The sequence below is a fragment of the Staphylococcus sp. GDY8P120P genome, from assembly GCF_017892065.1.
Classification (GTDB): domain Bacteria; phylum Bacillota; class Bacilli; order Staphylococcales; family Staphylococcaceae; genus Staphylococcus; species Staphylococcus nepalensis.
In genome coordinates, this window is record NZ_JAESKI010000007.1 from 288,358 (window position 1) to 346,028 (window position 57,671).

Here is a 57,671-nt window from a genome sequence, read left to right on the forward strand (position 1 = left end):
TAATAAAAGAAGTAGTCTATAATATTTATTTTTCATATAGTATAATAAACACAAAGGGAATATTTAATTATAATTATTAAACATACTTCCAACAATATCGTACATAGTCTTATATAAAATGAGGACACAAAATTACACTACCATTTTGTATCCTCATACTATTATATGTCGATGAATTAACTATTTAAATGTACTAATTCATCCGCTTTATCTGTGAAAATCCCGTCTACGCCCCAATTAGACAATTGATTAGCCCTCATCTTGTTATTTACTGTCCATACATTTAATTCATAACCAGCATTTTTAATTGAACGTACACGATTTTTTGTAAGCTTTGCATCTTCTATATTTACAATATTTGACCCGCAATAATTTAAAAGCGTTCTCCAATCTCCAGTAAATGCTGCAGCTTTAAAAATAACCGCACGTTTATATTGGGGCATGAATTGCTGTGCTAATTTTACTAAAACAAGATTAAAACTTGATAACAGAACATCTGAATCAGAGTTTAGCTTTTTTAATTTTTCAGTAACTTGTCTAATCATACTTTCAGACAAATCGCTGCCGTTGTCACCTGTTACACCTTTCAATTCAATATTCAAATTCATTTTATGGTTATTAGCAAATGTAATGATTTCATCGAAAGTTGGTAATCTTTCATTCTTATATTGCGAATGGAACCAGTTTCCTGCAGAGGCTTGTTTGACTTCATCATAGTACATGTGCGTGACTTCACCAATCATATCCGTTGTTCTATCTAAAAAATCATCGTGAATAATAATGAGCTTTTCATCTTTTGTTATAGCAACATCTAGTTCAACCCACTTGAGCCCAGACACCTTTGCTGCTGCTTCAAATGCTGCTAACGTATTTTCGGGAGCTTTACTTGGTAAGCCTCTATGGCCATATATTGTAAACATATCATCTTCCCTTTCAATTAGACTTTAGTGTAATTATGATATGTCATTGATCATAATTCAAATAATCTAAGTCATATTTGAAGCCATTACATATTGCTTTAAGCTAAACATAGTTAATAAAAATCGCCTCTGATATCCTTTTAAAGATATTCAAAGGCGACTGATATGTCATATATTATGATTTTGAATTTACGTATGATGTTGGGTCAACTGAATACTCGTTACCGACGCCACCTTGCATACGTTGGAAGTGTAGGTGAGGTGCAGTAGAATTACCTGTGCTACCTGAAAGGCCAATTTGTTGTCCTTCTTTCACCTGTTGCCCTTTTTGAACATTTAAGGAATTCATGTGCATATACCATTGATAGTTATCACTGTTTTTCTCTTGGATTGTAACTTGGTTACCACCACCATAGTTACTCCAACCACTTTGGATTACAGTGCCATCAGCCAATGAATAAACGGGTGTATTTTCAGACATAGCATAGTCAACACCGTAGTGTGCGCCTCCGCCATGATAGCTACCGTATGGTTGTAATTGGCGATGCTTAGTTAACCAATTTGCTGAGTGCATCTCGTTATTGCTCGTACTGTTAGAAGTCGTTGATTGACTTGTAGTGTTTTGTTGTGGTGCGTTTGTAGTGCTTTGTTGCGATGAATCTTGTTGTTGTGATGTGTTTTGTTGCGGTGCAGCTTGTTCTTGTTGTTGCGGTGCAGCTTGTTGTTGCGGTGTAACATCATTACTTGATGTAGCATTTTGTTTCACATCATTATGACCATTATTTTGTGTATAGCTGCTTTCATAATTGTCTGCTGATGTATGATTTTGTGTATTATCTACACTGTCATTTGAATTATTTTGAGTTGCTTGAGCAGTTTGATTCGTTCTTTCATCGTTGGCAATTTCGTTATTTTCTGGCGCTTCATTTATGTCATAACCTTCAGATTGAACTTCTGAGTGGCTTTGATTGCCAGTGTAATTATTATCATCTGAAACATTTACATCATTAGTATTTGTAACATTAGAACCTTGATCGTTCATTGGGAAATAATAATAGTGATATTGTCCTTCATTATCGATTAAATAAAAGTAATATTGCTGTTGATCAAACATAGATTGGTCCCAGTTACCATCTAATGTGTGATGATAGTTCCCATTATCATCTTGATCAATATAACCGTAATTAAAAATATCATTATAAGATTGATTACTTGTATATTGTGCGTTAGATTGATTGTTTTCTGAAGCCTGTGCTTCTCCTTGTGCAACGCCAATTGCTCCTAAAGATAACGTAGCAATTGTGGCTGTAACCATTTTTTTCATAATTAATAAATCCTCCCAAAAATTTTACTTACATCATCGTACCAAAGAATCTGTATAAAGAGAATAGTAGAAACTGTTTTTTAATTTTCTAGTAATTTATTTGAGATGTGATGTAAATTTTTTGAAAATTCCTTATATAACAATAGATAGCGCTTTCGCAAATTTAAGTTAAGCACAATCTTTAGTTAGTACAGTTACTTTCGAACAAGTACAACAGTTTACTTTTTACTTATTTTTTGTAAATTATTTTTGTTATTTTTCTAAATTATTACAAATCATCTTTTATAATTGCTTTTAAATTTAAAAACAGTGTTTTTTTGATATGGTGCATTACATGCTAATATGGAATTATTAAATAAAAGTGGGGTATGCAATATGGATGGTTTACCAAATAATTATGTAACAAAAGGGTCAAAAACTTATATTAAAATAATCGTTGCGCTTTTTATCTCTGGGTTTACAATATTTTCTATACTTTATAGCGTCCAACCCTTAATACCCCATTTTACAAAATCTTTTAATGTAAGCGAAACTATGGCTAGCTTAGCTTTATCCTCTGCAACATTAACCCTTGCGTTTGGAATGTTGTTTTTTGGCGCTATTTCGGAAGTTCTTGGACGAAAACCTATTATGATTTTTTCAGTGCTTTCTGTGTCCATACTCGCTTTAATTCAACCTTTTTTGGCAGATTTCAATACTTTTTTAATTGTACGGCTGATACAAGGTATATGTTTAGCAGGACTACCTTCTATAGCTATGGCTTATATTGGTGAAGAAATCTCACCTCACAATTTACCTGAAGCGATGGGCATTTATATAAGTGGCAACGCATTCGGAGGCGCTTTTGGTCGTATTTTCACAGGATTTATCTCTAGTATTTACGGTTATCAAGTTGGTTTAATCACTATCGGCATAATTAGTGTCATTGCTGCTATTGTATTTACTTTTTTACTACCAAACTCACAGCATTTTGAAAAACAACGATTTTCAGTAAAAGCATTATTAATAAGCTATGCCCAACATTTGAAAAATGTCAGACTATTAAAACCTTTTATGGTCGGCTTTTTATTATTAGGATGTAATATTGCAGCGTTCAATTATATTGGCTTTGTTTTAGCAGATGAACCATATCGATTACATGATAGTCTTATTAGTTTTATTTATTTACTCTTTTTAATAGGTATGATTTCTTCCATACTTAATGCAAAACTTCGCTCAAAGTTAGGCACTTTAAACGCTTTGAAATTTAGCATTTTGTTATTAATAGTTGGTATATGTATTACATTATTACCACCATTGTCATTCAAAATACTTGGTCTCGCATTTAGTGTATACGCGTTTTTTAGCGGTCATGCTATCGCAAGTGCTGTTGTTGCCGGAAGAGCTGAACATCATAAAGCACAAGCTTCTAGTTTGTATTTATTATTTTATTATATGGGGTCTTCTGTAGGTGGCACATTAGCAGGTTATTTTTACAGCCTCTTACAATGGCCCGGCGTTGTAATAATGATTACGAGTTTTATGATAATTGCATTCATTATTTCACTTACCATTAGACAAAAATAGAGAGCAAGAGAGAAATCACATTTTTAAATGGTCTCCTTATCTTGCTCCCTATCAAAGATACCTAAAAAGGTTATAAAAGCTTAATACAATTTTTATACTAGACGTCAATTGCTTATATCCAGTTTATGGTTAAGGTATATGTGTTCATCACTTAATCTCAGTTTCCTTATTGTTTCAGTACTTTCGTTTTAAACGCTTAAATTAACTGGTCTGTTTCATTTGCGCTTCAAATTTATCGAGTAGCGCGCGAGCCTCGTCTGTCGTATTCGTGCTCATCAATTGATGTCTTAATTCACTCGCGCCTCTAATGCCCCGTACGTAAATTTTAAAGAATCTACGTAATGGTTTAAACAAACGTGATTCTTCTTTTGAATATTTGTCAAATAGTTCAAGATGTAATCTCAACAAGTCTAAAAGTTCTTTGCTGGAATGTTCTCTTGGTTCTTTTTCGAACGCATATGGATTATGAAAAATACCTCGACCAATCATGACACCATCAATGCCATACTTCTCAGCTAGTTCAAGTCCTGTTTTTCTGTCTGGGATATCTCCATTAATCGTTAACAAAGTTTCCGGGGCTATTTCATCACGCAGCTTTTTAATCTCTCCAATTAGTTCCCAGTGTGCATCCACTTTACTCATCTCTTTACGCGTGCGAAGATGAATGGACAGGTTTGCAATATCTTGCTCGAAAATATGCTTCAACCACGCTCTCCACTCATCAATTTCAGAATAGCCAAGTCGCGTTTTAACACTCACTGGCAGTCCACCCGCTTTAGCTGCTTGAATAATTTCAGCTGCGATTTCAGGTCGCTGAATTAGACCTGAACCTTTACCTTTTGTTGCAACGTTCGCCACTGGACACCCCATATTTAAGTCTATTCCTTTAAAGCCCATCTCTGCCATCGCGATACTCATTTCACGGAAGTGATCTGGCTTATCTCCCCAAATATGAGCAACAATAGGTTGTTCGTCTTCAGTAAATGTTAAGCGCCCGCGCACACTGTGTACACCTTCAGGGTGGCAAAAGCTTTCTGTATTTGTAAACTCAGTGAAGAATACATCAGGTCTGCCCGCTTCACTAACAACATGACGAAAGACAACATCTGTAACATCTTCCATCGGTGCTAAAACAAAAAATGGACGCGGCAATTCACGCCAAAAATTTTCTTTCATATATATTTAAACCTTCTTATCTATTAATATCTCGAATTTTTATCCATGACGATATTACCACAAAATGTCAACTTACACAAAAGGAAGATATCTAATGAAAAGCCTATCCAGACAAATCGCACTAGCAATATATTACAATAAGATAAGAAACTCTGTTATCATTCATAAACCATATTTGACATAAAATAATATTCTATCTCGTTTGAAATTTGATAATGTTCCAAAAATTATAAGTAAAATTAAAACAGGCTAATATATCACTCTAACTTTTTCAATAAATTACTTGGAAACAACAGAATGATTTAACTTCCATTGTTCCCCTGATAGCTATATATACTACTTAACAAACCTACACATAATATGAAGGCAGCAAAAATTAGCGATGCATTGTAATCCCCTGATTCACCAATTAATATACCTGAAAGTGCTGGCGCAATCAATTGTCCTAAACTGTAAATCATTGTTAATAAAGCTACCAAGTTCACTTTATGATTACCTTGAAACATAAGTGTTTGTGCTTTAGACATGAATAATGTTGTTAACCCAAGGAATGTTGCTCCAAAGAACAGAGAACTAATTATTAAGCTCACTACATGCCCTGAAAAAACAGGTAGTATCACAGCAATGATTTGTAGTACAAATGCAAAATATATTGCTTTCGCATGCCCTACCTTATTTGCCATCATAGACCATAAAATCGTAGAAGGCACAGCACCTAAACCTACAAACATCCAACTTAACGCTGCGTAATCGGTTAATCCAGGTATTGATTTAACGATGGCTACTAAGAATGTCCCTGTAATAATATAACCAGCGCCTTCACAAAAATAGGCGATTGAAAACCCCCAAATAAATTTTTTCTTCACTTTAATTGTTTCGGTATATTCAATATTTTTTGATTTGAAATTTTTATTTTCGATATTGTGATTTTCGCGCATACCAAATATAACAAAAATCCCTATCATTAAAGAAAAAATGCCTAGTGATATCCAAGTAAGTTTCCATGTGCTCGCTGTAGTAAATAAGAAAATAAAGATACTACTTGTAAAAATACCTAAACCTACGCCACTATATAACAGACCTGAGATGCCATCTTTTTTCGCTATTCTTAAAGCTTCAAGCGTTACATTCGATGCTAAAACAAAAACTGTACCGCTTGTTATTCCAGAAACCAAACGCACAATACACCATAGTAGAAAATTATCAGAAAGTCCCCTCATTAAAGTCGAAATAATATTTATAAATAAATAAATTTTCAAATCCGTAACCTTACTAAACATAACAATCCATATAGGAACAATGGCGCCTATCAAATAACCTAGATAATTAATCGTAGCTAGTAAACCAGCACTTCGGTCATCTAAACCTCTTGTTTGCTGCATAAATGGCAAAATAGGTGTATATGCAAAACGTCCAATCGCCATTACTATAAATAAACAAATCACCCCTAATAAAAGTTGCCGATAAGCATGTTGCATCTTCTCCACACCTTTCGATTGTAGTGAGTCCATTATACGCTTAAATTCCATATTTACACTTACCAAATTTCTAAAATTTATAAATCATATTGATACCCTTTTCATTTTGAAATATTAAGTATAGAATAGATTTTATTCGTATTTAGAATTTTCGGAATATTTTAACTAGGAGGGATTGATATGAAACAACAAAATACACTTTGGAAAGATTGGAGATTACATGGCATTGTATTAATTATTATGATTATTTCCGAAGTCATTGGTGCGCATAAAATACCTTTAGGCATAACTTCAATCCTTTTGTTGCCAGTTGTTTATGCAGTGTTACTCGGATTAGGGGTTTATTTCACGCCCATCATCGGTAAAAAACAAGCTAAAAATTCCGAACCAATGGTATTTATTTCAGTAGCACTACTCATAGCAAAATTTGGTGTAGAAGCAGGGCCCGCATTACCTAAAATCATTGCAGCTGGGCCTGCTTTAATATTACAGGAAGCTGGCAATTTAGCTACGATTATCATTTCATTACCATTAGCTATATTATTAGGTTTACGACGTGAGTCTATAGGGATGACTCATTCAATAGGTAGAGAACCCAATTTAGCGCTGATTACCGAAAAATATGGTATCTCTTCCCCAGAGTGGCGAGGCGTGATGTCTATGTACATATTTGGAACCATTTTTGGGGCGATATTTTTTAGTATCTTTTCTGGTATTTTGATTTCCATTTTACCATTTAGTCCGATTGCTTTTGCCATGGCTACAGGAGTAGGAAGTGGCGTAATGACTGCAGCTGCTCTGGGGCCTTTAGTCGAAATGTATCCTGACCAAGCTAACACAATTACCGCATTTTCTGGCGTAAGTAATCTTCTGACGTCAGTGACGGGACTTTATATTGGTATTTTAATTGCTCTACCTTTAACCCGAAAATATTATAGCTTGATTATGCATGTTAAATCAAAATTCACAAAAGATAAGGAGTGACTGTGATGTCTTCAAAAGTTATAAATTGGATTCTCACCTTATGTATAGTAGGAATTATTTCAATTTTTAGTAATTGGATTGGGTATAATGTCATGCCTTTGGAGGCATTACCCGGCATCCTTGCATTAATGGGTGTCGCCTTATTAGGATTGGTTTTACGTGATATCGTGCCTTTAAACATACCAAGTATTGCTTATATTGGTATAATAGGTTTAATCATTACTATACCTGGGGTTCCTGGATCTTCTCACATCGTTGAATGGACTGAACAAGTAGATTTGCTGTCATTAGCCACGCCAGTTGTTGCCTATGCAGGCGTTTCAATAGGGAATTCCTGGGCTGACTTCGCCAAGTTAGGGTGGAAAACCATTGTTATTGGTATTGTTATTTTGCTCAGTACATATATCGGTTCTGCGCTCGTAGCAGAAATTGTATTAAAAATTCAAGGTCTAGCTTAATCAACTACAAATAACCCCCAGCTTAAAATAAGTTAACTGGGGGCTTTAATATTAAAAATAATAACGTATCTAAATATAATAGATAAACATACCAAAATTTAATAAAAATAATATGATGGCTGGGATTGCTTTTTTAATTGGGTCTTTACCTAAGAAAATCAGCGATAAGGCCCCAACAAACATAGTCACACCTAGTAATACACTAGATAGTAGTGCAATCACGTTATATAAAACGCCTATAAGCATACCAAGACCGCCTACAAATTCGAATATACCTGTAATTTGGTTAAAGATAGGTGGGTAGCCGAGACGGGCAAAATCTTTTTTCATTGCGCCAGACAATATTTTAGAACCTGTCATGATAAAAAATATACCTAATATAATTTGCAATATAATCATAATGATCCCCATTTTAAAAACCCCATTTCAATTCAATTTTTAGTTGCTTCACAAGATACAAAACCAGAAATAATATAAGGTGTGACACGTTTAATATAAGTTTCAGCAGAAATATCACTAAAGTTTTGACACCATTTTTCAGAAGCGCTGTAGATACTCGCACTTAACATACTTGCTGCTAATTGACGCGTACTATCATCCTCAAAATGAATGTCAATCAATAATTTATAAAGTATACTCTCCATATGCGCTTGAACAATATTACTTATCGTTTCCGGATAACTTCTGTGACACTTCCTATTTAAAGACAATTGGAATTCTGCTACCGCTTTAAAAATATTAGCAATGGTTGTTTCGTCCAATTGACACTGTTCAAAATATTCGTAATTTAAATTAATTAATAGCTCTTCAGAAAGCGCTTTATCCAATAAATCATAGATGTCACTAAAATGATAATAGAAAGTGGCTCTATTGATAAGCGCCTCTTGGGTAATATCTTTTATGGTTATGTTTTTAAAATCTTTTTCATCTGAAAGCTTAATAAAAGCTTGCATAATAGATTTTCTAGTTTTAATAACTCGCAAGTCTGATTTTGATTGTAGCATTCGACTCCCTCATTTTCTCCCAACATTAATTTATAAATGTTGGATATTCAACATTTATTACAATCTGTTGGTACTTATTATTCATATTACTACTTATTATAAGTGTATATCAATTTAATCAAACTTAGGAGGATAAAAATATGGTTAACAATATGGTATGTGATATCTATTCAGGCGTTTGTAAACCTAACGAGGAAAGTGAAATAGAAGCAATTAACCTAAACATAGATAGCCCTAACTTAACTTTATATTACGTAACTGACCCTATGTGTTCACACTGTTGGGCATTCGAACCTACTTTAAATAAACTTTTAGTACAATATGGGCATTTATTTAATTTCCAAATGGTAATGGGGGGTCTATTAGAGGAATGGGGAGATGGGCCAATCGACCCAGCTAATGGCATTTATAAACCTGCCGATGTAACACCACACTGGCAAGAGGTAGGAAAGTATTCACGTATGCCTATCGATGGTACCATTATGGAAATCGACCCTGTGCAATCTTCATACCCAGCATCACGTTTATATAAAGCAATCCAGCAAATAGATTCACCTACTACCGCTATTGAATTCATTAGACTCGTCAGGGAAGCAGTATTTGTATTCAATCAAAATATTTCGAATCCTAAAGTACTTAAATCGATTGTACAGGATTTATATAAAAATAACGAAACGATAAACACTGCAACTATTTTAGATTTAGCAAATAGTAAAAAAGGTCAAGAACTACTTCAAGATGATTTTGACTTAGTAAGACAATTAGGTGTTAGAGGTTTCCCTACTATTGTAATAGTAAATAGTGATAATCAAGGCACTAAAATTGTAGGCGGCAGAGATTTAAATGTGTATATTAGTGCAATCGAAACATTAAACAACAATGATAAATCAGCACCAAAACCCCTACCAGACTTAGGGTTGTATTTAAAAGCACAGCATAGATTGTTTTCAAAAGAAATTGAGTTTATGTATAACATCCAACAAGGTGAAGTCGCACAATTTATCACACGTCATTTAGACCCATCTACCTATGTCGCTAAAAATATGCTTGGCGAAGATTACTATGAAACCACATTAGATTAATGTGTAATATATACCTAAAATATATGACTATTGGAACCAATCACTACCCTTTGGTTTCATAGTCACGCTATTATATGGACAACTATTTTATAAAGACTTAGTGGAATAAAATTTACTATTCGGCTACTATACTAAGTCAAATAAATTTATGATTATAATTTATGATTATAATGTAAAAATCAAATTACTTTAATTATCTTTCTTTCCTTTTTAAATACTCCTTATACTTAAATGTTTCTATATTATTAGTTACGATAATATTTTTATGAAGTTGCATTTTAAGGTACCTACTCACTTCACAAACTGCATCCACTTCTAATGACTTAAAATCATTCATTTCAAGTAATAGAAAATCTAAATCTTTAACTTTATTATTCGTTTGAGAAAGTAAATTATAAATATTTCTTAAAAGACTCTGTTTATAATTCTTTTTTGAAATTGTTACTACTCTTGAATTTATAGGTCCTTGTTTCCTATTGCGTAAATAAAAAAGTATATTACCCTTGCTATATTGAATAATAACAAACATATATTAACCCCATTTTATTTTTATAAAGTCTATTAAATTTATACACATCAATCACAATTTATAAACATATTTATTTAATTTAACTCAGTTTATTAGTTTATTAAAAAAATAACATTAATTAGCTATTGGGTATAATAAATTTGAGGCCGAAACATTATTTTTTTATGTCTCGGCCTCACTCATACTTATATTAATTTTCTGTTTGTAAACTGATGTTATTTATCTTCTTCTTTTTTTCTACGACGCTTAATAAATAATAATAATGCGCCCATACCAGCAAATAATGAACCGAATAGAGTAGCATTGTTTTCTTCATGCTCCCCTGTTTTAGGTAATTCGGATTTATTAATATTATTTTTATTAGCTACGTTATCTTTTTCTTTTTTATTAGAATTGCTAGTCGCACTTCCTGAATTATTATATTCCGCATTACTGTTTTGATCTACCTTAGAAGTTTGCCCCGTATTTGAAGATTGATTTACGCCTGATGTTTCACTTGTATTTTGTTTTTCTTCTGGAATCGCTCCTTCATTTGTACTTGTTGCTTCACCTTTATCTGATGTTTCATCTGTATCTTGCGCTTCTCCTGTACCTGGTACTTTATCTGCGCCTGGCACAACTGTATTTGTGTTTTCAGAAGTATTTCCACTTTGATCTGTAGCTTTAACTATGATGTTTTCTCCACCATTTAAGTTAATATTTGTTGGAATTTCAATCGTATAATTACCTTCTTCATCAGCTGTATCAGTCACTGTTGTGCCATCTGGAAAGGTTACTGTTACTGTTGATCCTGCTTCTGCTGTTCCTCTGATTGTCTTGTCTTCACTTGTTACTTCATTCACCGTTGGTGCCTCTGGTGCTGTCGTATCAGTAACCGTTGTTGTCGCTGACTCTGATGGGTTACCCGCTTTATCTTTCGCAGTAACTATGATATCCTCTCCACCATTTAAGTCTACATTAGTTGGAATTTCAATCGTATAATTACCTTCTTCATCAGCTGTATCAGTCACTGTTGTGCCATCTGGGAAGGTTACTGTTACTGTTGATCCTGCTTCTGCTGTTCCTCTGATTGTCTTGTCTTCACTTGTTACTTCATTCACCGTTGGTGCCTCTGGTGCTGTCGTATCAGTAACCGTTGTTGTCGCTGACTCTGATGGGTTACCCGCTTTATCTTTCGCAGTAACTATGATGTTTTCTCCACCATCTAAGTTAATATCTGTTGGAATTTCAATCGTGTAGTTGCCTTCTTCATCAGCTGTACCTGTTGCTGTTGTTCCGCCTGGGAACATCACTGTTACCGTTGATTCTGGTTCAGATGTTCCGCTTACCGTTGTGCCTTCACTTGTTACTTCATTCACCGTTGGTGCCTCTGGTGCTGTCGTATCAGTAACCGTTGTTGTCGCTGACTCTGATGGGTTACCCGCTTTATCTTTCGCAGTAACTATGATATCCTCTCCACCATTTAAGTCTACATTAGATGGAATTTCAATCGTGTAGTTGCCTTCTTCATCAGCTGTACCTGTTGCTGTTGTTCCGTCTGGGAACATCACTGTTACCGTTGATCCTGGTTCAGATGTTCCGCTTACCGTTGTGTCTTCACTTGTTACTTCATTCACCGTTGGTGCCTCTGGTTCTGTCGTATCAGTAACTGTTGTTGTGACAGAATCTGATGGGTTACCCGCTTTATCTTTCGCAGTAACTATGATATCCTCTCCACCATTTAAGTCTACATTAGATGGAATTTCAATCGTGTAGTTGCCTTCTTCATCAGCTGTACCTGTTGCTGTTGTTCCGTCTGGGAACATCACTGTTACCGTTGATCCTGGTTCAGATGTTCCGCTCACCGTTGTGTCGTCACTTGTTACTTCGTCCAACGTTGGTGCCTCTGGCGCTGTCGTATCAGTAACTGTTGTTGTGACAGAATCTGAGATATTTCCATTACTATCCATAGCAGCTACTAATAATTCTTCTCCACCTGTTAATTTCACATTTTCCGGTATAGCAATTGAATACTCACTTTGCGCATTAGCTTTTCCATCTGCAGTCTTACCGTCTGGGAAGGTTATAGTTACCGTTGAACCTGGTTCTGCTGTTCCTCTAATTGTCTTGTCTTCACTTGTTACTTCGTTCACCGTTGGTGCCTCTGGTGCTGTCGCATCCACAACCGTTGTTGATGCTTGAGTTGATTTATTATCGGATTTATCTTGGGCACTGGCTTGAATTTCTTCTCCACCTGTCAAGTCCATATTTTCTGGTATATCAACTATAAAGTTACCTTGTTCGTCAGTTTCTACATCGACTGTAGCACCTCCAGGGAATGTTACGGTCACTGTTGAATTTGGTTCTGAAGTTCCAGCAATTTGAGTATCTTCACTAGAGACTTCATTTATCTTTGGTGCATCTGGCGCTGTTGTGTCTGCTACTGTTGTCATTGTCGGTGCTGAAATATTATCGTTTTTATCTGTTGCAACGACTTGTAACGCTTCACCACCATCTAAGTTAATATCTGATGGAATTTCAATTGAATAATTGCCATCTTGGTCTGCTCTACCTGTCGCAGTGCTATTATCTGGAAATGTTACAGTCACTGTTGATCCTGGTTCTGCCGTTCCACTGATTGTCTTGTCTTCACTTGTTACGTTATTTACCTTAGGCGCGTATGGCGCTGTTTCATCTTTAACAATGGTTTTCACTGGATCGGTTTCATTACCAGCGTCATCAGTGGATGTTACTTCTAACTCTTCTCCGCCTTTTAAGTCTATTTCATTAGGTATTGTAACAACATATTTCCCATCTGCGTCAGTTTCACCAGTGGCTGTTTCACCGTTAGGGAATTTAATTGTCACGGTTGTATTAGGTTCTGCTTCACCAGTGATTTGCGCATCTTCACTTGTCACGCTATTCACTATTGGCGGTGCAGGCGCTGTTTCGTCTGTTACTGTAGCACTAATTGTTTCTTTGCCTTGTAGATTTTCGCTTTCTGGGATAGCTACTGTGAAGTTACCATCTTCATCTGCTATTGTTTCAGCAATTGCACCACTTGGAAATGTTATTTTGACTGTTGCGTTTGCTTCTACTTTACCTGTTACTTCAGTACTTACACTTGTTACTTGACTTATTTGTGGTGTATCTGGTGCTGTTTTATCTATCACATCCGTACTACCAGATTCTGAAACATTACCTGCCACATCTGTTGCTGTAGCTTCAATCGTTTCTCCCCCTTTCAATCCTTCGTTTTCTGGAATAGCTACTGTGTAAACTCCATTTTGGTCTGCTATTGTTTCAACAATTGCGCCACTCGGGAACATTACTTTAACTGTTGCGTTTGCTTCTGCTTGCCCTGTCACTTGATTACTATTACTTGTTACATTTTCTAATGTAGGTGCATCAGGTGCTGTTTTATCTGCAACTGTTGTTGTTGCTACAATTGATTTATTACCTGCTTCATCTATTGAAACTGCTTTGAACACTTCTCCGCCCTTAAGAATGACACCACTTGGTATATCAGCTGTATAATCACCTTGATTATCAGCTTTCACTGAAATTTTACCCCCACCTGGGAAACCAATTGTCACTGTTGAGTTAGGTTCTGCTGTACCTGTTACTTGCGTATCGTTACTTGCTACTAGATTTATTACTGGTGCATCTGGCGCGGTTTCGTCTGTTACTATAATTTGGCCAGACTTTTCACTTATTTTGCTGTCTTTACTAGCTATTGCTGTTAAAACTGTGCCAGCTGGCAGTGGTTGGTTTAAAGTGATAGTTGCTGATGAACCATCGTCAGGAATTTGAACTGAGCCAATTTCATTATTATTATTGTCTCGAACAGTAACAGTAGCACCTGCTGTCCCGTTGACGTGAATTTCTGTATCATTATCATCAACTGGGTTGATTGACGGTACAGGAACTTTAGAAAGATCTATAATATTGAACGTGTTAACTTCATCGTTTTCATAGTTAGGCGAATCAATGGCAATAGTATAAGTACCTTCTGGTGATTGTGGAATTGATACATTAAACTTACCATCGGCGTTAACCGTAGCACTACCAATTACTTTCCCGTTTTCGTTAATCACTTTAGCTGTTTGTGTTGCAGCGCCTTCTTTTAGTGGAACTGAACCTGTTACGACCGTGTCTTCATTTGTAATATCAGCAGCTTGAGGTTTCCCTACTAATGGAGATGTTTTATAATTAATAACTTCATCACCATCATTTTTACCATCACCGTCTGTGTCTTCGTTTTCAGGGTCTGATAAAGCAACTTGACGTTCATATCTGTCTAACAGACCATCTTTATCATAATCTTGTAATGCTAATGTTGACGTTCCCAATGTATGATTAATAAGTTGTCCATCGCTATCAGTTAAATAACCTGCAAATGTAAAATCATCTTTTTGTTTTGTAGTTTCTCTTATTAAGTTACCTTGATCATCATATTGTGCATCCTTAGTTAATATATTATTTACACTTTGATTTAATTTAATAACAATACGCACACCTACTGTCTCCGGTAATCCATTGTTAAACTCAATTAATTTATTTAAATTATCACTTGTTATCATTCCATTACCGTTACTATCAAGTTGTATATTTGCTACTTTATCTTCTGAATGATAAGACTTATCAAAACCAGATAAACCTTTATAGTCGTAAGTATGCAATTCTACACTTTCGATGTAAGGTAATAAGTCTTTATCAATCTGATAATTATATGACCATTGCTTACTTTTCGTTTTACCGTACGTAAAGGTACCATTTTTCATAATTTGTTGGTCGATTATAAATCTACCATGTTCTCCAGGTGCGTCATCATATGTTGCTGAACCGCTACTTGCCTTAAAAACATTTTTGTCTTCATCTGAGACATTACTTTCTAATTGAACTAAATCATCATCAGCTGTAGTTAATAAATAACCGCTACTCTCGGAAGTTCTTACAATTTTATTATTGATTGAATCGCGAACAAAAATTTGGTAATTTAGTTTATTATTATCTAAATTTCCGGCTTCATTTAAAATATTTCCTACTGTATCATCTAATTCAATTTTTCCATTTGTAGCAGTATATTGAGATAAAATCTCTGCTCCTCCAAATAAACCACCATTTGCTCTAATAAAATTGACTCCCCAAGTATTAGTTAACTTGCCATTTTCGTCATGTAATCTTATAAACTCAACAGGGTTTTTTCTACCACTTGGATTAGCAGTAATTTTTGTAACATGCTTAGAAATGATTGGATCCAATTTCAAGTCTATTTTATAACGATTGCCAGAATTCGCTCCTGACATATAACTATGAATATCGAACGGGATAACATTGCTATCTAACATATCTTGAGAATCTAAATGCTTTGGATCAAAAATTAATGAGGCAAATGTATAGTTGTCCATATACCCTAAAGATTTTTCAACTTCTTCATTTTGTTCTACTGCAGCGCTTAATGCAGTCGGTGTAGCCATCGAACGTAACCTCGTACGTTTTGAGGTAGCTAATGTTTTTACATTGTCTTGCTGATTTGCAAGTTGAATAACAGATGCTTTTAAAATTTCAGTATTGATTTCTTCATCTGTTGCATTTTTATAGTCTATATCTGTATCGTTTAAAATAGCTTGTGTTTCTTCATTAGGCAGTTGACTATTTAAATAATTTTTAATCGTTGCTTCTTTATTATCATTTTTTGATAATTCTTCTGTTAGCTTTGATTGTGCATTATCTTTTTTATCCGTTATTTTCTCTTCGTTTGCTTCTGTGGCATTTGACTTTTCAATACTTTGCTTTATATTTTCTTGTGAAGCAGCTTGTTTGGAATTATTAGAGGGGTCTTTCGTTTTTTCGGTAGTATGCGCTTTTGAATCTAGTTTGGCTGATGCTTCTTTATCTTCAGATGATGCTGTAGACGATGTCTTGTTTGTAATTTCTTTTTTCGGACTTTCAGATGGTGATTTTTTATTAACGTTATTATTAAATGATGTTTCGCTTTCAGATGTTTCTTTTTGAGATGCGTTGTTATTTATATCATTTTCATTCGTTGTTTCTTGTGTTGTTTCTTTCGATGTCTCATCTATATCTCTTTCTACTTGTGCTGATTGCTTTTCTTCATTATCGATTACTTTTTCTTGATTCGAATTTTTTTCATTTTTGGTTTCAGTAGCATGTGTTGTCTCTTTCGATACCTCATCTATGTCATTTTCTACTTGTGCTGGTTGTTTTTCTTCATTATCAATTACTTCTTGATTCGATTTTTCTTCATTTTTGTTTCAATAGTTGATATTTCATTGCTAGTTGTATCTTGTTTACGTTCTAACTCTGTATTTTCAAACTTTTCTTCTGTATCTGTAGTTCGGCTTTCAGTACTATTTGTTGCTTCATTGTTATTTTCCACGCCTTTAATATCTTCGACATCCAGCGCTTCCCCTTTATCAGAATTATCAGTTTTTTCATCTGTTTTAATCATAGCTAATTCATCTGCTTGTGCTTCGTTACTAACGCCGAATACCAATGTTGCCCCGATTAATAATGATGCAGTTCCAACTGTAAATTTTCTAATAGCGTACTTATTTAACCTATTAGGTAAAAATCCTTGATCATTTTTCATTTTTTCCCACCTCATATTAAGTTTTCACAACTTTATTGTACTTAACTAATAAATAAATGCAAGTTATTTTTAAATGTTAAGTTAATTTTAATAAAATAACATGCACTTTACAATATTTCGTTGCTTAGTTTCACGACACATTAATTTAAAGATAGTTATCTACAAAACCCATTGTACTGTCACAATACACAAGAATAATAAACATAAATACATGTAATTCACAGTATAAATGAACACTATTAACCTCAAAACAAAAGTGTTGTTTTATACCGAAGATATTATATAAACTACGGTGCACAATGTAAATACAAAAAAATTAAGTTTAAATCTTAAAAATTTTAAGAAAATTCACTTCACTTTTTAATACATATCTTTTTTTCTTTTAATATTTTGTTTACTTAGTAAATTTATGATTTTGATAATTAAATTTCATAATTTGTTCACACTCAGTTCATAAATTTTCTTTAAATTATAGTCATTAACAATCTGGAGGTTATAAAAATGAAAAAATTAATGTATAGTTCAATTTTATATACTATATTAGGTATGCTAAGTGGCTTGTTTTATCGAGAAATGTCTAAAGCAGAGAACTTTAGTGGTTATTCACAATTAAATGTAACTCATACACATTTACTAGTATTAGGTACAATCATGTTTTTAATTTTCCTAGTTATTGAAAACCAATTAAAATTAACTAAGCACCATACGCTTTTTAATTATTTTTTCTATGTGTATCATGTAGGCGTCTTAGTAACAGTTGCTATGCAATTTGTTAATGGTATTGCAGTTATGAAAGGATTCAGTGTTAGCCCTGCTATTGCTGGTATTTCAGGGCTAGGACATATCACAATCTCAATTGCTTTTATTTTATTCTTTGTATTATTAAATAAAAGTATAAATGCTAATGCTCATCAAAATAAATCATAAATAAAAGGTCGGATTCATAGTGATATGACAAAATGATTCCGACCTTTAAAAATATTATTAAACATTGCACAATAGTAGTTATGAAACGACAAATAACATTAGTATACCAAGTAATACTAAAAATACATAAATCCATTTTTCAAAATTATGCGGCGTTGTAACATAAGATAAATACTTTCCAATCATCACTGAAATAATTAAACAAGGTATTGATAATAAAAATAGTGACAATGTTTGTGATGTCCATATACCGCCTGTGATTTGACCGATGACAACAAAAATTGCTGTTATTAAAAAGTGTGCTTGCACTGTACTTTTAAATGCTTTAATACCCCACCGCGTCATCGTTCCATAAATCACAACTGGTACGCCATGAGAATTATATAAGCTCCCTAACATACCTGAAACTATCCCAGTAATAAATGCCCAAATTTTAGATTTCAATATAATATGAGCATAATTTTTAAAATAAAGTGTTCGTGCCAATGCATAAATACCATATAAAATTAAAAATATACCAAGCATAAATTGGACGTTACCCGCTTCAAAATGTCTTAAACACCATATGCCTATAGGGATACCAAGTAAACTTCCTATCAACATCTTACATAAAACTTTATATTTTATCGTCTTAAAATCATAAAATATATTTAAACTAGCTACGAATAAACCTGCTAATCCAATGGTTGAAATAGCTGTATGTGTGTCTAAACCTATAATCGCAAGTAATGGCATACTAATCAGTGCTTCACCAAATCCAAAATAACTTCGAACTAAGCCTCCTAAAAATATTGCTATCAAAACGAATACTATAAAAAAATCCATTTATATACTTTTTTACATTGACTTTCAACTATAATGGATATAATCCTAACGATAATTATTCATGTTATGCTTATCATCTAAGAAGTCATCTTTGTTTGCAATATGTAGAACCTATGACTTTCTTATTATATGTGAAGTGACTGTTTCACTACATTAATTGATGTTATTCTCATTGAATTGATTGTTTTTTGAAATAATTTTCTGAGTATCATGAGCGTTTATTTTAAGTAAGATATGAATTAAATATGAAATCGTCTATACAGTTCACATCTGTATTTGTATAGGTATTTGAGTTTTTATGATATTTTAGAATAATGGTTATTTGTGTTTAAAATATTTAATGGAATGAGGTTATTTATGTTTTTAGCTTGGAACGAAATCAAACGAAACAAATTAAAATTCAGTCTAATTATTGGTGTATTAATAATGATTAGTTATTTGCTTTTTTTACTTTCAGGTTTAGCAAGTGGCTTAATGAATATGAATAGAGAGGGTATTGATAAGTGGCAAGCAGATGCAATTGTACTGAACAAAGATGCAAACCAGACCGTTGAACAGTCTCTCTTTAATACAGATGACATAGAAAATACATACAAAAATCAAACAACTCTAAAACAATCTGGTGTCATTGTTTCTAACGGGAACAATGAAGAAAATGCACTATTATTTGGTGTTACAGATCACTCTTTTTTAGTACCGGATATGATTGAAGGGAAAAAATTCAACTCAGATAATGAAGTTATTGCAGATGAAACATTGAAAGATAAAGGGTTTAAAATTGGAGATAAACTATCTCTATCTCAATCAGATGAAAACTTAAAAATAGTAGGCTTTAGTGAAAGTGCAAAATACAATGCTTCTCCAGTATTATTTTCAAATAATAATACAATCCAAAAAATCAATCCTTCCCTGGATAAATCTACGACAAATGCAGTAGTTGTTAAAGATAAAAATTGGGATAATCAATCGTTAAATAACAACTTGGAAGCAATTGGAATTGAAAGCTTTGTAGAAAATTTACCTGGTTATACAGCACAAAACTTAACCTTAAACTTTATGATTTCATTTTTATTTATTATTTCAGCAACCGTTATTGGCATATTTTTATATGTAATTACATTACAAAAAACAAATTTATTTGGTGTATTAAAAGCACAAGGGTTCACAAATGGCTACTTAGCAAAAGTAGTATTATCACAAACATTCATCATTGCTATGATTGGTACGCTTATCGGGCTTATATTAACCTTAATTACAGGCGCCTTCTTACCAAGTGCTGTACCAATTAAATTTAGCGCCGTGACGCTAATAATATATGGCGTTGTACTTATCGTTGTTTCATTAATAGGTAGTCTGTTCTCTATACTAACAATAAGAAAAGTCGATCCACTGAAAGCAATCGGATAAAGTAGGAGTGTATATGAAATGTTAGAATTCAAAAATGTTACAAAGTATTTTCAAGATGGAAATCAAAAAATAGAAGCTGTTAAACCTACCACTTTAAAATTTAACAAAAACGAACTTATTGCTATTATTGGACCTTCTGGCTCTGGAAAAAGCACATTCTTAACAATGGCCGGTGCGCTTCAAACCCCGTCTTCTGGTGACATTATTATTAATAATAGTGAAGTTTCTCAAATGTCTCAAAAAGCGTTAGCAAATACAAGAATGCAAGAAATTGGTTTTATACTTCAAGCAACTAATCTTGTACCATTTCTAACCGTAAAACAACAATTCAAGTTATTAGAGAAACAGAAAAAAGATGTGTTAAGCCAAACTGATTATAATCAACTTATGTCACAATTAAACCTTGAAGCAATTGAAAATAAACTTCCAAGTGAAATCTCAGGGGGGCAAAAACAACGTGTAGCTATTGCCAAAGCCTTGTATACGAAACCCTCTATTATTTTAGCTGATGAACCAACAGCTTCCCTAGATACGGAAAATGCTATGGAAGTCATGAAAATTTTAAAAGAACAAACACTAGATAAAAATAAAACATGCATCGTGGTTACCCATGACGAACGTCTCACAACATATTGCGACAAAGTATATCATATGGAAGATGGTGCATTAAATCTCACTTAATATGAGTGGACTCGAGACATAAATACCTGTTTTCAAAATCAAAACCATCCGTATAACGGGTGGTTTATTTTTAGATATAAACTTTTATTAATGTCCTTTTTAAATTTTTATACTAAATTCATTCCTACAAATTTTTTATAAACTATCCGTAAGTATTTTTCATTTCTATATTCTACTCATAATTATTAGTATACTTTTTATACCTTTCAGTTTATTATTTGTTTAAAGTGAAATAAATATTATGATAGGTAATTATAAAAATGGAGGTGCAATTATGCATATCATTGGTCATCATCATATTTCAATGTATACAAAAAATGCAAAGAAAAACAAAGACTTTTATACTCAAGTATTAGGTTTAAGACTAGTTGAAAAGTCAGTTAATCAAGATAATCCTAAAATGTATCACTTATTTTTTGGAGATGAAATTGGCTCTCCTGGTACCTTGCTTAGTTTTTTTGAAATACCACTTTTAGGTAAAAACCGTCCAGGCACGGACTCAATACATCGTTTATCGTTACTTATCCCTGATGAAAATGCTTTAACATTCTTTAAAAAGAGACTCGAGTCTTTTGGTATAACTTGGGAACCGTTGATCTATTTAAATCAATCAGCGATTTCTTTTAAAGATATTGATGGGTTAGAAGTGATTTTATTAGTAAACAATAATTACAAAACGCCAAATGCTTGGAGAAAAAACCCATATACTCAAATTCCAGAACGGTATCAAATTCTCGGTATGGGGCCAGTTGAACTAAGAGTTAAAAACGCTCAAGCAACACTTAATTTTTTAAAAGAAACCCTAGCGTATACGCAAAGACAAGATATGGCCGAAACAGTTATGACTTTAGATGAAAAGGGGTTATACACTGATTTCGTAGTTGTAGAGCAGCAGGGAGAACGCGCACGTCCAGGGCAAGGTTATATACATCATATTGCGGTTAATACACCCAAAAGCAATGATCTAAATGCTGTTTATCAAACAATAAATCAGCAACCTGGAAATAACTCTGGCATTATAGATCGTTACTTTTTCGAATCATTGTATTACAGACAAAACCACATCTTATATGAATTTGCAACAGCAGATCCAGGTTTTACATTGGATACAAGTATTAAAAACTTAGGAAAGCATCTTAATTTACCCGATTTTATGGAAGATAGAAGAACAGAGATTGAAAATAATCTACACGAATTATAAAGGATGATATTATGGCACATTTAAAAATGAATGAAAATACGCCCCTAGAATTTGGTCTTTACTCATTAGGAGACCATTTATTAAATCCGCATAACGGAGAAAAAGTGAGTTATGAACAAAGAATTAATGAACTCATAGAAGCAAGTCAATTAGCTGAGCAAGCTGGTATTGATGTGTTTGGTGTTGGTGAAAGTCACCAAGAACACTTTACGACTCAAGCACATACAGTTGTCTTAGGAGCAATTGCCCAAGCAACGAACAAAATCAAAGTTTCTAGTTCTTCTACCATTATAAGTGCTACTGATCCTGTAAGAGTATTTGAAGACTTTGCTACTTTAGATTTAATTTCTCACGGACGCGCAGAAATCGTAGCAGGTCGCGCATCCCGAACTGGTATTTTTGACTTATTCGGATTAGATCTTAATAACTATGATGAACTTTATGAAGAAAAACTCAATTTACTAATGGAATTAAATAATACAGATAAAATTACTTGGTCAGGAAAATTCAAGCCTGATTTGAATAACATGAAAATCTTTCCTCGTCCAATAGATGACACATTACCAATTTGGCGCGCTGTTGGTGGACCGCCGGCAAGTGCTATCAAAGCTGGTAGACAAGGCATACCGATGATGATTACAACTTTAGGAGGCCCATCAATGACCTTTAAAGATTCTATAGAACAATATCGATTGACTGCCAAAGAAAACGGTTTTGATAATTCTTCTGAATCTTTACCAGTCTCTACAGCTAGTCTCTTTTATACTGCAGACACAACGCAAGAAGCTTTGAGAGAATTCTACCCTCATTTAAATGTGGGTATGTCATTTATAAGAGGTACAGGTTACCCAAAACAACAATTTGCTAATGCACCAGATTACAGAGATGCTTTAATGGTTGGTAGCCCTCAACAAATTGTCGAAAAGATTTTATACCAACACGAATTATATAATCATCAACGATTTATGGCACAAATAGATTTTGGCGGCGTGCCTTTTGACAAAATCATGAAAAATATAGAACTCATAGGAAATGAAATCATCCCCGCTGTAAAAAAACATTTAAACTAATAGGAGGTATACTATGAACGTCGTGTTACTATCTGGTTCTACAGTTGGTTCTAAAACAAGTACTGCCATGAAATATCTGGACGAAGCCGTAACAAATCAAGATGATGCACTTAATATCCAATTATTCGATTTGAAAAATTTAGATTTATCTTTTAGCGATGGACGAAATTACTTGGACTATTCTGGAGACACATTAGAATTAACTACCGCTTTAATGCAGGCTGATGTTATTTTTATAGGTTTTCCAATCTTCCAAGCATCTATACCAGGAACATTAAAGAACGTATTTGATTTACTTCCAGTCAATGCATTTAAAGATAAAATTGTAGGTATTATAGCTACTGCGGGTTCTCCAAAACATTACTTAATTGCTGAAACACAATTAAAACCAATATTAAGTTATATGAAAGCATACGTTATGCAAACTTATGTATTTATCGAAGAACGTGATTTTTCTAATGGTACTATTGTTAATGACGACATTATATTTAGGATCAATGATTTGGCAACATCAACCTTGCGTGTTTCTAAATTATATAATCAGATTTTAGAAGAAGAAAATGATCAATACGATTTTTAATTCATAATCTACTATTTTATTTACCTATAAATTCAAAGACCCGAGACATACTTTTATGCCTCGGATCTTTTTTGTCCTATATAAATAGTCATTATTAAATTTTAGCTATTTTTTTCTGTATCTTTCTTTTTTGCTTGTCGCTTTCTTAAGATCATCATTGAACCTATAGCGCCTAGTAAAGTTCCAAAAATCCAACTATCTTTATTTTTTCCACCTGTATTAGGTAAATGAGTTAGTGAATTCATACTATGTTCTGAACTTTCATTAGTCTCATTTTTCATTATTTGCAAATGATCTGTGACTATATTTAATTGTTGCAGTCCTGTATGAAGTCTTTCATTTAATAGTGTGTTATCTTTACCATTTAAATTTTGTACTTTCACATTTTTATTTATAAGGTTATGTGAGTTTGAATTTTTGATAGTATTGTCCAAATGTTTATTTACTTTAGCATGATTTTGACCCTTTATGTTTGATGATTGTATATCTAATATACCATTGCCATCTTTATCATTTATTGATGATGAAGTCACTAAATTAATTTGATCTAAACGTTTTTGTAAATCACCTTTACCTGCTGTACCATCTGGTACATTATTGAGTTTTTCTGACGCATTTGCCTTAGCTGTTTTCAATGCTTCAATTAGTTGATCTAATTCGGCTTTTTCATCCAGGTTTACTAAACCATCAGCTGTGATTTCAGACAACTTATTATCTGCTGCTATTTTTGCTTGTTCCACTGCCTCAATTGCTTGTTCTGCCTCAGATAATTGTTCAGTATCTAAGACTCCGTTACCGTCTTGGTCATTTATTTCTGGTGAAGTCACTGTACCAATTTGATCTAGACGTGTTTGTAATCCATCTTTGCCTGTTGTACCAGTTGGTACATTGTTCAATTTTGTCGAAGCTTCTGCTTTCGCTGTTTCTAATGCTTCAATTAGTTGATCTAACTCAGCTTTTTCACTTGGATTTACTAAGTTATCAGACGTGATTTCCGCTAACTTATTATCTGCTGCTTTTTTAGATTCTTCTACTACCACAATTGCTTGCTCCGCCTCAGATAATTGTTCTGTATCTAGCACTCCATTACTATCTCGGTCATTTATTTCCGGTGCTGCCACTGAATCAATTTGGTTTAAGCGTGTTTGTAGTGCGACTTTACCTGCTGTACCGTTTGGTACACTGTTTAATTTCGTTGAAGCTTCTGCCTTCGCTGTTTCTAATGCTTTGATAAGTTTATCTAACTCAGCTTTCTCATTTGGATTTACTAAGCCATCAGCTGTGATTTCCACTAGCTTATTATCGACGACTTTCTTAGCTTCTTCCACTGCTTCAATTGCTTGCTCCGCCTCAGATAATTGTTCTGTATCTAGCACTCCATTACTATCTCTATAATTTACTTCTGGCGCTGTCACTGAGTCAATTTGATCTAAACGTGTTTGTAACTCAGCTTTTCCTGCTGTACCAGTTGGTACGTTGGTTAATTTTGTTGAAGCTTCTGCTTTTGCCGTTTCTAATGCTTCGATAAGTTGATTTAACTCAGCTTTTTCACTTGGGTTAACCAAATTATCGGATGTGACTTCTGCTAAATTATTATCGACAGCTTGTTTAGCTTGTTCCACTCCTACAATTGCTTGTTCCGCCTCTGATAATTGTTCTGTATCTAAAACACCATTACTATCTCGGTCATTGACCTCAGGCGCTGTTACTGAAACAATTTGGTCTAAACGAGTTTGTAATCCATCTTTTCCTGGTGTACCGTTTGGTACATTGTTTAATTTCGCTGAAGCTTCTGCTTTCGCTGTTTCTAATGCTTCAATGAGTTGATCTAATTCAGCTTTTTCACTTGGATTAATCAAATTATCCGATGTGATCTCAGACAACTTATTATCTACTGCTTGTTTAGCTTGTTCTACTGCTTCAATTGCTTGTTCTGCCTCTGATAACTGTTCTGTATCTTTAACCCCATTACTATCTCGGTCATTTACTTCTGGGATTGTCACTGAACCGATTTGATCTAAGCGTGTCTGTAATCCAGCTTTGCTTGGTGTACCAGTTGGTACACTATTCAATTTCGCTGCAGCTCCTGCTTTTGCCGTTTCTAATAATCCAATTAATTGATCTAATTCAGCTTTTTCACTTGGATTAATCAAATTATCGGATGTGACTTCTGCTAACTTATTATCTACTGCTTGTTTAGCTTGTTCTACTGTCGCAATTGCTTCTTCTGCCTCAGACAGTTGGTCTGTGTCTAAGACGCCATTACTATCTCTATCATTTATTTCTGGTGAAGTCACTGTACCAATTTGATCTAAACGTGTTTGTAATCCAGCTTTGCCTGGTGTACCGTTTGGTACATTATTTAATTTCGTTAAAGCTTCGGCTTTCGCTGTTTCTAACGTTTCGATGAGTTGATCTAATTCGGTTTTCTCGTTCGGATTAATTAATCCGTCCGATGTGATTTCAGATAACTTATTATCTACTGCTTGCTTCGCTTGTTCTGCTGCTTCAATTGCTTGTTCTGCCTCTGATAATTGTTCGATATCTAAGACTCCGTTATCGTCTTGATCATTTACTTCTGGTAAAGTTACTGTACCAATTTGATCTAAGCGTGTTTGTAATCCAGCTTTGCCTGGTGTACCGTCTGGTACATTGCTTAATTTCGTCGAAGCTTCTACTTTAGCTGTTTCTAACGCTTCAATGAGTTGATCTAACTCAGCTTTCTCGCTCGGATTAATCAAATTATCGGATGTGATTTCAGTTAACTTATTATCGACGGCTTTCTTAGCTTCTTCCACTGCCTCAATTGCTTGTTCTGCCTCTAATAATTGTTCTGTATCTTTAACCCCATTACTATCTCGGTCATTTATTTCCGGTATTGTCACTGAAACAATTTGACTTAAGCGTGTTTGTAATCCAGCTTTGCCTGGTGTACCGTCTGGTACATTGTTCAATTTCGTTGAAGCGTCTGTCTTAGCGCTTTCTAATAATCCAATTAATTGATCTAATTCAGCTTTTTCACTTGGATTAATCAAATTATCGGATGTGACTTCTGCTAACTTATTATCTACTGCTTGTTTAGCTTGTTCTACTGTCGCAATTGCTTCTTCTGCCTCTGATAATTGTTCTGTATCTTTAACCCCATTACTATCTCGGTCATTTATTTCCGGTATTGTCACTGAAACAATTTGACTTAAGCGTGTCTGTAATCCAGCTTTGCCTGGTGTACCGTCTGGTACACTGTTCAATTTCGCTGAAGCTTCTGCTTTTGCCGTTTCTAACGTTTCGATGAGTTGATCTAATTCGGTTTTCTCGTTCGGATTAATTAATCCGTCCGATGTGATTTCAGATAACTTATTATCTACAGCGTTCTTAGCTTGTTCTGCTGCTTCAATTGCTTGTTCTGCCTTTTTTTCTTAGATTTAGTTAAAGCTTTATTAATCCTTGTAGCTACATCATCGATATCGACAGACTGGTTTGTTATATTCACGCCTCTAAGCACATTAGGGTCTATTGTATCACTAAGTATATATCCAAATAGTTTATCTTTCTTAACATCTATATAATGGTTAGCATCAAACGATATATAGAATTTAACTGTACCACCAGACCCGCCACCAGTATTTGGGTTGCCGTTAGAACCACTATGTGGACGTGTATATGAATAGTAACCTAAATGGTCTTGTTCTAACATCACTCTTTCTCTACCTTCATATTCAGCAAAAACTTTTTTGATTTTTTTATTTAAACTTTCATTTGGCCTTATAGCATAATTTTCAAATCGGTAAGTACCTCGACCTTTTTCTTTCGATAAAACCATAGTTGCAATGAGCACATCACCATCGTCATAAAAAATATCATCTTGAACTATACCAAAATGATTTTTCGTCACGTCAGATTGGTTCGTAAATGTATAAACAGCGCGATAATCATCATTATCTCTGTTCAAAGTCAGATCTTTCATTTTATACAATAATTGATTGATATTATTGGCTTGGTATGCATTAAGCTTTTTATTAGTAGCTATTCCATAATTACCGTTAAAAATAGCATCGTAAGAAAATTTATTGTTTTTAAGTACGGTTTGCCTAATGATATTTCTTAAAAATAACTTTCTTTCTTCTTCAGTTAACTCATTTCTATTTTTTTCAACCTCTCTTATAGCTGTTGTAATAAAATCACCTGCTTGTACAGAGGTGTAATTCAACTTAGGATTGTAGCCTATTTTTCGTATATTGTTAAAGTATGATAATCTATCCAAACTTCTAGCAACTCGTGATTTGGGTTTGTTTGGATATTGTTGTTTTATATTTTCTTTATTTGTTTTAATATTTTTATTTATAGTTGTTTCTTCAGCGTTTTTAAAACTCATAACTTTTGCACTTGAATTTGTAAAATTCACATTTTGTTTACTGGTATTTTCCCCTGTATTATTACGATCATTAGTTTCAATGTCGCTTTTTATTGAGACGTTAGGCTTTACGGCTGATGTTTTTTCTATTTCGTTATCGTTTGACAATATATTATTTTCTTTATCATTTAATAATTTGTTTGTTTGTTTAAAATTACTTTCAGATGAACTTTTAATTTGTTTTTCTGTTTGAACATCATCACCTGTTTTATTTTCTTGTGGTTTTATATCATTTTGATGTTGGTTTTGTTCAATTTGAGGCTTATTATGTACAATATTTGGGTCTTCTATATTTACTTTTTGGTCTTCTGCATCTTCTTTGTTAGGAATGTTATGAGGTACATTTTTAGATATATTATTATTCGATTCCTGGCTAATCGATGCGCTCTCACTTTCATTATGTGTTTGACTATTAATAAGAGTGTTTTTCTCCTCATTTTTATCTGGGTTAACTTGTTTATCTATGTTATCTATATCATTTAATGCTGACTTATCTTCACTTTCCAACATGTCTGCTTGTGCTTCTCCACTTTGGCTAAAAATCAATATACTGCCTAAAAGTATTGAAGCAGTTCCAATATTGAATTTCCGTATAGAATATCTGTTGTTTCTTCTTGCAATATATTCTTTAAATATTCTCATAGGTATTTAATACTCCTTTTAATTAGTAAATTACCATCGCGTTTAATTCAATAGAACGCAATAAAAATTTCTAAAACAATTATAATTTGTTATTTTAATAGCTCATACTACTCGAATTATCTTAGTAAAAAAGTAAAGTGTTTTAGTAAAATTTCGCTACTTTAATACGATATAAAATTGGACATAAAAAAGCGCATATAACACCAAATTAAACTTTTGGTTTCATATACGCTCAAATAAATAATTAAATTTTTCATAATGCTATAAGATAGGTAACAGTAGATTAACTTATAAGTTAACTTAATTTATTAACTATTAACCCTTTTATTGGTTCAAAAATTGTCATTTCTTTCTTATCCAATAATGCTTCTGTTAACTGTACTTCTGTGATTTGGTTGGTATCATACCATTTAATAAAAAATGTGCGTGTCGTTAAATTGAGTACTGTTTGGTATAAAGTATAATGTAGACCCTCGTCTTCATCTCTGACAGCACCTTTAGGTATACTCATTATCTCTAATAATTTAAACGCATTTAATATATCATTTTCTGAGCTGTTATCTTCTTCTAGGTAGTTTTTTAAATACGCGATACGGACAAAACGTTCAGCTGAAGTATAACCACCTGGTAAACCAAATGTCCCGCCCTCATTTCCTAGCGATTTTAAAGCGATGTTTGCAAATTTTTCTTCTTTAGGTTTTTGAGGTGAAATGTTTATGTAATTCTTCAAATTTTCATAATGCCAATTTAAATCTGGATTATTAGTTAATACAGCTACTGGGTTAGCGTTGATTACTATGCGTCCTTCATTAAAGGTTAGCTCCACTGTTTTGCCAGTATCATCAGAAATATGATAATGAAGTGGAGGAACTTCTGATATGTCATTTAATGTATGTGCTACCACATTAACTGATTTTGCATTTTCTATTAGATCTTCAATATTTTGGTTGTATCCTAAAATCCAATTAATCACTTCATTTTGAGCAATATTCATATAACCTTCTTTAATCTCGCTTGCATAAGAAGCATAACCTCTAAAATATTGAACCGACGCACCGACTCCATGTTCATTAACGCCATCTCCAAATAAAAATCCTTCCATATCACTGCCTGAACCTACGAACCCATATAATGTCTCACCTTTATAATCAACACGTGATTCCCAATAATAATGACGTGGTTGTACTGCTGGGTTACCTTTTAATTGATAAACAAAATCCATGGTGCGAGCTAATATAGCTTGATTATTTTTTGAAAAAAATGAAAAACCTGTACACATCTGTAATTGCTCCTTTATTTAAATATACTTAAATATGATGAAATCATATTTTAACGTTAACTAAGATTTTAATTAAATTTAATTTATATTAATAGCAATTCGCTTACATAATAAAAGAGACAGCTCGCATAGAAATAAACGCTTATCATGTATATTCAACAACTTTATTATTTTCTAATGATTTATGTACATCTATAATACGCTGATTTAAAGAACCTTTGTAAGGTAAGTTAGGCTTATATAAATGATTAATAAAAGGGCCGTCTATAAGCACATCTATATTTTTTAAAAATTCAATTCTTAAAGTTTGATCATTTGCTAAATATTCAAATAAAAATCCAGTCCATACCCATAATGTTTTACTATCACCAAAACGTTTTCGAAATGCTTGCGCACAAGTAAGTGTGACATCTAAATTACAAAATGGCTCGCCACCTAAAATACTCAATCCTTCTATATAATCTGGCTCACAATTTTTCAAAATTTCATTTAAAGTTTCATTGTTAAATCGTTCTCCATATTTAAAGTTTTGCGCTGCTTTATTGTAACAATTTAAACATGCAAATGGGCATCCTGAGACATACAAACTACATCTAACGCCTTCGCCGTCTACGAAACTTTGTCTTTCTATTTTTGCTATATAACCTTGGCCTTGTGTAATATTTAAAATCGTCATATCGACCGGTCTTTCATATGTTTGACTCTTGCGCACATTTCTTTATGTCTTCCTTCAATCGTAGGACGTTGCACTGGATTGCCTAAATAACCACATGTTCTTTTTACTACATCTACTGTTTTAGGATCATTATTACCACAATCTGGACATTGATATCCAGTTTTAGTAGTTTTAAAATCACCTTTGAAATCACATAAACGACAATGATCTATAGGAATATTTGTACCTAAATAGCTAATTTTATCGTATGAGTAATCCCATACTGCTTCTAGTGCTTTTATATTGTGTGTTAATTTTGGGTATTCACAATAATGTATATAACCTCCACTAGCATAAAAAGGATAATCTTTTTCAAAATCAATTTTCTCAAAAGGTGTTATGTCTTTTCGAACATCATAGTGGAATGAATTTTGATAATATCCTTTACTTGTAATATCTGCTATATTTCCAAATTTTTCCCTATCTAATCTACAAAAACGGTCTGTTAACGATTCACTTGGCGTACTGTATATGCTAAACCAAATATCATATATTTCAGTCCATTTGAGTTGATAGACTTTCATCGCTTTTAATATATCTAATGTAAAGGCTTTTCCTTTAGATGTTTTTTCCCAATTAGCGCCATAAAATACAATAGCGGCTTCATACAAACCAATATAGCCTATTGAAAGCGTTGCGCGTTTACCTTTAAATAAGGACATCACACTATCTTCATCGGTCAAACGATGTTTAAAGGCGCCATTTTTATATAATATGGGTGCATTGTCTGGAGTTGCTTGTTCTAAACGTTCAATCCTATAAACTAGTGCATCGTGCATCACTTGCATGCGTTCATGAAATAATTTCCAAAAAGATTCCATATTACCTTTTGACTCTAAAGCGATTCTAGGTATGTTAAGCGTCACTACCCCCAAATTACATCTACCATTATTCTCTCCTTCACCATCTTCATTTTTCCAAAGTGGTAAAAATGAACGACAGCCCATTGGTGCTTTAAAATCACCTAATATTTCTACCGTTTTATCGTAATTTAATATATCCGGATACATTCTTTTTGTAGAACATTCTAATGCTAATTGTTTAATATCGTAATTCGGATCGTCTTTACTATAATTAATACCTTTTTTAATAGAAAATACTAACTTAGGAAAAATGGCAGTAATTCGGTCTTTACCGAGCCCTTTAATACGTGTTTGTAATATCGCTCGTTGAATCTTTCGACTATATCGATCTGTGCCTAATCCAAAACCGAGCGTGACAAATGGCGTTTGTCCATTTGAAGTGTAAAGTGTATTAATCTCGTACTCCAAACTTTCAATAGCATCATCGATATCTTGTGTAATTTGATAATCAATATACGTTTCTATATGCTCTTTTTCGACAAATTGCGCTGCTAATTTACGATGTTTTATTTCATTATATTTAGCGTAGCAGCTTAATAGTTCATCCACTCTATCAATTGTGCAACCACCGTATTGGCTACTAGAGACATTCGCAATAATTTGCACCAACTGCGCTGAAGCAGTTTGAATCGATTTTGGTGAGGTCACAGAAGCATTTCCTATTTGAAAACCATTTTTCAACATACTTTCAGCATCAATTAAGCAGCAATTTGTAAGTGGTTGAAATGGATGGTAATCCAAATCATGGAAATGTATATCCCCATTTGTATGTGCTTCTGCTACATGTTTTGGTAATAAATAGTCTAAGGCGTATGACTTCGAAACAACACCTGCTGTTAAATCTCTCATAGTAGAAAATGTAGCACTATCTTTATTTGCATTTTCATTTATCACTGTAGGATCTTTTGTAATAAGATTTGTTAAATCCTGTTCAATTTTATTCATTCTGCCCCTCTTTTCTATATATTGTATTTACTTTATAATCTAAGACACAATATATAGTGTTTCAATTCAAAAGAAGTCAATTAACAAATCCGTCATAACTTTGTTAAGAATTTTCGAACATTAATTTTTATTTAAAAAAATTATACATTGATCATATTAGTTATCTATTATTAATATCATAAAAAACCTGAGACATTAACTTGTCCCAGGTTCTTTGACTAATAACATGAAAATAATAATAAATTCAAATATTAATCTAGAATAATAATTTGGAAGCATAGATGACAACAACTACAGTAATGGAACTTAATAAAGTAGATAAAAAGACAAGTTCTGCTGCTAATTCTGGGTAATTATCATATTCTTGGGCAATAACAGAACTATTTACTGATGTTGGCATTGCAGAAGCAATAAATAGTGTTTGTGCAATAATACCTTCTATACCCATAATTTTAATAATTATAAATGCTATTATAGGACCAACTACTAATCTCACAAATATAAAAACATAGGTCGATGACCATTTGAGACTGAAATTGATATTAGCGATCTGTGCACCAACCATAATTAAAGCAATTGCAATCATTGCATCAGCCACGTAATTAGCTGGTGTCCAAATAAATTCCGGTACGGGCACATCAGCATAATTTAAAGTAATTGCAAATAGTAAAGCGTAAAGCACTGGCATTTTGAAATAGCCTAACATAGCTTTGAGTTTACCAATTTGGGCAGACTGAATCGCAAATATACCGTAAGAAAAGGTGAAAATATTTTGTAATGACAGTACGATTACTTGTACTGACATTGCCAATGGATCCCCTTTGAACACTAAATCGTTAACTGGCACCCCATAATTGCCAGAGTTAAAAAATAATACACTATTCGTTAGTGTTGTAGCTTCACCTTTATCTCTCTTTTTAAATAAAGTTAAAATTTTACCAACTAAAAAAAGAATAAATATGTATATAATGAAAAAAGCTACTATATATAATAATAAATGTATTTCAAAATTCGTCTTATAAAACTTAACAAAAATAAAACCCGGTACAAACACATATATATTCAATTTTGCTAATGTTTTTAAATCTAGGGTGAATTTTTTCTGTAAGACAAACCCCAGTATAATCATTATAAAAATAGGTAGCAACACAGTTCGCAATATGTATAACATTTCACTCATGGTAGAACACTCCCCTTTAAGAAAAATTATACATGAGTCATATCTATTTTTGTTAAAAATGCATCAAATGTTTTATTTATAAATAGGCGCCGCCATTTAATAGTACTAAGCATTTATACATTACTATTAAAATTAGGAGCGAAATAGAAATCAGAAAATTAAAATATGATTCCCTACTTTTGCTCCTATAATGATACCTAAATTTTTAAAGTTTCGTGTATAAATTAATTTATACACTTATCATTTAATAACTTCTTATAGTTTACGATTATAACCTTGAAAATTATTTTATTTGCCGTTATTACTATCTTCTTTTTCGTTTTTATTTTCATTACTTATGTTATTTTCACCTTTATTCTCTTGTTCTCTTTTGTTTCTTTTCTTTTCTTCCATAATTGACATAACTATAAACCCAATGACCAATAATGGTGTAAGGATACCAATCATCATCATCATTTAACTCACCCCATTTTATTAATTTCACTTTTAATTTTTATACTAATACTTTATTACCAATTTACACGTTTTTAGAAACTTCCTCAATAGAACAATCAACCTATTTTTTATCTATGAAAAATAGCACTTTAAAGTTTTACTTTTAATAGCTACTTTAGATGAAGCATATCAAACACTCTCCTACCTCTTAAAAATTTAATTATTTACGCTTAAATGCACTATCTATTTTCTTTTCTAAAAAATAGTTGCTTTTCATGCTGTCTCTTCTCCTCCTATTGTTTTTAAACTTTTATTTATATATTATAAAAGTAAAGTAGCATAAAAGAATTTTTATAAATGATTATAACAACATAAAGCAAAACGAGATAATTCAGAGCAAAATAGATATTTGGAAAACCTTATGCATTAGTAAAAATATATTGTTCACTAATTTTTCGATATTTTCATTACTATTATGAGTTAAAATCCAATATATTATAAATAAATATATATAATATCCATTTTTTTACTTTAGTATTATAATTTTTCATAGTTTTGCGATATTAATTGACTATTCTACTAATGAAGCAGTAATATTTTAATAATAAAATTCTATTCAAGACTATTCACAAAAATGTCTCTTAGCATGATAGGTAATAAGTGCAACACTATAAATGCAAAGGGTCATCTTTGTTTAATGTAAATTAAACCTAATTAAATTTTGCGTTTATCAACCTTTGGGAGTGGAACAAATGAATTACAATCAAATCATCTACGCTGAATATGACAAATTAGACCATTTAAATACGCCTAATTTTTCAAATTTATATTTAGTTATTTCAGGTGTTTTACATTTCCAAAAGTTAGATTCAGATTATGTATTTCAACGTGGTAATGTTTTTGTTGTTTATGATTTTGAGGAAAACTTAATCATTCACAGAACAGGAATTCTTGCTTGTATTTCAATAAATAATTTAAGTTATAATCGTTTTTCATTAGTAAATAGAGAAGACCTAATAAATAAATCTCAGAGGTCTAAACTTATAACTGAAACTTATATAGAGACTTTGAAAGCCATTCTTAAAAATGATTCATTTAACAGTGACATTGGCGTTATTAAATTAATTAATTATTTTAGCCCTACAAAAACACGTTTACATACCAACTTATCCTACTCAAATAAATTAATTAAAAATGTTGTTGAATATATTAATCAAAATTACAAACAGCCCTTAACACTTGATATATTAGCTAAAAAATTTTTTGTGAATAACAGTTATCTATCTAGGGAATTTTCAAAAAAGATGAATATTTCTTTAATAAAATATATTAAAAAGGTAAAAATTTATAGTCTTTCTAGAGAATTACTAGATAATGGAAACGGAGAATCAACATGGCGTAATTATGGCTTTCGTTCATATAATACATATTTAAGAGACTTTAAAAAGGTGATGAAAATGACACCAAAAGATTTCATCAAACAACACACTTATAAAAATGAAAATACTAGTATTGAACATCATCATTTATATAATCAACTACAGCTTCTTTTAGATGATATTAAACCTACATAATATGCCATTTAAATAACAAAACCAAGCTTTCCTTTAAAAGGATCACTTGGTTTTGTTGGTTAATATTTATATTTATTATCGTCATCTGAATCTGTATATTTATCTTTAATTTCTTGTTGTTCGTTCTCTTTTTGATCTTCAGACAACACATATGAATTATTATGCTCATTTACTTGCGATCCATCTTTAATATAAGGGTTAGCATCATCTTCTGCATTTCTCGTATAGATAGGATCTCTCGGTTTTCTCACGAGCAACATAATACCTGAAACTAGCCATAATATGGCATTAATCCAATTACCAGCAAATGAAATAACGCCTACAATGATTAGTAAGATACCTGCCGCCTTTGCTTTTTTGCCAATTAACACCGCACCAATGATCGCGATAATTAATAAAATAATTGATAACACAAGTCCTGCTGTTACCAGTCCACTAAGCATATTGATAACCGCTTCTCCATTTTCGTATGTGATGGTACTGTCGCTTTCCATCATCGACTGTATCATGGCATCTTTCATTGACCCGTTTCCGAATAATGGTAGGAAAATCGCAAGCACAATCACGCCAAGTAATTGGAGCCCGATACCAATCCAAGCAAGCACGCGTTCAACAGTTCTTTTCATCATGTTACACTCCTTGTCATCAGTTTATGATTTTTTCCAATTAGTACACTTTTCAAATTATGTAATTCAGTATACTAATCATTAATATACAAGTCCATGTATAACACAAACAATTTCCCAGGTAATTATTTACTTTTTCTAAAAGCATCATCAATACGTTCTAACTGATTTACAAAATGTTCTATTTCCTCAAGTGTAAATCGGTTACCTAAACGTTTTTTCACTTCCTCTGTCATTGTTTCAGTAGCTCGTTTCAAAAACATTTCACCTTCAATACTTAACTGTACTAATTTAATTCTTTTATTATTCGAATGTGCTCTTTGCACATAACCCATTTCTTCAAGTTTACCAATACGTTTTGAAGCAGCTGTTTTAAATATATTTTGTAAAGATGCTAGCTCATTTATCGTAACTTGTCCTTCTGTTTGGATAATTCTCATCGCTTCTATTTGTTCTCTTGAAAGTAAGTTAGTCAAGCTAGAGTCGTTTACCATTTCAACAATTTCTTTATTTAAATACAACATGACGGTTTGAAATTTACGAATTGCATGCTCAATCGATTGATCTACGTTATCCATAACATTACACCCCTATATCACATTATTTGAATTTAATAGAAAATGGTAATTTATCTCGTCTATTAAACCATATTAAAACTAAATATTGTAATAACATCATTACGATAATAAGGGTAATGAGCAATGCTACGACAAATCCAAAGTCAAAGTGACCAGCATTTGTAAATATAGCTTCCCTATAACCTTGAATAGCGTAAGACATTGGTGAGAATGGGTGAATCCATCTGTAGAATGTACTTGAAAGTTCAATTGGGAACATACCTTCACTTGCACTTAACTGTAAGATTAAAAGAATCATGGATATAAATAATCCTATTCTATCTAAAAACAACATCAATAATGAAGTTATAGTGATTGCGGCAATCCCCCATAACAACCCAACTAATATAAATTTCCATACATTACCAACTGTCATATTAAAGACAAATAGTACCCAACTACTCATAAATAATGCAGCTAGTGCACCTTGAACAATATATAAGGCAAATTTGCCTAAAACTTGTCTTGTTGCGGATGTATCTTTACTAATTGTTTTACGTAATGGATAAATCGCACTAAATGATAATGCAACAACAAATAAACTTACACTCGCCATATAAGGAACAATCGTTGCCCCGTATTGATCGGCGTTAGTGGGATTATTTTCTTTTACTTTAGTAACATCGTTAAGTGCTTTTTCATTTTCTGATTCAAATGATACGTTACTTTGCTGACTAACAGCATCATCAATTTGCGCTTTCAATTGATTATTATTTTCTTGAAGTTGTTGTAAGCCAGCCGTTACTTGTTGATTACCTGTCAATAACTCTTGAGCTGGTTGTCCAATCATTGGCAACAATTGTTGAATGCCATCGGTCACCTGTTGGTTACCATCAATTAATTGGTTTTCCGCATCTGACATTTGTCCTAAAGCATCTGATGTATCTTGGTAACCTGATTGTGAATCCTTAGCAGTAGCAAATAATTCATTCAAATAATTTGACCTAATATTATCTTTGATTGTTGTAGTGACAGTATTGATCGCTGAGTTTGCAACTTGGCTACCTGTATAACTAGAACCTGGATTTACTTTAGTTTCTAGGTTAATTTTTTTTGGATTTTCATCTAATATTGTCGTTGCATTAGCTGAAGCATTTTTTGGCACAATAATTGTGCCGACGCTTTCGCCACGATTCAACTGTTTATCCGCTTCTTTTTCAGAAACAACTTGGAATTTAAAATTGTTATTATCCTTAAGTTTATCTACTAAATCATCACCAATAGTAATATCTTTGTTATTGAGTGTAGCTTTTTCATCGTGGTTTACTACAGAAATTTTAAGGTTTTCTGTCTTGTCATATGGGTCCCACATTGATCCTACAAACAAAGCCACATAAAGTAATGAAATCAGCGATATGGCAATTAAAGAAATTAGCAACATTTTGTTTCTAAATATAAATCTAAATTCATTTAACATCTTTTTCAACTACCTTCCTATTTGTATTTCCCATACACCATTGTTAGTTTTAATAATTTTAATGAAACATCAGTTCAAGCGTATTTTAATGCATAGTACGCTAACTTTCATAACTAGCAAACATTTGCAAAACCAATTAGTACACCCCTTGTACATTTTTGTATCATACGCTTTTTAATAAAAATTGTCAAACAAATATTTTTGTCATATTAAACAAAAATATTTTCAGAAAATTCAATTATTATGGTTAATTTTATATTTTTTTAATGCTATGATACTTACTATCACTTTATTTAAGGAGGTAAGGCACATTGTGGAGTGAACCTATTATTTCAGCAACTGCATTATTTGCTCTGATTGCATTTGGAGAAGTTATTTCAACATTAACAAAAGCTAGAGTGCCTATGCTTTTAACATCAATGGTCAGCTTTTTATTATTAAAATGGGCAGGTATATTCCCTGAAAATATTCTTGATTCGGCTATTTTACCTTCATTAGGTGCATTAGCCATAGCGCCTGCCATTATGCATATGGGCACCATGATGCCTTTATCAATTTTAAAGACACAGTGGAAGGCTGTTATTATTTCACTATTTGGTATTGTGGGTTCAACAGCTATGATTTTGATCATCGTTACCTTAGTTTATGATTTCCGCATTGCTGCTTCAGGTGTAGGCCCTATTTCGGGCGGTATTGTTGCACTACTAATAACAATAGATAAATTAAATGAACTTAATTTAAGTTATCTCATTGTTTTACCTGCACTTGTCCAAGGCCTACAAGGTGTTATCGGCTTACCTTTAAGTTCTATTATTATGAAACGCTATGGCGCACATTTTTTAGAAAAAAATGCTAAACATTTTCAATCAAGTTCACAAGAAGAAGATGCTAACATACAAGCATCAACCGTACATACTTTGCATGATAAACATCCTATTTTACGAAATAATACGCTGAGATTATTTATTATGTTTGTGCTTGCTAGTTTAGCTTTTATCATCGGAGAGGTTACACCAATTCATTTTACGCTTATTAGCTTATTCTTTGGTATCGTTGGCTTGAAATTAGGATTATTTGAACAAGCAGAATTAGAAAAAAATAAATCATTCACTTTAATTATTGTAATTATCATGTTGATTGTCATAGGTTCGATGGGCGATATAACACCTCAAGACTTGTGGCATCATCTACCAGCTATTTTACTCATTTTATTGATAGGTACGTTTGGTATTTTAATCGGTGGTGCACTTGCTGCTAAATTAATCGGATGGCGCTATACAAAGGCCCTACCGGTAGCTTTAACGGCATTATACGGCTTCCCTGGCGATTACATGCTATGTGAAGAAGTCAGTCGAAGTTTAACAAAGAATAAAAAAGAACACGACGCACTTTTCAAAGAATTACTAAGTCCTATGTTAATAGGCGGATTTACATCGGTAACAGTAGCATCAGTTGTTTTAACAGGTATATTAATGAATTTTATTAAATAATAAGGGAGACATTTTAATGATTATAAAAAATATAAATCTTATAGACGGAACTGGTAATGAATTACAAAAGGAAGTAGACGTGCTTATTGAAGATAATCAATTTAAGACTATTGGTAAAAATTTAGAAAACTCAAACCATGAAATTATAGATGGTACTAACAAATATTTACTACCAGGCATAATAGATAGCCATGTCCATATCATGGAAGAAATGAGACCCTTAGATGAAAAATTAACCACTCCTTTTTCATATACATTTTATAGAGCAATCGATCACCTTAGACGTACAGTAAATTGTGGTATTACTACAGTACGTGATGCGTTAGGAGCTGATCAAGGTATTAAAGAAGCAGTACAAGATGGTTTAATATTAGGGCCTCGCATGCAAATTAGCATTAATGCATTAACAATTACTGGTGGTCATGGAGATAAATTAACAAAGTCTGGTATTACTATGCCTAGTTTTATTGAAGATTACCCCGGTTTACCTACTGGTATATGTGATGGAGTTGAAGAAGTACGTAAAAAAGTAAGAGAAATGCTACGCGCTGGTGCAGATGTAATCAAAGTACATGCGACAGGTGGCGTAACAAGTCCTACAGATCATCCAGACTTTACTCAGTTTTCAATTGAAGAGCTTAAAGTAATGGTAGAAGAAGCTCAATTCAGAGGTAACCGTAAAGTAATGGCACACGCACAAGGTTTACAAGGTGTTAAAAACTGTATTGCTGCAGGAATTCATTCTATAGAACATGGCATTTATCTTGATGATGAAGCAGTTGAAAGTATGAAAAAGCAGGGTATCTTCCTTGTACCAACTTTGCTAGCGCCAGTTTCTGTAATTGAATTTGCAGATGAGCTGGGCATGTCTGAGGCTTCTATTCAGAAATCAAAAGAAGTCTTAGATGCACACACTTCAAGCTTTACTAAAGCTGTAAATGCAGGTGTAAAAATTGCAATGGGCACGGATGCTGGTGTATTTAAGCACGGAACGAATTTACGTGAACTAGAATTGATGGTTGAACACGGTATGACACCGATGCAAGCTATTGTAGCTTCAACTAAGGTTTCAGCAGAATGCCTTGGTTATGATGATGAAATAGGAACAGTAGAAGCAGGAAAAAAAGCAGATTTTATTATAGTAGATGATAATCCATTAGATAATATTGGATTACTTAAAAATCCAAATAACATAAAAATTGTAAGTATTGATGGCAAGGTTGTTAAAAACTACGACAAAAATTAATCTTTTACATTCTATTTTAAAGATAAAAATAATAAAATAAGTGAAAAAATTTTTAAAAACAATACCCCGTCGTGCATCATAAAAATTGATACGCGGCGGGGTATTTAAATTAATAACCTTTAAAATTATCCTTTGACTTGTGCAGTTGTTTGATTTGAATGATGTGATTCTCCAATTTTCTCAATTTCTTCAAGCGTACGTCCCTTTGATTCCGGTACAAATTTTTTCACAAATATTACACCAAGAATACAAATAACACCAAATATTGCGAAGACTAATTGTTGTGAGAAATATGCTGTCATAATTGGGAAAAGTAATCCAACTAAAAATGATCCAACCCAATTTAATGAAGAAGCTGTACCTGAAGCAAATCCTCTAATTGCTAATGGGAATATTTCTCCTACAATAACCCATGTTAAAGGCGCCCAAGTAAATGAATAGAACGCTACATAAATACTTAAAAATGCTACAATCATTAATGGATTTGCATTAGGCAAAACCATATGGATGATTGCCGGCAAAATAAATGACAAGCCCATTACAGTACCGCCTAACATTAATAAGGTTCTTCTATTAAATTTATCTGCTATCCAAATAAATAATAATGATCCAAGTACGAGAATAATACCCTGAATAATGGGCCACATAAGCGCTGAACTTGCTGATCCTCCAGTAGCTTCTTCTACAATTAATGGAATGTAATAAAATATTGCATTTGCACCTTGAAATTGTTGAAAGGCTGCAACACCAAGCCCTGCAATCACAAGATATTTATATTTTCCATTAAATAATGTGGCAAGTGAATGCTTAACTTCGTTATTCCGTTCTTTTTGAATAATATTTTCAATTTCTTTTAGTTCATTTTCAATATTATTATTATTTCTTAAATTGCTTAATACTAATTTTGCTTCTTTAAATTTATTATTTTTTATTAAAAATCTTGGAGATTCAGGTAATTTCAATACACCTAAAAATAAAATTAATGCTGGTATTGCGGCAGCGCTAAGCATCAATCTCCATCCAACCTCAACTGACAAATCTCTTAAAAAGTAATCAACAATATAAGATAACAACATACCTGAAACTATCATCGTTTGATTCATACCAGATAGTTGACCCCGATATTTTGCTGGTGCCATTTCAGACATATAAGCTGGTACCAATGCTGAAGCTGCACCCACAGCTAAACCGAGTATTATTCTTGATATAATTAAAAAATAATTACCTTCATGAGGTGCAATGCCAGATAATATGGAACCTACGATGAATATCATAGCTGAAATTAAAATCATCTTTCTCCGCCCTAATTTATCTGATAATCTTCCTGCTAAAATGCCCCCAAATATAGCACCTAACATAACCGATGATGTAATTAATCCAATAATAAAACCACTGTCGATACCCCAATCTTCTCTTAAAAATGGTAAAGCACCTGTCATAACACCAATATCATATCCAAATAAAATGCCCCCAAATGCACCAAAGAAATAGATAAAACGATTTGAAACTTTACTGTTTACTTTCATCCCATTCACCCTCTTTTTTGTTCAAACACCAATTTTAATTTTGTGATGAGTTGCAATAGATAATTTAATTAATCAATACATATTCTGTATCAAACATATTTAATAGCATTTCAATTTGTTCTGTAGTTAATTTCAATGATAATACGGTATGATGGCCGCCACCTTCTTTTATCCACTGTTTCACACCTTTTTTCAACGATGGTTTCACTTCCCATAAAACTCTAGCGACTGGTAAATAAGGCGCGGGTTCTGTTAATGATTTTGCCTCTATTTCATTTATAATAAATTGGAAACGCGTACCTAAATCTAGCATTGTAACAACTACACCTTGACCTTGTTTACCATCAAACACTAATCTTGCTGGATCTTGTTTATCTCCAATTCCTAAAGGATTCACGATAATTTTAGGTTTATTTTTAGAAAGTGTAGGGTCTACCTCTAACATATGAGAACCAAGAATGTGAGATTGATTGCTTCTCAAATCATAAATATAATCTTCCATAAATCCTGTTGCTTCGTTTTGTGCAACTATTTTTAATAATCTATCGAGCGCAGCCGTTTTCCAATCTCCTTCACCAGCAAAACCATAACCTTGTTCATTTAATCTTTGTACAGCTAGACCAGGTAATTGTTTCATCCCATGTAAATCCTCAAAATTAGTAGTAAATGCGGTATAATCACCATCATCTAAGAATCTTTTTATCGCAACCTCGTATTTAATTTGCTCTATAACAGAATCATTAAATGCTTCTTCGCTATAACCCCTATAATCAAATTCGTACAAATCTTGATAAACCTTAAACAGTTGATTAACTTCAGCGTCTGTAACACTACGGATGTATTCAACTAAATCTCCGATACCATAATAGTCAACTGTCCAGCCATATTGAATTTGCGCTTCGATTTTATCTCCTTCAGTAACAGCAACATTTCGCATATTGTCACCAAATCTTGCTACTTTCAAATTAAAGCTTTCATTATAAGCATTAGCAACAAACATCCAATCCTTTAATTGTTGTTGAACTTCTGAATCTCTCCAATAACCAAAAATAATTTCATTGTTTTTATTTAATCGACGATTGATATATCCATATTCCCTATCTCCATGTGCAGATTGATGTAAATTCATGTAATCCATATCTATTTTTTCCCAGGAAATATTTTCATTATATTGCGTTGCGAGATGTAACAATGGCTTTTGTAATAGTTTTGTACCTCTTATCCACATTTTTGCTGGAGAGAATGTATGCATCCATGTAATAACACCTAAAACGTCATCTCTATAATTTGCTTCTTTCATAATTTCAGTAATCACATCAGATGAAATAGCTAATTTAGTTTGTAATTCGATTTCAAATGGTAAATCTCCTTCTGAATTCAACCCATCCGTTATATTCTGCGCATTTTCTTGTACTTGGGATAATGCTTCATCACCATATAGTTCTTGAGAGCCAACCACGAACCAGAATTTTTTTGAATTATTCATTATATTTCCTCCTTATTTTTGACCATAATATGCATTAGCACCGTGCTTCCTTTCAAAATGCTTATCAAGTATTTCTTGCGGCAATGTTTGAGCAAAAGGGTTTAATTGTCGTGTGAATATATTCATTTTGCATATTTCTTCTAATACTACTGCATTCATTACTGCGGATTGACAATCGTCTCCCCAAACAAATGGTGCATGACCATGTAATAATACTGCAGGCACTTCATGTGGATTAATATGCTTTTCTTTAAATGTTTCAATAATTACTTTTCCAGTTTCATATTCATAATTTTTATTTATTTCTTCATGTGTTAAAAATCTTGCACATGGTATTGCACCATAAAATGTATCAGCATGTGTCGTTCCCATTGCGGGTACTTCTAATCCAGATTGTGACCAAGTTGTTGCCCAAGGAGAATGTGTATGAACCACGCTCCCAATATCATCAAATTTTTCATAAATTACTGCATGTGTTGCCATATCAGATGACGGTTTCATTTTTCCTTCCACCACTTCACAATTCAAATTACAAACAACCATATCTTCAGGTTCCATCTCATCATAATTAACACCACTTGGCTTAATTACAAATAATTGTGATGCTTTATCAAAAGCACTAACATTTCCCCATGTATATTTGATTAATCCTCTTTGAGGCAATTCGAGATTAGCTTTATAAACTTCATTTTTTAATGTTTCTAGCATATGCTTTACCTCCTAAATATTTATAGAACAAACGCTCTATTGGTAATCCAAGTTTCATTTTCTCTACATAGTTATTAAAGTGATCTACTTCTTGTTTAACTGGCGATAATGTTTCTTCTTCAATATTTACAAAAACTATTTCATTTAAAAATTGTTCTAATGTTTGCATTGTTTCAAGCGATGTAAAATAAGAAAGTATAGCTATTCCCCAAGCTCCTCCTTCACTGGCTGTATTCATAACTGTGATATCATTATCCAGTGCTGAAGATAACACCTGTTGTGCAACACCTTTCGTTTTAAAAATGCCCCCGTGAGCGATTAACTTTTCTAACTCTATTGATTCATTTTTTTTCAACATATCCATACCAATTTTCAAAGTACTAAAAGCACTGTATAAATGCATTTTCATGAAATTAGCTAAATTGAAATTGTAATTTGGCTCTCTTACAAAAAGTGGATAGCCTTGTTCGACATTTGTAATATTTTCTCCTGAAACATAGTTATAAGATAATAATCCACCAATATTATCATCACTATTTAGAGAACTTCGGAATATTTGTCCGTACAACTCATCAAATGAAAAATCTACTCCCATTACTTTTAAAACTTCGCTAAACAGATTCATCCAATCGTTAATATCAGAAGTGCAATTATTTGTATGAATCATTGCCACTTCATTACCGTTAGGTGTCGTCACTATATCAATTTCAGGATATTTATCTTTCAATTCTTGTGATAAAACCACCATTGAAAATGCACTTGTCCCAGCTGATACATTACCTGTATTTGTAGCTACTGTATTTGTAGCTACCATACCTGTACCTGCATCACCTTCAGGCGGACACATGATACAACCAGATTCAAGATTATGAGAAGCATCTAAAAGTTTAGCGCCTTCTTTGGTCAAACATCCACCGCTTTCTCCGGACACGCTTACTTTTGGTAATATTTTTTCAATCGATTTATTAAAACCATGTTCTTGAAATAATTGGTTAGTTACATTAATCAAATCAGATCTATACTTTTTCTGATTAATGTCGATAGGAAACATACCTGAAGCATCTCCAATGCCAAGTATTTTTTCCCCTGTTAAATACCAATGTACGTACCCAGCTAATGTAGTAATATATTCCACTTGGCGAACATGACTTTCATTATCTAAAATAGCTTGAAAAATATGCGCAATACTCCATCTTTCTGGAATATTAAATTGAAATTTTTCGCTCAATATAGCAGCTGCTTCATTTGTGTTTCCATTTCTCCAAGTTCTGAAAGGTACCAGCAGGTCTTCATTTTTGTCAAAAGCTAAATAGCCATGCATCATACCACTAATACCTATGGCATTTACTTTAGTTAGTGTAAGATTATATTCTTGTTTTAAATTTTGTGTCATATCTTCATAACTTTTCTGCAAACCTATCCAAATATCATTAATTGAATACGTCCAATAACCGTTTATAAACTGATTTTCCCATTCAAAACTTCCTGTCGCAACTGTGTTTAAATTTTTATCTATAGCAATGGTTTTTATTCTAGTAGACCCCAACTCTATGCCAATGGAAATATCTTCGCTTGTTAAATTCATATTCAAATTGTTCAATTTCTCACACCCCTTTGTAATCGTTTTCAAATACATCTTATGATATTTGTCCGTACATGTCAATGTATTCAAAATAATGTACGGACAATAACAACCAAAAAAACTCAAATCAATATATAATTGATTTGAGTTTCTAAATTTTTCTAACTGAATCCCGTTCGATAATATATGTATCGAGGAGTATGGAGTCTGATTTTTCATTATTTTCTATAGCATTTATTATCCACTTTGCCGCTTTCACACCTAATAACTCTTGCGGATGCGACGTACTCGTTAAATTCATCTCACTCAACTTACTAAGGACCGAATTATCTTCTCCAACTATAGATATATCTCTTGGGATACGTATGTTTTTTTCTTTTAACCGCTGGATAATATCGTAAGCAATTTCATCATTATAGCAAACTAAAGCGGATATATTAATTTTCCTTTCAAAAATGTGCTGAACAATCTGTTCAATAACTTGTATTTTATTTTCTGTATCAAATGTATAAATATGTTCTCCTTTAAAAAGTATTGTATTGGCTTCAAATGCATCAAAATAACCTTTCATTCTCAATTTCCCTTGATTGTCATCAATTTTGGTAATTAATGCAATATTTTCATGTCCATGATCAATTAAATATTGTGTTGCTAAATAACCTGATTTGATATCATCAATCGCAATAAAAGGTAAATTTAATTCATCATATTTAGCATTTATCATTAAAATAGGAATATCTCTTTGTTTAAATAATGAATAGTAAGACAAATTCGGATTATAAACGTTACTCTTAGTAGGTTCTATAATAAGTCCGGAAACACCTTGGTTTAACATCATATCCAAGCATTTCTTTTCTTCGTCATGATTATTGTTAGTACTTGCTAATATTAATGAGTAACCTTGTTTCTTTAATTCATTTTCTAACCCCCTAATTATACTAGGGAATATATAATCCGAAACATATGTCACAACTACACCTATTTTTTTGGAAGCTTTACTTTGATTGGCATTCAAAAAATTATAACTGACATATGAACCTGAACCCTTTTTCTTTTTTATAAAACCATCTTGAACAAGCATATTCATTGCTTGTCGTACAGTATACCTACTTACATTAAACTTACTTTGAAACTGTTTTTCCGTAGGTAAAAGCATACCTGCATGGTAACTTTTATTAATTATTTTTTCTTTTATTTCGTCCGCTACAATTTGATATTTTGGCTTATTCATAGTTAAAAATCTCCTAATATTACCATATTATTATAACAATGCATATTATAGCATACGTCATACTTCCTTACTGAAACTAGAATAAAAACATAAAAAATGTTAAATTAATAAGTCTACCCGCCATTGTCATCAGTTTTTTATGTACTTTCTCTATAGTAGATATAAAACAATATACAATTAAAATAAAATCAAACGATAAAAAGTCCAATATAAAATGAATTCTATAGCTGAATTACTTTCTAACCATTCTTTATTATGTATAATAGATAAAATATTGAATTTCAATTTTGTTTATGCACTTTTTAAAGATCTATGAATTTTTTGAAAGATTGCTTCTACTTATAAAATTTAATACAAATTGACAAAAATAACGAGGACGTTTATATAGTAATACGGCCTCGTTATATATTAATTTCTCTACTTTATATATTTAAAAACATTAATTTCTTTAAATTGCAGTCCACCCGCCGTCAATTTTTATTGTTTCACCTGTAATAAAGTTTGACAAATTAGAACTTAAATATAATATTGCACCTGTAATATCATCTAATTTAGGTAACTTATGAAATAATACACGATTTAAAACGTCTTCTTTAAATTTTTCATCTTTAAACATTTCTTCTGTCAATTTAGTTTCAACAAACGTTGGAGCGATCGCATTAACATTTATATTATATTTTGCCCATTCTATAGCTAGTGATTTAGTTAATTGTATTACTCCCCCTTTACTCGAAGAATACGATGCTCTATTATAGTAGCCTACAAAACCAACTTGAGAAGCTACATTAATAATCTTTCCACCTTCTTCTTCCGCCATATAACGTCCGATAAATTTAGAAATAAAGAATAAAGATTTTAAATTTAATTCTAATACTTTATCCCAATCTTTCTCTTCAATTTCAAACGCAGGCTTACTAATATTTATACCAGCATTGTTCACCAATATATCTATACTTTTATAAATTGCAATTATTTGGTCAACAGTCTCAGAAACCTTATTAAGTTTTGTTATATCAAGTGAAAAAGCATTATGATTTCCATCGTAACGGTTCAGTATATCTAATGTTTGATTCAATGCATTATTATCTCTACCTATTATAATTACATTTGCTCCTAATTCAGCAAAATCTATTGCAACCTTTTGACCGATGCCTTTGTTACCACCAGTAATAACTACATTTTTATTTTCTAAATCACTAAAATTTTTTGGCAAAATAATCACCTTATTTCTCTTCTAAATCTCTTTTTAAAAAGTACATTAATACTTCATCTCTTTTATTTATAATTTCTTGAGTAGGATTTTCATCCCAATTGTAGAAACCTTTGCCTGTTTTATAACCCAATTCGCCACTTTGGACATGTCGTGCTAATGTTTCTCCAGAAAATTTATCTATGTTCAAATCCTCAAATAAATAATTAGAAATTGAACTAAACGTATCTAAACCACCTAAATCTGCTGTCATTAATGGCCCTATTATTGGATATCTTCTTCCAACACTATAAGTAACTGCTGCGTCAATATCTTCTTTTGATGCAACACCTCTATCTAATAAAGATTGAGCTTCTCTAAAAAGTGCGTATTGTAATCTATTCCCAATAAAACCTGGTATTTCTTTTTGAATTAATATCGGTTTTTTACCGATGGTTTCAATTAAATTTGTAGTACGGTTGACGACACTTTGACGTGTTACATCACTTTTCACAATTTCTACTAGCGGCATTAAATGTGCCGGATTCCAAAAATGCGTTATTATAAAATTGTCAGGAAAAGTATAAAATTGTGATAATTGATTTAATGTAAACCCAGAAGTATTACTTGCCAATATAGTGTCTTCATTTAATAAACCGTCTAAACGTGTATATAACTCTTTCTTCACTTCTAAATCTTCAGGAACAGCTTCAATTACAAATGTTGCATGTTCTACGGTTTTTTCTAAATTTGTAGAGAATATTATATCTTTTTTAATTTTTCTTAGTTGTTTTTCAGTAATTAATTCGCTACTATACAAGGCATCTAATTTATTTTCTATTTCTTTTTCAGCTAAATCCAAATCACTATCGTTCAAACTATACACTTGCGTTTTATAGCCAGCCCATGCTGTAGATAATGCGATTGAATGTCCCATGGTTCCACTACCGATAATTGTTATATTTTCCATAAACACCCTTCTTTTTATTAATAATAGTTAAAAACCTATCATAAATAGCGTTACTGCTATAATAACTGCAAGAAGCGGAATGATAACAGTCATTGCCCCAAAGGTAGGATAGGCATCTTTATGAGTTTCGCCGGCAATTGATCTAATAGTAGTAACAGCATATCCACCATGTGGTAAGGAGTCTAAAGTTCCAGATGACATAGAAACCGTTCTGTGTAATGCATCTGCATTAACTCCCATATCTAAATAATGCGGACCTAAAATAGGAAGTGCTATCGATTGACCACCAGAAGATGATCCTGTTAGACCAGCAATCACCATTACTGCAAATGCCCCAGTTATTAAAGGAGAGCCAGGTAAACTAGTTACGTAATCAATTGCACTTTTAAAGGCAGGGGTTACTTGGGCAACACTACCAAAACCAACAACAGCAGAAGTATTACCAAGTGCAATTAATGCTCCTTCAGTCCCGTTACCAACAGCTTTCCAAAAGTCTCTGAAATAAGATCTATTTAATATCCAAGTAGCAATAACACCACTCGTAAGGGCAATTATTAAGGCAGATTGTTCGAGTAAATCGTGCAAAATAAAAGCTACAACCAATACTATTAACAAAGGAATAATACTTAAAAATGGATTCGGCAACCCTTTTCTAGATTCAACCTCATCATTTTCTCTACTAATAAAATACTCGCCTTTTCTTTTAGCTTTTTTTATCATATGCATTAACCATAAATAGCCAACAATAAGCATAAATAATGCAGTAACTAAACTAACACCCCAACCAGCATAAGGGCTAGTATGTAAATATGGTATAGGAATCCAGTTTTGTATCTCTGGAGAACCTGCTGAAGTCATCGTAAAAGTTGTTGATCCTAACGCTAATGTTGCAGGAATAAATCGTCTTGGAAAATTAGATTCCTTAAACAAATTTACTGCCATTGGATATACCGCAAATGCCACAACAAATAAACTGACGCCACCATACGTTAATACGCCACAAGCTAATACAATAGCTAAAACTGCTCGTTTCATCCCTATTTTTTTTATTATCCAATGAGAAACACTTTCTGCTGCACCACTATCTTCCATAACTTTTCCAAATATTGCACCCGTTAGAAACATAAGATACCAAGAAGTGACAAAACCGGAAAACCCATCCATATAACTTGTCACGAAATCCGTCTGTTCCCCAACTGCAAGTTGGGAAAATAAAGGAATTCCATTAAATACCCCTACAATTAACGCAGACAAGGGTGCAGCAATAAGTAAATTCATTCCTCTCATAACTAAAATAGTCAATATAGCTAATCCACCAATTAATCCTAATATACCCCACATATAAGTATGTCCCCCTTTAGGAAATTAATTATTTCCTTTATCTCCATACTTTCTCACTCGTAGTAAAGCTTGCTCAGCATGTCCAGCAAAATTTTCATATTCACATAAACGCGCTGCGTATTCACCTATATAAGCACTTTGCTTTTCAGATGTTATTTTTTGATAAGTTACTGTCTTGATAAATTTACCTACCCATAAACCGCCTGTATATCGCGCTGCTTTTTTAGTCGGTAATGTATGATTTGTACCTATAACTTTATCCCCATATGCTACGTTTGTTTCTGGTCCAAGGAATAACGCCCCATAATTTGTTAAATTATCTAAAAAATAATTTGGATTTTTCGTTAAAACTTCAACATGTTCATATGCTAATTTATTTGCTTCTTTTATTGCTTCTTGTTCATTTTCTACGATTATTACTTGACCATAATTATCCCAAGATTCTTTAGCTACATCTGCAGTGGGCAAGGTTAGTAATTGCTTATCAATTTCTTCAATAGCAATTCTAGCAATTTCCTCAGACATAGAAATAATTGCACCAGGCGAAGTAGGACCATGCTCACCTTGTCCTAAAATATCAGTTGCAATCATTTCTGGTTCAGAAGATTCATCCGCAATTACTAAAGTTTCAGTAGGACCCGCTAATAGATCAATCCCTACTCTTCCAAAAAGTTGACGTTTTGCTTCTGCAACAAAAGCATTGCCTGGTCCTACAATCATATCAACAGCCTCAATACTCTCAGTACCTATTGCCATGCCACCCATTGCTTGAATTCCGCCTAAAATATATATTTCATCAGCACCAGCTTTATACATTGCATATACAGTTGTTTCTGGAACCTCTCCATTTATCGGTGGTGTACATGCAATTACTCGTTTAACTCCAGCGACTTTAGCTGTTAATATACTCATATGAGAAGAAGCAATCATTGGGTATCGTCCACCAGGTATATAACACCCCACACTTTCTACTGGTATATTTTTTTGACCTAAAATAACGCCTGGTAAATTCTCTATTTCAAAATCTTTCAATGATTCTTTTTGAGCTTTTGCAAAATTTTCAATGTTTTGTTGAGCAAAAGCAATATCATCTTTAACCTGTTGTGGTATGTTGTTTATAATTTTTTGAATCTGCTCTTCGTTTAATTTAAATGATTCCGGATTCCAATTGTCAAATTTAATAGACAAATCACGTAACGCTTTATCTCCTTCATTTTCAATTGTTTTTATTGTGTTACTTACAATTTCACTTACCTTCTCGTCAGACTGTTTGATATCTTCTTGATTTTTACCTTTTTTTAATATATAAGCCATATTAAAGTCCCCTTTCACTTTTGCATACGTATGCAAAAAAGATGTAAATTTCGTTGCATACGTATGCAACAATTTCATTCAATCTTATAGTAAGCGTTTTCAATTGTCAATCACTTTGTTGTATTTCTAAACTTTAACTTTCCTCTTAATTTTATTTGTTCTACCTTTTTAAAATCTCCATTAATTAAAATATTAATCGTCTCGTTTATCATTTGATCTAATGGTTGTGTCCAAGTAGTTAATTGATTATTGGGCCACGCTGCCATTTTAATATCATCAAAGCCTATTATTTCCATATCTTTAGGTATATCAAAATTCATCTTTTTTGCTGCTTCGAGAACCCCTAAAGCTGTTATATCATTTGCTCCAAACACACCTTCCGGCTTTTTGCCTTTCTTAAAATAACTCAGAGCTTTTTGGTAAGCTGTTTCAAAACTGAAATCTCCTTCAATAATATCTATATCTTGGCCTTTTTCTTTAAAATACTCTTTGAACCCGTATAACCTATCTCTATTAGTAGAAGTATTACTTGGTCCAGACACATACAAATTATTTGTATAACCTTTGTCCAAATAATATTTAGCTATTGATTTGGCAGCAAAGTAATTATCGCTTGATACAGAATTACAATTCAAAGTTTCATCATATCTATTAAATAGAATTACAGGTATATTTGAACTTTTTAATTTTTTTACTAATTCTGAAGATAATACAGCATCAGTGATTATAATAGATTCAACATTATATTCTATAAATTGATTAATTTCTTCCTGTTGAATTTCTTCATTTTCTGTATATACAAAAAGCACAGAATAACCAAAGGTTTTCAATTTTTGTGTAAATAATGATAAAACCTCATGATAAAATGGATTTTGTTTATTTTTCATTGCTATTCCAATTAATTTTGATTTATTTGTAATTAAACCTCTAGCTAAAGCATTCGGTTTATAATTCAATTCATCTGCTACCTTCATTACTCTTTTCCTTGTATTTTCTGAGACACTTTTACCTGGGGAAAAAACTCTAGAAACCGTCGATTGTGATACTTTAGCAAGTCTAGCTACATCTTCTGCTGAAATTTTTTTCTTTTCCAAATTCATCTTCCCTTCTACAAAATCATTGAATTAAATCAATGACTTACTTCACTATGTTTAACATTTACTTATAATGTCTAACTTTAAATTCACAATCATTGCTTTTTATGATCACTTTTCTATTTTATATCATACTATAAAACATTCTGTATAATAAGATGTCACTTCATTTAACAGCTTTCTCCTAGTATTCACAGTATTAGAGTATCTTAATGACATTATTTACCCCACGCATATTCAAAAAGATAAAAAGGAGGTGCAACATGCACACCTCCTTAATGTATTTAAGATTCATTTAAATCGTTTGTTACTATTTGTATTTATTAACAAGTTCTTTTGGTAAATGACAATAGTCGTTTGGAAATCTAGACAACCTATCTTGGTTTTCTTCTGCACTTCTCACGTAATTTGTTAATGGTAATACCTCTGTTGCAATAAGGTGATGGTCTTCAATCGCGTCTATATAAGCTTGCGCTTCCTTTAAATGTTTAACATCCTCACTGTATAATCCAGTTCTATATTTTAAACCAATATCTTGACCTTGTTGATTTACACTGTATGGGTCAATAATTTCAAAAAGATAGCCCATTAAATCTGAAACAGATACCTTTTCAGGATCAAAACCAGTTTTAATTACTTCTACATAACCATCATATTCACCATCTAGCGTGTCTGTAATACCATTTGCTCTGCCACCTTCTGTTTGAACTACGCCTGGTAACGTCTTAACAAATGCTTGCACACCCCATAGACATCCGCCTGCTAAATATACTGTTTCCATACTCATCTCTCCTGTTTAATTCTGTTTTTTTCTATCTGTTAATGAAAGTATAGTAACCATAGTTAAACAATGCAACATTTCATATTTTTCGATGATTGATTTTAATTTAAAAAGGGAAATTAAATAAATAATAAGGAGGTATTATATGCCTAAGGTTAAAGAAAGATTATTAGAAGATATCGAGGAAAAACCATCACGAACTGATAGTGACTTTAATTCTGAGAAAGAACTGCAAGAAAATGCCTTTGAAAGATTAGGTAAAGATGTTGTTATCATAGAGGTACTAGCAATTATGAATATCGTTTTTGCAGTCAGTACAATTAGTTTAATCGTAGCACTTATCTTTACTAATAAAAATAAATAACTTATATTTATGCTTTTTCCAACGATCATCTTTTGAAGATGCTATGCTTGGAAAGAGCATTTTTTTATTGATGAGATGAATGCAGTTTTAAAAAGTTTATATAAATATTTGATTTTGCAAAATTTTTAAATTGAATATTGTCCTTTTTTTGTTACAATATAGTGAGGATAATTTCGTCATTTTATAAAAATGATCAATAAATATTAACTTAATCATATTTATTATGAACTACTGTCGCACGAATACGTCAAACTAATAAGTTTATATAAAAACTATAATAGAAAGAAATAGATTAGAGGAGATCGAATTATGGATTATAGAGTATTATTGTATTATAAATATACAACAATTGAAGACCCTGAAACTTTCGCTACAGAACATTTAGATTTCTGTAAAGACTTAGAGCTCAAAGGGCGTATCTTAGTATCGACTGAAGGTATTAATGGTACTGTTTCTGGAACAATTGAAGCAACAGATAAATATATGGATGCATTAAAATCAGATCCAAGATTTGAAGGCATTACTTTCAAAATCGATGAAGCTGATGGTCACGCATTTAAAAAAATGCATGTTCGTCCTAGAAAAGAAATTGTTGCGTTAGATTTAAATGAAGATATCAATCCTAAAGAACTTACAGGTAATTACTTATCACCTGAAGAATTCAGAGAAGCATTGTTTGATGATGAAACAGTGGTTATCGATGCGCGTAATGATTATGAATATGATTTAGGTCATTTCCGTGGCGCTATTCGTCCAAATATAACACGTTTTAGAGATTTACCAGACTGGATTAAAGAGAATAAAGATCAATTTATGGATAAAAAAATTGTTACCTATTGTACAGGTGGTATTCGTTGTGAAAAATTCTCTGGTTACTTACTAAGAGAAGGTTTTGAAAATGTAAGCCAACTTGAAGGTGGGATTGCTACTTACGGTAAAGACCCTGAAACAAAAGGGGAATATTGGGATGGTAAAATGTACGTATTTGATGAACGTATTAGTGTAGATGTCAACCAAGTTGAAAAAACAGTTGTAGGTAAAGAATGGTTTGACGGCACACCGTGTGAACGTTATATCAATTGTTCAAACCCCGAATGTAACCGCCAAATCTTGGTTTCAGAAGAAAATGAAGCACGTTATTTAGGCGCTTGTTGCCATGAATGCGCTGAGCATGAAAGTAACCGTTATGTTAAAAAACATAATATCAGCGATGAAGAAAAAGCAAGACGTTTAGAAAACTTTAAACAACTTGTATAACTCCTTATACCTGAGTATAAAATAGAAAATTAATTTTTATAACAAATTATGATTACATCTTAACGAAGATAAACAAACTTGAAAACCAAAACCCATTTTCAAACTAATGATTTGTTCCTAAAGTAACTTTTAAAATCATTTTTTCTAAAAAAGGGGGCGTTCCAAGTATTTACTAGTGATATTATATTAATGGCCGAGACATGATTTGCGTCTTGGCCTTATTTCATTTATATACATAAGATTTACTTATCAATTCTAATCACAAACCTATATTTTACTTATAATAATTCTATGCTAACTTAATAGTAAATCAACAATTAATTATTGTTATTATGTATATTACTTAGAGATAGAAGGTTGCTTATGTTTGTTTTTATACTTTTAGAAGTTATATTACCTATTTTACTTCTAATATTATTAGGTTTTTTACTTCAAATGAAATTTTCATTTGACCTCAAACATTTTTCCACTTTAATAACATACTGTTTAATGCCTGCATCAGTATTTGTGAATATTTATCAAATCCAAATTGATATTGCCCTATTATTAAATATTCTATACTATATTATTATTTTCAGTGTTGTCTTAATTTTAATTGGAAATATATTATCTAAAATTTTACGTTTAAATAAAGGGGAAAGTGCAGCGTTAAAAAACAGTATTTCTTTAATGAATTCTGGAAATTATGGTCTACCAGTCAGTCAACTTATATTTAGTCAAAATCCAATCGGTGTTTCTGTACAAATTTTCACTTTAGTATTCCAAAATTTATTAACTTATTCATATGGCATGTACAACTTGCTATCAGCAAGCAAATCAATGGCTGACATCACTCGTGGATTCTTACGTCTTCCTGTGTTTCATGCACTTTTATTAGGCGTAATTTGCCAGATTTTTACTATTAACCTACCGCATACGATTTTAATACCACTTAATCAACTTTCGGATGGATTTGTAGCTATTGCGCTTATTTTATTAGGGGCGCAACTTGCTAGAATTAAAATTAACTTCTTCCATCGTGTTATCACGTGGTCACTTATTGGCCGTTTAATGTTGAGTCCGTTAGTTTCTTTAGTGGTTATTTACTTATTAGGTTTAGATGGTGTGGTAGCTCAATCACTTTTTATAGCTAGTGCTTTCCCTACTTCAAGAAACACTTCTACTATTGCCATGGAATACCAAGTAGAACCTGAATTACATGCACAAATTGTATTATTTTCGACATTATTTAGTATTTTCACAGTGACCACTGTCATCTTTTTGTCACGTATCTTATTTTAAAAAGTAGATGTAGAATAAGACAAAAATCTTATCTTCTTTACTTTCAACTATTTCAATACGATATTAAAAGCCGAGACATTAATTAGTCTCGGCTACTATTTATACATTAACATTCAATTTTTAAAATATGTTTGTTTTCCATAGTAATTTTAAAGATTAATAAAATAATTTTAGTGATATGTGCACATTTTATACGATATCCACGCTATCTTTTACTATTGTAATTTCATGAAGCCGTTACCTAACACATCCCTCACATCATGAATAACCAAGAAAGCATGCTCATCATAATTATTCACA

At 32.4% G+C, this 57,671-nt stretch carries 49 protein-coding genes (1 of these 49 running past the window's edge); 17 read left to right on the forward strand and 32 right to left on the reverse strand.

The features are described from left to right. Nucleotides 1-176 precede the first annotated feature (176 nt). Together KA900_RS05865 and KA900_RS05870 are read right to left on the reverse strand one after the other, a co-directional pair. Nucleotides 177-920, reverse strand: a complete 744-nt coding sequence (locus tag KA900_RS05865; RefSeq protein WP_096808215.1) for a glycerophosphodiester phosphodiesterase family protein — start codon at nt 918-920, stop codon at nt 177-179. Between the two features lie 175 nt (nt 921-1,095). Further along, nucleotides 1,096-2,244 (reverse strand): M23 family metallopeptidase, encoded by a 1,149-nt coding sequence (locus KA900_RS05870; protein WP_210139365.1) that lies wholly within the window; start codon nt 2,242-2,244, stop codon nt 1,096-1,098. Nucleotides 2,245-2,619: 375 nt separating this feature from the next. Here KA900_RS05870 and KA900_RS05875 point away from each other — a divergent pair, with 375 nt between their 5' ends. Continuing rightward, the gene (locus KA900_RS05875) at nt 2,620-3,810 is read left to right on the forward strand and encodes an MFS transporter (RefSeq protein ID WP_210139366.1); all 1,191 of its coding nucleotides are present in this window, start codon (nt 2,620-2,622) and stop codon (nt 3,808-3,810) included. Between the two features lie 201 nt (nt 3,811-4,011). On the opposite strand, the gene KA900_RS05880 is transcribed toward KA900_RS05875, so the two are convergent. Together KA900_RS05880 and KA900_RS05885 are read right to left on the reverse strand one after the other, a co-directional pair. Then, nucleotides 4,012-4,986 (reverse strand): tRNA dihydrouridine synthase, encoded by a 975-nt coding sequence (locus tag KA900_RS05880; RefSeq protein ID WP_210139367.1) that lies wholly within the window; start codon nt 4,984-4,986, stop codon nt 4,012-4,014. 302 nt (nt 4,987-5,288) lie between these two features. Then, nucleotides 5,289-6,464 (reverse strand): YbfB/YjiJ family MFS transporter, encoded by a 1,176-nt coding sequence (locus tag KA900_RS05885; protein WP_210139368.1) that lies wholly within the window; start codon nt 6,462-6,464, stop codon nt 5,289-5,291. A gap of 180 nt (nt 6,465-6,644) precedes the next feature. Between KA900_RS05885 and KA900_RS05890 the strand changes: the two genes are divergently transcribed. Next, a complete protein-coding gene (locus tag KA900_RS05890; protein ID WP_096808211.1) occupies nt 6,645-7,448 on the forward strand; it encodes a DUF3100 domain-containing protein in 804 nt (267 codons plus the stop codon). A 5-nt stretch (nt 7,449-7,453) separates the two neighbouring features. Further along, complete coding sequence (locus tag KA900_RS05895; RefSeq protein ID WP_108909124.1) at nt 7,454-7,906, forward strand: hypothetical protein; 453 nt, start codon at nt 7,454-7,456, stop codon at nt 7,904-7,906. Nucleotides 7,907-7,975: 69 nt separating this feature from the next. On the opposite strand, the gene KA900_RS05900 is transcribed toward KA900_RS05895, so the two are convergent. Both KA900_RS05900 and KA900_RS05905 read right to left on the reverse strand, forming a co-directional pair. Beyond that, a complete protein-coding gene (locus KA900_RS05900) occupies nt 7,976-8,317 on the reverse strand; it encodes a DoxX family protein (protein ID WP_096808209.1) in 342 nt (113 codons plus the stop codon). A 20-nt stretch (nt 8,318-8,337) separates the two neighbouring features. Then, nucleotides 8,338-8,910 carry a TetR/AcrR family transcriptional regulator gene (locus KA900_RS05905; protein ID WP_096808208.1) on the reverse strand — a complete coding sequence of 191 codons (573 nt, stop codon included), beginning with the start codon at nt 8,908-8,910 and terminating at the stop codon, nt 8,338-8,340. Between the two features lie 140 nt (nt 8,911-9,050). On the opposite strand from KA900_RS05905, the gene KA900_RS05910 reads away from it, so the two are divergent. Continuing rightward, nucleotides 9,051-9,992: a DsbA family protein gene (locus KA900_RS05910; protein ID WP_096808207.1), complete on the forward strand. Its 942-nt coding sequence runs from the start codon at nt 9,051-9,053 to the stop codon at nt 9,990-9,992. Between the two features lie 193 nt (nt 9,993-10,185). Here KA900_RS05910 and KA900_RS05915 read toward each other — a convergent pair whose 3' ends face one another. Then, on the reverse strand, nt 10,186-10,521 hold the full coding sequence (locus tag KA900_RS05915) for a hypothetical protein (protein ID WP_096808206.1): 336 nt from the start codon (nt 10,519-10,521) through the stop codon (nt 10,186-10,188). Between the two features lie 215 nt (nt 10,522-10,736). Next, nucleotides 10,737-15,980 carry an Ig-like domain-containing protein gene (locus KA900_RS05920; protein ID WP_210139369.1) on the reverse strand — a complete coding sequence of 1,748 codons (5,244 nt, stop codon included), beginning with the start codon at nt 15,978-15,980 and terminating at the stop codon, nt 10,737-10,739. A 343-nt stretch (nt 15,981-16,323) separates the two neighbouring features. Between KA900_RS05920 and KA900_RS05925 the strand changes: the two genes are divergently transcribed. Continuing rightward, nucleotides 16,324-16,518: a hypothetical protein gene (locus KA900_RS05925; protein ID WP_210139370.1), complete on the forward strand. Its 195-nt coding sequence runs from the start codon at nt 16,324-16,326 to the stop codon at nt 16,516-16,518. A 226-nt stretch (nt 16,519-16,744) separates the two neighbouring features. Here the strand turns inward: KA900_RS05925 and KA900_RS14985 are convergent, their stop codons facing one another. Beyond that, nucleotides 16,745-17,116, reverse strand: a complete 372-nt coding sequence (locus KA900_RS14985) for a YSIRK-type signal peptide-containing protein (protein WP_210139371.1) — start codon at nt 17,114-17,116, stop codon at nt 16,745-16,747. Nucleotides 17,117-17,617: 501 nt separating this feature from the next. Here KA900_RS14985 and KA900_RS05935 point away from each other — a divergent pair. After that, nucleotides 17,618-18,043 carry a DUF2871 domain-containing protein gene (locus tag KA900_RS05935; protein ID WP_096808204.1) on the forward strand — a complete coding sequence of 142 codons (426 nt, stop codon included), beginning with the start codon at nt 17,618-17,620 and terminating at the stop codon, nt 18,041-18,043. A gap of 78 nt (nt 18,044-18,121) precedes the next feature. On the opposite strand, the gene KA900_RS05940 is transcribed toward KA900_RS05935, so the two are convergent. Further along, a complete protein-coding gene (locus KA900_RS05940; protein ID WP_096808203.1) occupies nt 18,122-18,868 on the reverse strand; it encodes a sulfite exporter TauE/SafE family protein in 747 nt (248 codons plus the stop codon). Between the two features lie 357 nt (nt 18,869-19,225). On the opposite strand from KA900_RS05940, the gene KA900_RS05945 reads away from it, so the two are divergent. From KA900_RS05945 to KA900_RS05965, 5 genes are all read left to right on the forward strand, one after another. Beyond that, a complete protein-coding gene (locus KA900_RS05945; RefSeq protein WP_096808202.1) occupies nt 19,226-20,275 on the forward strand; it encodes an ABC transporter permease in 1,050 nt (349 codons plus the stop codon). An 18-nt stretch (nt 20,276-20,293) separates the two neighbouring features. Beyond that, on the forward strand, nt 20,294-20,956 hold the full coding sequence (locus tag KA900_RS05950; RefSeq protein ID WP_096808201.1) for an ABC transporter ATP-binding protein: 663 nt from the start codon (nt 20,294-20,296) through the stop codon (nt 20,954-20,956). Nucleotides 20,957-21,230: 274 nt separating this feature from the next. Next, nucleotides 21,231-22,157, forward strand: coding sequence for a VOC family protein (locus KA900_RS05955; protein ID WP_096808200.1), 927 nt, complete (start codon nt 21,231-21,233; stop codon nt 22,155-22,157). An 11-nt stretch (nt 22,158-22,168) separates the two neighbouring features. Further along, nucleotides 22,169-23,227, forward strand: a complete 1,059-nt coding sequence (locus tag KA900_RS05960; protein WP_210139372.1) for an LLM class flavin-dependent oxidoreductase — start codon at nt 22,169-22,171, stop codon at nt 23,225-23,227. Nucleotides 23,228-23,240: 13 nt separating this feature from the next. Further along, nucleotides 23,241-23,807: an NADPH-dependent FMN reductase gene (locus tag KA900_RS05965; protein WP_096808198.1), complete on the forward strand. Its 567-nt coding sequence runs from the start codon at nt 23,241-23,243 to the stop codon at nt 23,805-23,807. Nucleotides 23,808-23,908: 101 nt separating this feature from the next. Here KA900_RS05965 and KA900_RS05970 read toward each other — a convergent pair whose 3' ends face one another. The 7 genes from KA900_RS05970 to KA900_RS06000 form a co-directional block, all read right to left on the reverse strand. After that, on the reverse strand, nt 23,909-27,202 hold the full coding sequence (locus KA900_RS05970) for a GA-like domain-containing protein (RefSeq protein WP_481906337.1): 3,294 nt from the start codon (nt 27,200-27,202) through the stop codon (nt 23,909-23,911). Then, the gene (locus KA900_RS05975) at nt 27,169-28,860 is read right to left on the reverse strand and encodes a YSIRK-type signal peptide-containing protein (RefSeq protein ID WP_210139374.1); all 1,692 of its coding nucleotides are present in this window, start codon (nt 28,858-28,860) and stop codon (nt 27,169-27,171) included. Before KA900_RS05975 ends, KA900_RS05970 begins: the two co-directional genes overlap by 34 nt. Nucleotides 28,861-29,155: 295 nt before the next feature. Further along, entirely contained in the window at nt 29,156-30,139 is a 984-nt protein-coding gene (locus tag KA900_RS05980; protein ID WP_096808196.1) for a choloylglycine hydrolase family protein, read from the reverse strand. A 145-nt stretch (nt 30,140-30,284) separates the two neighbouring features. After that, nucleotides 30,285-30,815 carry an anaerobic ribonucleoside-triphosphate reductase activating protein gene (gene nrdG / locus KA900_RS05985; protein ID WP_096808195.1) on the reverse strand — a complete coding sequence of 177 codons (531 nt, stop codon included), beginning with the start codon at nt 30,813-30,815 and terminating at the stop codon, nt 30,285-30,287. Further along, nucleotides 30,812-32,662 (reverse strand): anaerobic ribonucleoside-triphosphate reductase, encoded by a 1,851-nt coding sequence (gene nrdD, locus KA900_RS05990; protein WP_115341821.1) that lies wholly within the window; start codon nt 32,660-32,662, stop codon nt 30,812-30,814. The genes nrdG and nrdD overlap by 4 nt, the downstream gene beginning before the upstream one ends. A 256-nt stretch (nt 32,663-32,918) precedes the next feature. Then, entirely contained in the window at nt 32,919-33,842 is a 924-nt protein-coding gene (locus KA900_RS05995; protein ID WP_210139375.1) for an AEC family transporter, read from the reverse strand. Nucleotides 33,843-34,130: 288 nt separating this feature from the next. After that, entirely contained in the window at nt 34,131-34,298 is a 168-nt protein-coding gene (locus KA900_RS06000) for a hypothetical protein (RefSeq protein WP_157772535.1), read from the reverse strand. Between the two features lie 731 nt (nt 34,299-35,029). Between KA900_RS06000 and KA900_RS06005 the strand changes: the two genes are divergently transcribed. After that, entirely contained in the window at nt 35,030-35,851 is an 822-nt protein-coding gene (locus KA900_RS06005) for a helix-turn-helix domain-containing protein (RefSeq protein ID WP_096808192.1), read from the forward strand. Nucleotides 35,852-35,910: 59 nt separating this feature from the next. On the opposite strand, the gene KA900_RS06010 is transcribed toward KA900_RS06005, so the two are convergent. From KA900_RS06010 to KA900_RS06020, 3 genes are all read right to left on the reverse strand, one after another. Then, nucleotides 35,911-36,477, reverse strand: a complete 567-nt coding sequence (locus tag KA900_RS06010; protein ID WP_174221762.1) for a DUF4064 domain-containing protein — start codon at nt 36,475-36,477, stop codon at nt 35,911-35,913. Nucleotides 36,478-36,602: 125 nt separating this feature from the next. Further along, nucleotides 36,603-37,055 carry a MarR family winged helix-turn-helix transcriptional regulator gene (locus KA900_RS06015; RefSeq protein ID WP_103373075.1) on the reverse strand — a complete coding sequence of 151 codons (453 nt, stop codon included), beginning with the start codon at nt 37,053-37,055 and terminating at the stop codon, nt 36,603-36,605. 22 nt (nt 37,056-37,077) lie between these two features. Then, nucleotides 37,078-38,511 (reverse strand): YhgE/Pip domain-containing protein, encoded by a 1,434-nt coding sequence (locus KA900_RS06020; RefSeq protein ID WP_210139376.1) that lies wholly within the window; start codon nt 38,509-38,511, stop codon nt 37,078-37,080. Nucleotides 38,512-38,822: 311 nt separating this feature from the next. On the opposite strand from KA900_RS06020, the gene KA900_RS06025 reads away from it, so the two are divergent. Together KA900_RS06025 and KA900_RS06030 are read left to right on the forward strand one after the other, a co-directional pair. Continuing rightward, the gene (locus tag KA900_RS06025) at nt 38,823-40,001 is read left to right on the forward strand and encodes a hypothetical protein (protein WP_210139377.1); all 1,179 of its coding nucleotides are present in this window, start codon (nt 38,823-38,825) and stop codon (nt 39,999-40,001) included. A 16-nt stretch (nt 40,002-40,017) separates the two neighbouring features. Next, nucleotides 40,018-41,247, forward strand: a complete 1,230-nt coding sequence (locus tag KA900_RS06030) for a metal-dependent hydrolase family protein (RefSeq protein ID WP_210139378.1) — start codon at nt 40,018-40,020, stop codon at nt 41,245-41,247. A gap of 125 nt (nt 41,248-41,372) precedes the next feature. Here KA900_RS06030 and KA900_RS06035 read toward each other — a convergent pair whose 3' ends face one another. The 11 genes from KA900_RS06035 to KA900_RS06085 all read right to left on the reverse strand — a co-directional run bounded on the left by KA900_RS06035 (nt 41,373) and on the right by KA900_RS06085 (nt 54,469). Further along, nucleotides 41,373-42,773 carry a sugar porter family MFS transporter gene (locus KA900_RS06035; protein ID WP_210139379.1) on the reverse strand — a complete coding sequence of 467 codons (1,401 nt, stop codon included), beginning with the start codon at nt 42,771-42,773 and terminating at the stop codon, nt 41,373-41,375. A 64-nt stretch (nt 42,774-42,837) separates the two neighbouring features. Beyond that, a complete protein-coding gene (araA, locus tag KA900_RS06040) occupies nt 42,838-44,259 on the reverse strand; it encodes an L-arabinose isomerase (protein ID WP_210139380.1) in 1,422 nt (473 codons plus the stop codon). A 12-nt stretch (nt 44,260-44,271) separates the two neighbouring features. After that, the gene (locus KA900_RS06045; RefSeq protein WP_210139381.1) at nt 44,272-44,967 is read right to left on the reverse strand and encodes an L-ribulose-5-phosphate 4-epimerase; all 696 of its coding nucleotides are present in this window, start codon (nt 44,965-44,967) and stop codon (nt 44,272-44,274) included. After that, nucleotides 44,945-46,552, reverse strand: a complete 1,608-nt coding sequence (locus tag KA900_RS06050; RefSeq protein ID WP_210139393.1) for a xylulokinase — start codon at nt 46,550-46,552, stop codon at nt 44,945-44,947. Before KA900_RS06050 ends, KA900_RS06045 begins: the two co-directional genes overlap by 23 nt. Nucleotides 46,553-46,700: 148 nt before the next feature. After that, a complete protein-coding gene (locus KA900_RS06055; RefSeq protein ID WP_210139382.1) occupies nt 46,701-47,780 on the reverse strand; it encodes a GntR family transcriptional regulator in 1,080 nt (359 codons plus the stop codon). 448 nt (nt 47,781-48,228) lie between these two features. Continuing rightward, nucleotides 48,229-48,993: an SDR family NAD(P)-dependent oxidoreductase gene (locus KA900_RS06060; RefSeq protein WP_210139383.1), complete on the reverse strand. Its 765-nt coding sequence runs from the start codon at nt 48,991-48,993 to the stop codon at nt 48,229-48,231. Between the two features lie 10 nt (nt 48,994-49,003). Further along, nucleotides 49,004-49,939 carry a 3-hydroxyacyl-CoA dehydrogenase family protein gene (locus KA900_RS06065; protein ID WP_210139384.1) on the reverse strand — a complete coding sequence of 312 codons (936 nt, stop codon included), beginning with the start codon at nt 49,937-49,939 and terminating at the stop codon, nt 49,004-49,006. Between the two features lie 27 nt (nt 49,940-49,966). After that, the gene (locus KA900_RS06070) at nt 49,967-51,280 is read right to left on the reverse strand and encodes a GntP family permease (protein WP_210139385.1); all 1,314 of its coding nucleotides are present in this window, start codon (nt 51,278-51,280) and stop codon (nt 49,967-49,969) included. Nucleotides 51,281-51,304: 24 nt separating this feature from the next. Continuing rightward, entirely contained in the window at nt 51,305-52,594 is a 1,290-nt protein-coding gene (gene hisD, locus KA900_RS06075; RefSeq protein WP_210139386.1) for a histidinol dehydrogenase, read from the reverse strand. Nucleotides 52,595-52,704: 110 nt separating this feature from the next. Continuing rightward, nucleotides 52,705-53,694 carry a LacI family DNA-binding transcriptional regulator gene (locus KA900_RS06080; protein ID WP_210139387.1) on the reverse strand — a complete coding sequence of 330 codons (990 nt, stop codon included), beginning with the start codon at nt 53,692-53,694 and terminating at the stop codon, nt 52,705-52,707. A 304-nt stretch (nt 53,695-53,998) separates the two neighbouring features. Next, nucleotides 53,999-54,469: a peptide-methionine (S)-S-oxide reductase gene (locus KA900_RS06085; protein ID WP_210139388.1), complete on the reverse strand. Its 471-nt coding sequence runs from the start codon at nt 54,467-54,469 to the stop codon at nt 53,999-54,001. A 145-nt stretch (nt 54,470-54,614) separates the two neighbouring features. Between KA900_RS06085 and KA900_RS06090 the strand changes: the two genes are divergently transcribed. The 3 genes from KA900_RS06090 to KA900_RS06100 all read left to right on the forward strand — a co-directional run bounded on the left by KA900_RS06090 (nt 54,615) and on the right by KA900_RS06100 (nt 57,371). After that, nucleotides 54,615-54,833: a hypothetical protein gene (locus KA900_RS06090; RefSeq protein ID WP_210139389.1), complete on the forward strand. Its 219-nt coding sequence runs from the start codon at nt 54,615-54,617 to the stop codon at nt 54,831-54,833. 309 nt (nt 54,834-55,142) lie between these two features. After that, nucleotides 55,143-56,090: an oxygen-dependent tRNA uridine(34) hydroxylase TrhO gene (gene trhO, locus KA900_RS06095; protein ID WP_210139390.1), complete on the forward strand. Its 948-nt coding sequence runs from the start codon at nt 55,143-55,145 to the stop codon at nt 56,088-56,090. 363 nt (nt 56,091-56,453) lie between these two features. After that, nucleotides 56,454-57,371 (forward strand): AEC family transporter, encoded by a 918-nt coding sequence (locus KA900_RS06100; protein ID WP_210139391.1) that lies wholly within the window; start codon nt 56,454-56,456, stop codon nt 57,369-57,371. Nucleotides 57,372-57,586: 215 nt separating this feature from the next. Here KA900_RS06100 and KA900_RS06105 read toward each other — a convergent pair whose 3' ends face one another. Beyond that, nucleotides 57,587-57,671 carry the 3' portion of a YitT family protein gene (locus tag KA900_RS06105; RefSeq protein WP_210139392.1) on the reverse strand. 755 nt of this gene lie beyond the right edge of the window, so the window shows 85 of its 840 coding nt (coding positions 756-840); its start codon lies off the right edge, out of view; the stop codon is at nt 57,587-57,589.

Excerpts from the sequence above, each read along its gene's own strand:
- KA900_RS05865 (WP_096808215.1), bottom strand. The coding sequence starts at position 920 with ATGTTTACAATATATGGCCATAGAGGCTTACCAAGTAAAGCTCCCGAA.
- KA900_RS05870 (WP_210139365.1), bottom strand. The coding sequence starts at position 2,244 with ATGAAAAAAATGGTTACAGCCACAATTGCTACGTTATCTTTAGGAGCA.
- KA900_RS05875 (WP_210139366.1), top strand. The coding sequence starts at position 2,620 with ATGGATGGTTTACCAAATAATTATGTAACAAAAGGGTCAAAAACTTAT.
- KA900_RS05880 (WP_210139367.1), bottom strand. The coding sequence starts at position 4,986 with ATGAAAGAAAATTTTTGGCGTGAATTGCCGCGTCCATTTTTTGTTTTA.
- KA900_RS05885 (WP_210139368.1), bottom strand. The coding sequence starts at position 6,464 with ATGCAACATGCTTATCGGCAACTTTTATTAGGGGTGATTTGTTTATTT.
- KA900_RS05890 (WP_096808211.1), top strand. The coding sequence starts at position 6,645 with ATGAAACAACAAAATACACTTTGGAAAGATTGGAGATTACATGGCATT.
- KA900_RS05895 (WP_108909124.1), top strand. The coding sequence starts at position 7,454 with ATGTCTTCAAAAGTTATAAATTGGATTCTCACCTTATGTATAGTAGGA.
- KA900_RS05900 (WP_096808209.1), bottom strand. The coding sequence starts at position 8,317 with ATGGGGATCATTATGATTATATTGCAAATTATATTAGGTATATTTTTT.
- KA900_RS05905 (WP_096808208.1), bottom strand. The coding sequence starts at position 8,910 with ATGCTACAATCAAAATCAGACTTGCGAGTTATTAAAACTAGAAAATCT.
- KA900_RS05910 (WP_096808207.1), top strand. The coding sequence starts at position 9,051 with ATGGTTAACAATATGGTATGTGATATCTATTCAGGCGTTTGTAAACCT.
- KA900_RS05915 (WP_096808206.1), bottom strand. The coding sequence starts at position 10,521 with ATGTTTGTTATTATTCAATATAGCAAGGGTAATATACTTTTTTATTTA.
- KA900_RS05920 (WP_210139369.1), bottom strand. The coding sequence starts at position 15,980 with ATGGCTACACCGACTGCATTAAGCGCTGCAGTAGAACAAAATGAAGAA.
- KA900_RS14985 (WP_210139371.1), bottom strand. The coding sequence starts at position 17,116 with ATGAAAAATGATCAAGGATTTTTACCTAATAGGTTAAATAAGTACGCT.
- KA900_RS05935 (WP_096808204.1), top strand. The coding sequence starts at position 17,618 with ATGAAAAAATTAATGTATAGTTCAATTTTATATACTATATTAGGTATG.
- KA900_RS05940 (WP_096808203.1), bottom strand. The coding sequence starts at position 18,868 with ATGGATTTTTTTATAGTATTCGTTTTGATAGCAATATTTTTAGGAGGC.
- KA900_RS05945 (WP_096808202.1), top strand. The coding sequence starts at position 19,226 with ATGTTTTTAGCTTGGAACGAAATCAAACGAAACAAATTAAAATTCAGT.
- KA900_RS05950 (WP_096808201.1), top strand. The coding sequence starts at position 20,294 with ATGTTAGAATTCAAAAATGTTACAAAGTATTTTCAAGATGGAAATCAA.
- KA900_RS05955 (WP_096808200.1), top strand. The coding sequence starts at position 21,231 with ATGCATATCATTGGTCATCATCATATTTCAATGTATACAAAAAATGCA.
- KA900_RS05960 (WP_210139372.1), top strand. The coding sequence starts at position 22,169 with ATGGCACATTTAAAAATGAATGAAAATACGCCCCTAGAATTTGGTCTT.
- KA900_RS05965 (WP_096808198.1), top strand. The coding sequence starts at position 23,241 with ATGAACGTCGTGTTACTATCTGGTTCTACAGTTGGTTCTAAAACAAGT.
- KA900_RS05975 (WP_210139374.1), bottom strand. The coding sequence starts at position 28,860 with ATGAGAATATTTAAAGAATATATTGCAAGAAGAAACAACAGATATTCT.
- KA900_RS05980 (WP_096808196.1), bottom strand. The coding sequence starts at position 30,139 with ATGTGTACAGGTTTTTCATTTTTTTCAAAAAATAATCAAGCTATATTA.
- nrdG (WP_096808195.1), bottom strand. The coding sequence starts at position 30,815 with ATGACGATTTTAAATATTACACAAGGCCAAGGTTATATAGCAAAAATA.
- nrdD (WP_115341821.1), bottom strand. The coding sequence starts at position 32,662 with ATGAATAAAATTGAACAGGATTTAACAAATCTTATTACAAAAGATCCT.
- KA900_RS05995 (WP_210139375.1), bottom strand. The coding sequence starts at position 33,842 with ATGAGTGAAATGTTATACATATTGCGAACTGTGTTGCTACCTATTTTT.
- KA900_RS06000 (WP_157772535.1), bottom strand. The coding sequence starts at position 34,298 with ATGATGATGATGATTGGTATCCTTACACCATTATTGGTCATTGGGTTT.
- KA900_RS06005 (WP_096808192.1), top strand. The coding sequence starts at position 35,030 with ATGAATTACAATCAAATCATCTACGCTGAATATGACAAATTAGACCAT.
- KA900_RS06010 (WP_174221762.1), bottom strand. The coding sequence starts at position 36,477 with ATGAAAAGAACTGTTGAACGCGTGCTTGCTTGGATTGGTATCGGGCTC.
- KA900_RS06015 (WP_103373075.1), bottom strand. The coding sequence starts at position 37,055 with ATGGATAACGTAGATCAATCGATTGAGCATGCAATTCGTAAATTTCAA.
- KA900_RS06020 (WP_210139376.1), bottom strand. The coding sequence starts at position 38,511 with ATGTTAAATGAATTTAGATTTATATTTAGAAACAAAATGTTGCTAATT.
- KA900_RS06030 (WP_210139378.1), top strand. The coding sequence starts at position 40,018 with ATGATTATAAAAAATATAAATCTTATAGACGGAACTGGTAATGAATTA.
- KA900_RS06035 (WP_210139379.1), bottom strand. The coding sequence starts at position 42,773 with ATGAAAGTAAACAGTAAAGTTTCAAATCGTTTTATCTATTTCTTTGGT.
- araA (WP_210139380.1), bottom strand. The coding sequence starts at position 44,259 with ATGAATAATTCAAAAAAATTCTGGTTCGTGGTTGGCTCTCAAGAACTA.
- KA900_RS06045 (WP_210139381.1), bottom strand. The coding sequence starts at position 44,967 with ATGCTAGAAACATTAAAAAATGAAGTTTATAAAGCTAATCTCGAATTG.
- KA900_RS06050 (WP_210139393.1), bottom strand. The coding sequence starts at position 46,552 with ATGAATTTAACAAGCGAAGATATTTCCATTGGCATAGAGTTGGGGTCT.
- KA900_RS06055 (WP_210139382.1), bottom strand. The coding sequence starts at position 47,780 with ATGAATAAGCCAAAATATCAAATTGTAGCGGACGAAATAAAAGAAAAA.
- KA900_RS06065 (WP_210139384.1), bottom strand. The coding sequence starts at position 49,939 with ATGGAAAATATAACAATTATCGGTAGTGGAACCATGGGACATTCAATC.
- KA900_RS06070 (WP_210139385.1), bottom strand. The coding sequence starts at position 51,280 with ATGTGGGGTATATTAGGATTAATTGGTGGATTAGCTATATTGACTATT.
- hisD (WP_210139386.1), bottom strand. The coding sequence starts at position 52,594 with ATGGCTTATATATTAAAAAAAGGTAAAAATCAAGAAGATATCAAACAG.
- KA900_RS06080 (WP_210139387.1), bottom strand. The coding sequence starts at position 53,694 with ATGAATTTGGAAAAGAAAAAAATTTCAGCAGAAGATGTAGCTAGACTT.
- KA900_RS06085 (WP_210139388.1), bottom strand. The coding sequence starts at position 54,469 with ATGGAAACAGTATATTTAGCAGGCGGATGTCTATGGGGTGTGCAAGCA.
- KA900_RS06090 (WP_210139389.1), top strand. The coding sequence starts at position 54,615 with ATGCCTAAGGTTAAAGAAAGATTATTAGAAGATATCGAGGAAAAACCA.
- trhO (WP_210139390.1), top strand. The coding sequence starts at position 55,143 with ATGGATTATAGAGTATTATTGTATTATAAATATACAACAATTGAAGAC.
- KA900_RS06100 (WP_210139391.1), top strand. The coding sequence starts at position 56,454 with ATGTTTGTTTTTATACTTTTAGAAGTTATATTACCTATTTTACTTCTA.